Below are 57,671 nucleotides of genomic sequence, written 5' to 3'. Positions count from 1 at the left end.
CTATTGAAATGAATTTTTGGAAACCAATTTTTGAACATAAAGGGATTCCTTTAAAAGAGGAGTTTACAAAACAAGAAGAGTTAATAAATTATATTGAAGAGAAATTAACGATAGAAATTCCAAATTCGTATAATCAATTTAATTTTGAAGAATGTAATAATGAACAAACTTATAGTTTTATTAAATATCTAACAATAAAACTAGGGAGTAATGTTGAACAAATTTATCCGCAAGGCATTGAGAAATGGCATATTGAGAATATACGAAATGTTAGAGAAGATTACGAAGAATTAATTAAGCAAGAATTATGGTATTGGTTAAACGAAAACAAAGAAGAACAAAAACATTTTTTAAGTTTTATTGATAAATTCACATTAGAACCTTTAGAAAATTTTCTTAACAATCAATCTAAATTTTCAATAGTTATAGATTATAAAAAAGTGCTTTCAGACTTTATAAATAAAAAACTTCCAATAACATTTCAAGCAAAAAATAATAAAGAAGTCAATATTGAAAATAAATACAAATCGCTGTTATTAAAATATAATTTTGATGTAAATGATATTAAGAATGATATAAAAAGTTTATTATATTTTGTAGATAATGAGAAAACTATAGAATCATATTTGAAAGATAATACTAATGATAAAGGAACTGAAAGTGAAGAAGAAATTGATGATGATGAAACAACATTGGATTTAATTGATGCTTCGCTAGAAAAAACAGAGAAGCAACCAAAAAAATCAAAGAAGAAAAAAAGAAAGAAAACTCGTAAAACCCATAGTAAGAAAAATGATGATGCTAAGAGTTTAAGCGGAAAATTAGCTGAACAGAAAGTTTTAAAAGCTTTCAAGAAAGAATATGGAAATAAAAATGTAAAATGGGTTTCTGGTTTTTCTGATATTTCAAATCCCAACGATGATTTGCAATATGATATCACATATAAAAACGAAAGCAACATTTGGAAGCATGTAGAAGTTAAAGCATTATCAAAAGATAATTCTTTTATTTTAACTCAACCAGAAAAAGAGCATGGCATTGAAGAAAATGACATTTATGAGTTTGCTCTAGTTAGTAACAAAGGTATTTATAGAGTTTATAGTCCTTTTAATTTTGATACTACTGAAAGTTTTGAATCAAATAATTCATTTACAGCACAACCAAAGGATTATACTTTACATTTTAAAATAAAAGAGAAGTAATATGGCAGAATACATAAACGTCGAAAAACCTTTTTTAGAAAAACTAAAAGACCTCAATTGGCGCATCATAGACCAAGGGAGTTTTGGTATTCCACAAAATCCGGCGAAAAGTTTACGATCTAGTTTTAAAGAGGTAACACTGAAACAAGAGTTTATAAAAGCGGTTAAAAAGATAAATAGTGTTAATGGAGTTGAGTGGTTAACCGAGAAGCAGTTAGACGATTTATATAATGAAACCATTGCAACCGAAAAAGCAAACTTATCGTTATTAGAAGCTAACAAGCAAGTCTTTGAAAAATTAATTGGTGTTACCAAAACCACAGTTGCCAAAAACGAAGTCACAGGAGAAGAAAATCCATTAGTAAAACTAATAGATTTTAAAGATTGGGACAGCAATGAGTTTGTAGCTATTAATCAGTTTAGAATTGTTACTCCTGGTGGACCAAGAGAAGGTATTATTCCAGACATTGTGTTATTTGTAAATGGCTTGCCTTTTTCTGTAGTAGAATGTAAAGATGTAGAGGTTGCAGATCCTATTTCGAGTGCTGTAGATCAAATAATGCGTTATGCCAATACACGTGAGGATGATTTTGGAATTAAAGAAGGTGAAGAACGTTTATTTTATTACAACTTATTTAGTATTGCAACGCATGGCGAAGAAGCTCGTGTAGGTTCTATTTCAGGCGATTTTGAGTATTATTTAAACTGGAAAGATATTTTTCCTGAAGTGTATAAAAATGTAGATGTTTTAAACTATGAAGCAGAAGAAACTGCTAGGTATCAAAATAACGGATTACATAATGACCCAAGAGTACGCCAAGAAGTTTTAATAAAAGGCATTTTAAACAAAGAAATCTTATTAGATATTTTGCAACATTTCACTTTATTTATGGAAATAAAGGAAGGTATTGAAATTAAGGTGGTCTGTCGTTATCAACAATACAGAGCAGTTGGTAAAATATTAGATAGAATGCGTAACGAAACTTCAGGAAAAACACGCTCTGGTGTGGTTTGGCATACACAAGGCTCTGGTAAGTCGCTTACCATGGTGTTCTTTGTTCGTAAGTTACGTTCGCAAGCAGACTTGAAAGATTACAAGGTGATTATGATGGTAGATCGTAAAGATTTAGAAAAACAACTCTCTGCCACAGCGCGTTTAACCAATGAGTTTAAAGAAGCTAATATTGTTGGTTCTCGTAAAGAGTTAGTGCCAAAGTTAAGTGGAAATGCGTCTAACCTTAATATGGTCATGGTGCATAAATTTGTGCAAGAAGAATTAAAACATTCTAAAGCATTAATGAAAGCTTTTGTAGAAGAAGGGAAAGTACCCGAATTTAAGCCTTTTGATGTTGTTAATACATCTGACAGAATAGTCATACTTATTGATGAAGCACATAGAACACAAGGTGGAGATATGGGAGACAATTTATTTACTGCTTTTCCACATGCCACAAGAATAGCCTTTACAGGAACACCTTTGTTAACCGATAGACACAAACAAAAAACACACGAACGTTTTGGAGGAACAGGTGAGTTTATTGATACATATAAAATTAGAGAAGCAGTAGATGATCGTGCTACTTTAGATATTATATATATTGGTAAAACTACAAACGATAATATTAAAGACAAAAAGGCTTTTGATGACGAATTTGAAGATGTCTTTAAAAAACAAAACAAAGAGGAAAAAGAAGAAATTCAGAAACGTTACGGAACCATGCAAGCCTATTTGGAAAACATGGACCGTTTACGAAAAATTGCCAAGAACTTAGTAAACCATTATGTGAATGACATTTTGCCAAATGGTTTTAAAGCGATGGTTGTTGGAAGTTCTATAGTTGCAGCAGCGCGTTATCAATTTTTAATAGCTGAAGCTTTAAAAGAACGAGCAGAAGTAGAAAGGAATAAGCCTAAACCAGATTTAGATTTAATTAAAAAGATAGAATTTTTAAAGATTGGTACAATTGTTACCAAACAAGATAATAACGAACAAGCGTTTATAAGTGCAGCTCGTAAAAATGCTAAAGAAATAAAAGCGGTTGACAACTTTAAAAAAGATTTTGATTATAGTATAGATGAAGAGGGTAATTATTTAAAACCAGAAACTGGTGTGGCATTCCTATGTGTTTGCGATAAGCTATTAACAGGTTTTGATGCATCAATTGCCCAAGTCATGTATTTAGACAAAAGCATTAGAGAACATGATTTATTGCAAGCGATAGCACGTGTAAACCGAACTAAAAAAGATAAAACACATGGTATTTTAGTAGATTACTATGGTGTTTCTAACCATTTAAAAGATGCTTTAGATATTTGGGGAGCAGAAGATGAAGAAGATATTAAAGAATTATTGGAATATTTTAGAGATATTAATAAAGAAATTCCTGTTTTAGAAGCACGTTACAATAGAATGCTTCAGTTGTTTACAGATAAAGGAATAACAGAATTTAAAAAGTTTGCAGAACAACGAATGCCTGACAAGGATGAAGAATTTCAATTGGCAGAAGATTGTATTACGTTAGCAGAATCTATTCCCTTTAGAGCACAATTTGATACGTATATAAAAGCCTTTTTTGATAGTTTAGATTTGTTGTTTAATTCTGAGGCTGCAAGAAAGTATTATATTCCTGCTAAGCGTTTTGGGTATTTATTAGTGCGTATTAAAAACCGTTACAAAGATCCAAGCATGGACTTAAAATGGGCAAAACCTAAAGTGCGCAAAATGATAGATGCACATTTAGAAACTTTAGGTATTGATAGTCGTGTAGCACCTGTTAGTTTATTGTCTAAAGATTTTTCAAAAGAGGTAGGTAAATTGGGTAAAAACTCAAAATCTAAAGCATCGGAAATGGAACATGCCATTAGGCGACATATAAAAGTAAATATCAATAAAGATCCAGCTTTATACAAACGTTTCTTAAAACGCATGGAAGAAATTATAGAACGTTATCAAGGTAATTGGGATGCTATTGTAGAAGAGTTTGAAAAAGTAAGAGAAGATTTAGCAAAAGGCAGACAAGGAGAAAATGAAGAAGAAGGCTTAGACGAACAAGAATTACCATTTTATGATTTTATAATCTTTAGTGCGTTTAAAGATGAAGTAATAACAGAAGCGGAAAAAGTAGCTTTAAAAGAATTAACAAAAGAATTGGTACATCTTTTACAAGACGCTATTAATAAACCTAACTTTTGGGGAGGAAGACCAGCGGAAATTAGAAAATTACAAGGAGAAGTAGAAGATTTAATTTCATTTAACGACGTTGATAAAGTTTCAAAATTACATGCAAAATTATGTGTGGAAATCATGAATTTAGCAAAACGTAGACATCAAGAATTAATCAAGTAAATGATAGTATCAGGATTAGACATAGTTATTCAAAAAAGCGAACGTAAAACAGTAAGTATCTATATAGAACGAGACGGTACTGTATCTGCACGTGTTCCTGAAAAACTAAAAGATGAAGAAATTAGAGATATTCTAAAAGCAAAAGAATATCAAATCTTTAAAAATTTAGCAGAGTGGGAGCAATTGAATGAGAATGCAGTAGAAAGAGAATATGTAAATGGACAATCATTTTTATATCTAGGACGTAATTATCGATTGAAATTGGTAGATGAAAAATTGGAAGGTGTTCAGTTTAAAAAGAATGCATTCTTCTTAAACAAATTGGATAAGCATAAAGCAAAGGAGCTATTTGTTAAGTTTTATAAAGATAAATTGAATAGTAAAATTCATCCAATAATCGAACGCTATAAAAATCAATTAGGCGTAGAACCAAATGAAATAAAAGTCATGGAGTTACAAAATCGTTGGGCATCATGTATGACAAATGGAAACGTAAATTTTCATTGGAAATGCGCCATGGCACCAATTGATGTATTACATTATATTGTAGTCCATGAGTTGGCACATTTAATTTATAATAACCATTCACAAGCTTTTTGGAACGAAGTAGATAAAATATTACCCAATTATGACGAGCAAGTAAATTGGTTAAAGATTAATGGTGTTGGTATGGATTTGTAATTACCAATTCTCCATGGTTCTATAACTCATTTTAGATTCTTTTTCTCCTTTTCTAAGGGTACCATATTTGTTTTTAATGTAGTTTTTATAAAATAATCTAAATTTTTTAAGGTTACCATCCCAGTCGCTGTTTTTTGAAATTTCAAATATATTATCTTTATCTGTTTTATGTTCTGGGTAATGATAATAATTGAAAAAGTCTTCTCTCACTAAAGCTAGAATTTTATCTTCTTTTTTACCTAAAAGTCTATAATTATGCCAATTAATAGCAATTTTATCTAAGTCTCTAAAATTACCATACAAAGGGCTTTCTAGTTTCTTTAGCCAGATTTTAAGGTCTTCAGGGTATTCTTTGTGATTTTTAAAATCCATTTTATCCCAAGATTTTTGGAAATCTTCCCATATAAATATATTAGATTCTTGAAAAGTTGGCATTTTTACTGCAAATTGACAAATTCTATCGAAGAACTTATGTGTTAAAAAGGTTTCATTATCACGTAAAGTAGTAATGTCTTTTGTTGATGTAAATGCAATTCTTATTTCAAATTCCTTTTCTTTAAAACCAAACATTCCCCCTTGCCCTGTAGAAATTCCATTAAATAACAAACCTTGACTTTCTTTATTAAGTTCCTCTATATCTGAAATTACTAATAAACCTTTATTTGCAGTTTTAAATAGTTTAACCCAATCATCTTCATTGTATTTATTAGTGTTAAAAGCAGAAATAAATACTAGTTCATTTAAATTCTTGTCATCTTCTTTATGTAAACTTTGAATTTCTTTTAACCAATGTGCTTTTCCTGTACCTCTAGATCCTAAAATTAAAATTGAAAACCTTCCAGGGTTAGTTAAATAAGAGTTTAATTTAATAATAGCATCTTTTCTTTGTTTGGTTTCGTTTTTTATAATATTTGATATTTTGTTTAACATCGCGTATTTATTTGTTTGTTATTGCGTATATGTTTCAAATATACATGTATTTGATTTCTTTGTAGGAAATAATAATAATAATAATTAAAACCAAAAATTATGAGTAAATCAAAACCAATGACAAGAACGGCAGCTTCAAGAATTCAAAGTAGTACTGCAAAAACATCAAATTCAGGAAATGTAGCAAAAGGAAGTTTTGCTGCAAAAGCACAAAGTGCAGCAGCGAAAAACTTTAAAAAGTAATTATTAATTAAATCTCGCCTTTTAGTTAAAGGCGAGATTATAATTTAAAACTTCATAAGATGAAAAACATCCTGAATTACAAGCTAACTCAACATTTTGAAGAAAGATTAATGCAGAGACAAATAGATCCTTTTTTGGTTTCTATGTGCCTTGTTAAAGGAGCTATGAAACCTGTTGGAAGATCTAAAATTGAGTACACACTTTCTAAAGAAGGTGTTTTGCAAGCTATAGATCAAGGTTATATGTTAGCGAAAGATATTCTTTGGGTAACAAGTTTTACTGTTGTTGCTAAAGGGGATGTATTAATAACTGTTTTTGCAAAATTTGGAGATACAGGAATCACAAATTAGAACAATTGTAAATAAGTAAAATGAACATGACTTATTTCATTTTAAGACAAAAATAACTACAAATAATACTATTTTTCAACTTTTAAAAAGAATACAGAGTAAATGCACATATTAAAAATAATTCATGGCTATCCACCAAATTACAATGCAGGATCAGAAGTCTATAGTCAATCCATATGTAATCAATTATCAAAAGACAACAAAGTTTCCGTTTTTACAAGAGAGCAGAATCCGTATGCTCCAGATTTTGAAATTCGTTACGAACAAGTAAGCTCAAGTTTAAATCTTTATTTTGTTAATAACCCTAACGGTAAAGATGGTTATATACATCAAACTATTGATAACAATTTTAAAATTTTAGTAGAAGAATTAAAGCCAGATATAGCGCATGTTGGACACTTAAATCATTTGTCTACAGGTTTAATAGATGTTTTAAATGCATTAGAAGTCCCTATCGTTTTTACATTACATGATTTTTGGTTAATGTGTCCAAGAGGACAATTTTTAACGAGAAGTATTGGCAAAGAGAATAACACGATGCTTTGTTCTGGTCAAGAGGACAAGAAGTGTGCTACAAGTTGTTACCAAGTCTATTTTAGTGGAAAGAAAGAAGAAGAACAAACAGATATTGATAATTGGAGCAATTGGGTTAACCGACGAATGCAGGAAACCAAAGCGATAATAGATAAAGTAGATTTGTTTATAGCGCCTTCTAAGTATCTTGAAGACCGATTTGTTTCAGATTTTAATATACCAAAAGCCAAAATTACTTATTTAGATTATGGTTTTCCAACGCATTATTTAACACAAACAGAGAAAGCCAATGAAAAAGAACTCTTCACGTTTGGTTACATAGGAACGCATATTCCTGCAAAAGGTATCGATCAATTAATACAGGCTTTTAAACAAGTAAAAACACATGCTGTTTTAAAAATTTATGGTAGAGAAAGTGGGCAAAGTACAGCTGCTTTAAAAGCGTTGGCTTCAACTTCAGAAAATAAAGTGGAGTTTATGGGGGAATATATAAACCATAATTTGGTAAATGATGTTTTTGCGCATGTAGATTGTATTGTGGTACCTTCTATTTGGGGAGAAAATTCACCTTTAGTTATTCATGAAGCACAAGCTTGTAAAATCCCTGTGATTACTGCCGATTTTGGAGGTATGAAAGAATATGTGCAGCACCAAGTAAACGGACTATTATTTAAACATAGAGATGTGGATGCCTTAGCAGAACAACTAAATTTTGCAGTGTCTAATCCAGACAAAATGAAAACGTATGGAAGTAAAGGGTATCTGTTTTCGCAAGATGGAGGGGTGCCCGATATCGTTGAGCATTGTAATGAATTAGTAAATATATATAAGCAGTATACTCATACTAGTAAATTTTGGAGAGTTACAATCGATACAAATCCAGAAGATTGTAATTTGAAATGTATCATGTGCGAAGAGCATAGTCCCTATAGTAACTTTATAGATACGCTTTATAAAGAAACGGGTGTTAAGCGCAGACGTATGGATTTTAAAACCGTGCAACAGATTTTCGAACAAGCATCGGTGTTAGGAGTAAAAGAGATTATACCTTCTACAATGGGAGAACCACTACTGTATAAACAATTCGATAAGATTTTTGACTTAGCGAAACAACATAACATAAAAATTAATTTAACCACTAACGGTACATTTCCTAAAAAGAGTGTTTTGGATTGGGCTAAGTTAATTGTGCCTAACACTACAGATGTTAAAATAAGTTGGAACGGTGCTACGGCAGAAACTTCCATAGAAGTGATGCATGGTTTAGATTTTGAAAAAGCAATTTCGAATGTAGAAGAGTTTGTGGCTTATAGAGATGAGTATTTTAAAACAAATGGTTATTTCTGTCGTGTAACATTACAATTAACATTTATGCAAAATAATATGCATGAATTGGTGGATATTATCAAACTAGCTGCTGAACTAGGCGTAGATAGAGTTAAAGGACATCAGCTTTGGGATCATTTTGATGAAATTAAAGCATTGTCTATGAAAGCAACTCCAGAAAGTGTAAAGCGATGGAATATTTATGTAAAACAAGCTCATGCTGCAGCTGATACTTATAGAAAACCAAATGGAGAAAAAGTGTTATTAGAAAACATTATTCCAATAGAAGATCATGCGACTAAAGAGGTTCGAGAAGATTATGAATGCCCATTTTTAGAGCAAGAATTATGGATATCTGCAACTGGTAAAATATCACCTTGTTGTGCGCCAGATAATTTAAGACAGTCTTTAGGTGACTTTGGGAATATAAATACAGAATCTATTCAGGACGTTTTTAATAGTACTCGTTATAAAGATTTGGTGAGTAACTATAAAACAAAAAATGTTTGTAAAACTTGTGTCATGCGTAAACCTGTAGCTTAATGAAACATATAAATACTATAGAAAAGATAAAGGTTATTTTGCCTAAAATAGAAAATGTAGAGGTTGCACTGCTATATGGTTCTTATGCTAGGAAAGAAGCTTTAGGTAATTCAGATTTAGATATAAAGCTTATTGTTGACGATAGTTTTGACATTCAGAACTTTATAGAGATTATAAAAAATGAATTAGATGAAACAATAAAAAAGGTACACTTCATTAAACTTAGGAATAAAGTTGTTATTTATTTCAAGGAACTCCCGAAGTTAGAATTTGGTTTGTGTTACAGTATAGAAGCTATTAATCGAGATTTTTTAGGGTCAGAAATAATAGATATGAAAGACATCGTTTTGTATGAAAAAGATAAAGTGTGTACCCAAATAGAATCATATTTAAAACAACTTATAGCCTCTAAAAAGGATATTAACACCACAGATATAAATAATTTGATAGATAAGTTTTTATATGAGTTTGAGAGCTGTTCTTCTAAGCATAGTAGGAGTGATGGGTATCAGTTTTATTATTTTTATAATATTGCTTTTCATATTGCAATTCAATTAAACTATTTAGCTAAAGGGAAAACAGCCTATTATTTTCTTCCTAAAAACTTTATGACGAGTGAACTTTCGGCAGAAGCTCAAGCTAGTTTTTCTAAATTAAATGGCGCAACTTTTCTTCCAGAAGGGAATAAAAGAAAAAGAGCCTTATTAGATTTCTTTTACAGCGCAATAGAACAACTAGTTCCAACTAATATATATAATGAGCTAAAAGCGTTTTGCGAATGGGTTTACGAGCGTGACTTCTTTTGGAATTTTAGAGATGCAAATGCTTTCAATACTAAAATGAAAAATCATTTAGTTTATAGAACATCTGCATTAGCTTTGTTTCAAAATACGGAAGAACTCAATGTATTGTTGCGTGACAACAACATAAAGACGATAATTGATTTAAGAGCAGATAGAGAAATTGAAGCCATTTCATATTTAGGTGAAGTCTTAGATAAAGTCAAATATGTTAAAGCGCAATTTGACCCTTGGGATCAACCAGAATGGTTTAAAGAAAAGCATAACGAAGGTTCTAATCATGAGGTTGCATATCGTTTTTTTGCTATGGGTTGTAAAGACTCCATAAAGAAAACATTTGAAACTATTTTGGAAGAAGAAACAGGAGCTATTGCTATTCATTGTCATGCAGGTAAAGATAGAACAGGTATTATTTTTTCTTTATTACATCTTCTCCTAGGTTCACCAATAGATAATTTAAATACAGATTATTTAACAAGTGAAATGGATGTGTCACTAGATAAATTGAAAATAGCACTTGATGTTGTAGAAAATGAAGGTGGTATTATTAAATATTTAATGTCTTGCGGTTTAACAGAGAAGCAAATAGGGGATTTAAAACTAAAGTTGCTAAATGAGTCATAGAGCGTTTTTAAAATCTTTCTTCACAGAACATTGGAAATACATGACAGTAAATGCTGCTTGTAAATTAAATCTGTTCGATGGTTTAGATGAAATAGGTAAAACAAAATACCAGATAGCAAATCTATTATCTGTTCCAGAAAAAAATATAGAATTGTTGCTTAACGGTTTAGTAAGTATCAACTTTTTAGATGAGGTAGAAAGGCATTTTAAATTAAATGAAAGATCTATTCTTTTAACGGAAAAACACCCAGATTCTCTAAAATATGCTTGTTTAAATTGGTCAGGAGATCATTTAGAAGCTTGGAAAAACTTAGACGTTTCCATTAAAACAGGTAAAAGTGCTTTTGAGAATAACTATAGAATGGGGTATTTTGATTATTTAAATCAAGATGAAGAAAAACTAGATCATTATCATAAGGCGATGTTTGCTTACGCTAAAGATGATTATTGTAACATTACTGATGTAATCAATTTTAATATTCACAAAAGTGTAATGGATGTTGGAGGTGGTTATGGGGCTGCAATTTCTAATATAAAAAAGGTTCTACCAGACGTAGAGTGTTTTTTGTTTGATCTAGATGAGGTTATCACTAAATGTCATTTAGACAATAACGTTAAACCTATAAAAGGTGATTTTTTTATAGAAATACCGCAATTAGCAGAGGCTATGATGTTGTCTAGGGTTTTACATGATTGGAATGATGAAAAGGTAAATCAAATTCTAAATAATGCTTACCAAACGCTTCCAGAAAATGGATCTTTATATATTATTGAAAACTGTTCAGATAAGATAGATGTAGATTTATCTCTATTATCCCTAAATATGCTTTGTATGTGTGAGAGCTATGAGCGATCCTCTTATGAGTATATTGCTTTAGCAAATCAATCTAAATTTAGGTTTATAGAAGCTAAAAAACTAAATGAATTACAAACCATATTAATATTCAAGAAATAATGGATTGGAGGGATATAAAAGTTTCAGAAAAGGGTAATTCATTTATTTATAAGGATGAAATACTTTTCAAAAAAGAATATGATGAGGTTTTAAAATTTCATAGTCCAGGAATTGCTCCCGTTAAAGATGAATCAGGCTGGTATCATATTGATGTAAATGGATTGGAGATTTATAAGGAGCGTTTTGCCCGAACTTTTGGTTTTTATTTTAATCGAGCAAGCGTGATTGACGAAATTTTATGGTTTCATGTTAACGAAAAAGGAGCGCGATTGTATAATGAAAACTATGCTTGGACAGGTAATTATCAAGAAAACATATGTTCTGTTAGAGATTTAAACAATCAATATTTTCATATAGATTTGGATGGAAACCCTATTTATAAAGCAAAATATAAATTTGTTGGAGATTTTAAGGATGGTTATGCTTGCGTGAAGCAACTAAATGGGTTTTATAAGCATATTGATAAAAACGGTAATTTTTTAAGTAGTAAAGAGTTTTTGGATTTAGGGGTTTTTCATAAAAGTTATGCCACAGCAAAAGATTCAACTGGTTGGTTTCATATTGATAAAAAAGGTAATGAACTTTATTGCGAGCGCTATAGTATGGTTGAGCCTTTTTATAATGGATTTGCCGTTGTCGATACCTTAATAAATACAAAACAAATTATTAACGAAATGGGTGTGGTTGTTTTAGAAATTTAAACCTGGTCCTACAAATCATAAAAAGAATAAACAACATCACCAGTATCCATATCAAAATAGGGGAGTGCTCCATCAGATCTTCGTGGGATGTTATTAACCAAATGATAGCGCTTAATAATCTTATCAGATAGTTTTTTTAGATCTCCTTTAGTAGCAGGTTTGTTTTCTAGAGGAGTAAGAAGTGATTTTAAACCATCAGCTGCAAGTGAACCAATAGCAGCATTTCCTACTCCAGAGGCACTCATGGTTTCGATTTTTGTTTTAGTAGGTACTTTAATATTTTGTTCAGGGTTGGTAGTAGATGCTATTTTTGTGTTTTTTGTTTGTCTAACGTGATACGCTTTAGATCGGCATGTATCGCTACAATATTTTTGTACACGACGACGTTTTGGCTCAAATTTTTTAAAACAATATTGACAAGTATAAAATTCTCTTTCCATTAATTTAGCGTGAAATAAACGTTTGTTTGATGTATAAATTTATTTTTTTGTTGTAAAATCTGATTTTTGAATACTAATGTGATCATTAATTAACTCAACGTTAAATACAGATTCAAGAAGAAAGGCATCAGCTTCATCATCACGAATTATAACTGTTTTCTTTTTTCTTGGTTTTGAGGTTTTATGCTCAACCTTCCCTTTTATTAAATTTGGGACGGTAATTTTAAAATCTGGAGAGGCAAATTTTTCTTTAAATCGGTTGCTTCTCAATTTAGACTCCACAAAGCCAAACTTTGTAATTATTAAGTCGTGATGTTCTTTAAAAGTATTGGATTGCGTAATAAACATATTTTTAAAGACGTCTGAAACATCTTTAAAAACCTTATTTAGGTTATTAGCCATCCAGTTTGTGATGTAGGTATGAGCATCTAAATGATCCCGATATTTCTTTAATAAGTATCCAAACTGTTCAAGATTCAATTTTGCTTGAGCCTCTAATAATAAGAATATATTTTCTTCTAGGATGTTCCCTTTTGAAATAAGCTGTACTTTATTCACTGAAGTTATTTTAGTGGATATATTTCTATCCGTATCCATAAAAGCAATGGTATTGGTCGCATCAATGGGAATGATATCTTTCAATAGAGAATTTTGTAACTCATGATACAGGCTTTCTGGAACATAGAAGATATATGCCCTTGTTAAATTATCACGTATTATGGTGAAGGTATCGTTCATTAATATTATTTCAATAGGTGTGAGTAATCTTCTGGAATTGCCGCATCTATATCACGTAAATATTTTTCTAAGGCATCCATTGTGGAATGACCTGTAATAATCATTAATTGACTTTTTGCAGCATGTGGTGATGAATCAATAACCAAAGCACGATAAAGCTTTGTTATAAAAGTATGTCTAAAACTATATAGTCCGTAGTTTTTATCTAATTTAAAGTGCTCTTTAACCACCTTTTTATAACGCTTGGAAAAATAATCACGTCGGTTGTTTTCAACAGTATTCCATTCGCCTCCAATCTTATCTGGGGTAAATAAATACAAATCGCCATCCAACTGGCTTAAATCTGGCAATTCTTTCAATAATATATCAGGAATACGTTTTGTTTTTAGTGGACTATTCTTTGCTTTAAATTGAATTAGCTTTTCATTTAGGTTGATGTCCTTTATTTTTAACCTACAAACTTCAATAGGCCTTAATAAATTATAAGATATAAACTGAATGTAAAGCAACAAAATAGGATCTTCCGTTTTTAAATAGTTAAAAATTTCTGTTTGCTTTTCTAAGGAGTACGTTTTATTTCGTTCAGGACTCGTTTTTAGAGCTTTAATTTTCTTTACAGGATTTGTTGATATGATTTCGTTATCCTCCATAGTTTGCATTAAACTACTTAAATCCGTTCGGTAATTATTATAAGTTCTAGAACTTGCGGAGGCTAGTATAGAGTTTAAAAACGTATTAATAACCTTTTTGTTTACTTGATCTATTGTTTTAACCGCTGGTAATTCTACTTCAAGCCATTTAGTTAGCTTATTAGCTTTACCTTCATAATCTTTAAGCGATCTGGCTGCTACAATTTTCGATTTTATTTTTAAACTGAAACTAAAAGAATCTTTAACACTCATTTTATCCGATTCTTTCTCTTCGGTAGGTGTTTTTTCCAAAACAGGTTCTTGAATAATAGGCTTAATTTGTTCTTCAACTTTTAAAACTGGTTTTTTTACTTCACTTTTCTGCGCGCTATTTTGTCTTAAAGTAGATTCATATAATACTGTATTATCCTCGAATGGATTATAACCTTTTTTAAGCAGAATGATAAGTCGTTTTCTGTAGGTCGTTAAAACGGTAAGTCGGTCTTCTTTTGTTTTGTAAATATTGGCTTTTCCATAAATATTTTTCATCCGTTCTAGCTTACCCGTTTTAGGGTTTCTAAAAGAGAAATAAACATACCACCGCTTGGATAAATCGCCTTTAGCGTTATAAATTTTTGGAGTAGAGTATGAGGCTTTTAGGGTCAATTCGTGTTCTAAAATATGTTCGAAAACGTGTTCATTTGTGTTCTCAAAAGTAAGAATATTATTTAATTTAGACATAAAAAAAACGGTTTAGAGTGAACTAAACCGTTTGTTTATGCGCAATTTTGAATTGTAGCGAGAGCGGGGCACGATCCCGCGACCTCCGAGTTATGAATCCGACGCTCTAACCAGCTGAGCTACCTCGCCATAATTTAAGGCTGCAAATATAAAAACAAAATTGTACTACGCAAACAGAACTTGAAGAAATTATTATTAATTTTTCTTGCTTAACTTATCAATTTATGTATATATTGAGCATCAATAATATTAAACATAAATAATGGACGATAAAGTTAAATTTGAAATAGAGTTTCCTATTCAAGCTTCTCCACAATTATTATATCAATATATCTCAACGCCTTCAGGTTTATCCGAGTGGTTTTCAGATAATGTAAACTCTCGTGGTGAATTGTTTACCTTTATTTGGGATGATAGTGAAGAGCAAGCTAAGTTACTAAATAAAAAAAGCGGCGAACGTGTTAAATTCAGATGGATAGAAGATGAAGAAGACGGATCATCTTGCTATTTTGAAATTAGAATTCAAGTTGACGAAATTACTAAAGACGTTTCATTAATGATTACAGATTTTGCCGATGATGATGATGAGGTCGATGAGTCTAAAATGTTATGGACCAATCAGATTTCTAGTTTAAAACAAGTATTAGGTTCTGCTTAATAAATTGATTTTATTTAAAAATAAATAAAAAAACTTCGAAGCCTTTGCTTCGAGGTTTTTTCGTTTTATAAACAAGCTATTGTTCTTTATATATTTTAAGACTTCGTGGGATTGCCCCAAGCTATTTTATTTATATTTGTGGCGCTTTTAAACTAAAGATAGACATAATTTCTTTTTATGATAAATTTTAACGGAACAGTTTCAGAAAACAACAAAATGCTATCAATTCAAAATAGAGGGTATGCTTATGGTGATGCGCTTTTTGAAACCATAAAAGTAGTAAGTGGTAAAATACTATTTTGGGAAGATCATTACTTTAGGTTAATGGCATCTATGCGTATTATGCGTATGGAAATACCTATGAGTTTTACCATGGAATTTTTAGAAGCCGAAATTCTTAAAACCTTAGATTCTAATAATCAATTAAAAGACACTGCGCGTGTAAAACTACAAGTTCACAGAAACGAAGGCGGACTTTATACACCAAGCACCTCAAATATAAGTTTTATAATTTCTGTAAAACCACTTTCAGAAAACTTTTACTTGCTAAACGACGCTTTTTACGAAGTCGATTTGTTTAAAGATTATTACGTGTCACCAAGTTTATTATCTACGCTAAAAACCAATAATAAGGCGCTTAACGTAGTAGGAAGCATTTATGCCCAGGAAAACAATTTAAACAACTGCTTATTAGTTAATACAAACAAACATGTAGTAGAGGCTCTAAATGGCAATGTGTTTTTAGTAAAAGGTAATACCATTAAAACACCACCATTGGCCGATGGCTGTTTAAAAGGCGTTATGCGTACACAACTAATTAATATCATTAAAACATTATCGGATTACCAATTGGAAGAAGATTCTATCTCGCCATTCGAAATTCAAAAAGCAGACGAAATGTTTATTACCAACGTCATTACAGGCATACAACCGGTTAGTAAATACAGGAAAAAAAGTTATGACAACGCGGTAGCTAAGCTGTTACTGCAAAAATTAAATGTAAAGATAAGATTGGGTTAATCCTATTTTAGGTTAAACAATAGTTGACATCTTAATTGTAACTTGGGTTTTCTGGTGCATTGGACCAAATACTATATTCACCACCAAATTCTAACATTTTTTCTTTCCAAAAACTTTCATAGTCTTTTTCTATAATGTTCTTTTCATAGGTGTTTTTGGACACTACCCACGAGTTGGCTTTAAGTTCATTAACTAGCTGGCTAGTTTCCCATCCAGAATACCCCAGAAAAAACTTAATGTCATTTTCTTTTATCGTATCATTCTTAATAAGTTCGGCAACTTTCGTAAAATCTCCACCCCAATAAATACCTAAAGAAATTTCAATACTATTGGGAATTAAATGTGGTATTTTATGTATAAAGTAAAGATTATCTTGTTCAACAGGGCCTCCATTGTATACCTTAAACGTAGCTTCCACTTCAGGTATAAGGTCGTTTATATTATATTCTAAGGGTTTGTTAAGTATAAATCCTATTGAACCTTCATCTGAGTGGTCTGCAAGTAGTACTATGGAACGATTAAATGAAACATCGCCAATTATTGCAGGTTCCGCAATTAATAGATCTCCTTTTTTGGGCTTTGTTGTAACCATATTTTGAGCAATTAATAATTAAATCTAAGATTTATTTATTTAAAATGCAACTCTAAATGGGAATATAAAAAAAAAAGCCTCCAAAAAATGGAAGCTTGTTTTTTTACTAAGAAGTAAATAATTAGTTTACTGCACTAGATAAATCAGATCCAGCTTTAAACTTTACAACGTTTTTAGCTTTTATTTTGATTGTAGCACCAGTTTGAGGATTTCTTCCTTCTCTAGCAGCTCTTTTAGAAACTGACCAAGATCCAAAACCTACTAAAGAAACTCTGTTACCTTTTTGTAAAGCACCTTCTATTTCAATAATTGCACATTCTAAAGCTTTTTTAGCAGCTGCTTTAGTAATTCCAGCGTGTTCTGCCATTGCGTCGATTAAATCTGTTTTGTTCATAATATAAAATTTAATTATTAATAATTCGGTTAAACATTTTTGTTAAATCCTTTACAAATTTATACGGATTCTTTAACCACACAAGTAACAGCAAGGGAAATACGTGGTTTTGTTAATAACTTAGGGCATTTGTTAATAAAGGAAGTGTTATTTGTCGAGTTTTTAGTAAAATGAGTGATAATAAGGCTTTACAGCATTTTAGCATTTTCATTAAAAGTATAACCGTTTAAAAGCGATTTTATATCCATAGCGCGTTTACCCGGAAGTTTAATTTCTTTAATAATTATGTAACCATTTGTTACTGCTACCTTTAGTTCTTTCTTTGTAGAAATAATCTTTCCAATCTCTAAATTATGTAGTTCTTTCTCTTTTTCTACCTTGTATATTTTAATATCTAAAGCATCATCACCATTAATTAAAGTACACCAAGCAGCAGGATAAGGCGATAGGCCTCTAATATGGTTAAAAATAGCATCCATAGGAGCATTCCAATCTATCTTGCAGTTATCCTTATTAAGCTTATAAGCTGTTTTAATATCACTGGTGTCCTTCTGTTTAATTGTTTCTACTTTGCCTTTTTCAATAAAACCAACCGTTTTTAAAACCAACTCGCTTCCAATAACCATTAGCGTATCATGTAAATCGCCAGCATTCTCATCGGGCTTAATAGCAATTTCCTCTTGCAGAATCATATCGCCAGTATCAATTTTCTCATCAATAAAAAAGGTAGAAACACCCGTTTTTGTTTCTCCATTAATAATAGCCCAATTAATAGGAGCGGCACCACGGTAGTTGGGTAATAACGATGCATGTAAGTTAAACGTGCCATATTCAGGCATTTGCCATACTACTTTAGGTAACATTCTAAAAGCTACTACAATTTGAAGATTGGCATTAACCGCCTTTAGTTCTTTAATAAAACTATCGCTTTTTAAGTTTGTAGGTTGTAAAATGTTTAACTCTTGCGATTTTGCATACTGCTTTACAGCACTCTCATTAAGTTTTCTGCCACGTCCAGCAGGTTTGTCTGGTGCTGTAATAACACCAACTATATTATAATTATGTTCTACTAAAGTTTTTAATGTGGCAACGGCAAAATCTGGTGTGCCCATAAAAACAATTCTTAAATCTTTCATTTTTTTTCTTTTATATTTTGGCGTTACCCATAAAGGGTCGGGCTATTCGTTGCAAGTCCTCGCACCTCCAAAGTCGGGCTGTGGGCTATTCACTACTATCCCTAACGCGGGTATGTTTACTAAATGCTGTTTTTTATTTGATTTGGTTTTGAGTTTGGGAAAAGTTCGTTTAATGTTTTACGGATATGAAATCGTTTTAATGTTTTATATCCGACGTTAAACGAAGGTATTAGAAAATTTTTACAAAGTCAAGTAGCACACACCTATAAATGGCTCAATTTATAAGTATTCGTTGGTGTAATCACAATTATTTGGTGCTCTAATAATAATTTTAATACTGGTTTTAAAGTCTCTTGTTCGCATTGTAAGTGGGCTACCATAGCGCGCGATGATTGCTCGCCATTTTCGAGCAATTCAATAATGCGTTTTTTAAGCGTTTTACCATCTGCAGGTTTCTTTTTATCATGCTTGGCTTGTATGCACACCGAGCAAATGCCACAGTTTTCAGCATCGGTTTCTCCAAAATAGGAGAGTAGCTGAATACTTTTACAAACCGATTCGTTTTCAACATAATCTAACATGGCTTTTACCTGCCCTTGTTTTAATTTATTTTGTTGCTCGATTGTTTTAGCTATTCGGTTTATGGTTTTATCATCTTCGCGAGGTTCAATAAAGGTCACCTGCGCATCGGTTTTAGCAAGGTTTAATGTAATAATCTCGTCCTTTTCTAATTCTTTCAATATATGGGTTAATCTACCCTCGGATATGGCTGCTTTTTCACAAATCTTTTTAAGATCTATTTTTGTAACATGATCGAACACACCACCATAAAGGCGTAAAATAGATTTTACTATAATTCCAAAATTTTGGTGCGTCTCCAAATAATTAAACAAGGCTTTGTTAGAAATTACAAATTGTACGGTTACCTTATTTTTAAATTGTTTAGATAATGTTATTATGCTATTTCTGTCTAATATTAACAGCGCATTGTAACATGTTATGGCACTAAATTTATAGGTTTTACAAAAGGTGTTAAAATCGAAATCGAAGGTTAAATATTCCCCTTCGCCATAAGATATTTGAAAATAGTTGCACAGCTTTCTGTACACTTGTTTTACTAAGCTTACCGTAGGTAACACACTTAAAAATTGATTTTTAACCAAGGCTTTATCGCTATCGTTTTTTAAAATTACAGCAAAAGCTTTGTCGCCATTTCGTCCTACACGTCCGGCTTCTTGAAAATAACTCTCAATACTTTCGGGCAGAGTAAGATGAATAACCGTTTTTACATCGGGCTTATCTATACCCATACCAAAGGCATTGGTGGCTACCATAACCTGTTTTTGGTTGTTTAACCAAGCTGCCATGTTTACATCTTTCTCAACATTTGAAAGTCCGCCGTGGTAATGCGTGGCAGTAATTTTTTTAGAACTTAAAAAGGTACTTATATCTAGCGTTTGTTTTCGGTTACGAACATAGATTATTGATGATGCGCTGTACTTTTTTAATATGGTTTCCAGCCTATAATATTTATCGTTTTCATGAAAAACCATATACGCTAAATTTGGCCTGTAAAACGATTGTTTAAATATTTTAGGATCTATAAAATCTAACTCGTTTACAATATCTTGTACCACTTCTGGTTTTGCCGATGCTGTTAAGGCTACCACATTTACACTGGGTTGTAGTTGGCGTAATAACGTAATGTTTTTGTATGCCGGCCTAAAATCGCTTCCCCATTGCGAGATACAATGTGCCTCATCTACAGCTATTAAGTTTACCGGCATTTGTTGTATACGACTTTGTACCAACTCTTGTTGTAAGCGCTCTGGCGATAAATATAAAAACTTGTAGTTACCGTAAATACAATTATCTAAAAGGGTGTCTAAGTCTTTATAACTTATGCCGCTAGTTATTGCCATGGCTTTTATGCCTTTGTTATTTAAGGCTAAAACTTGGTCTTTCATTAATGCTATTAACGGCGATACGACTATGCAAATCCCTTTTTTTGCAAAAGCTGGAATTTGGAAGCACATCGATTTTCCGCCACCTGTTGGGAGTAATACAAAAGTGTCTTCGCCTGCAATAACCGAATTAATTATGGCTTCTTGTTGCGGCCTAAAACTTGTATATTTCCAATAGCGTTCTAATATGTTAATGGGGTGTTCCATATTACATATTGACTGTTTTTAAAATAAAATCTGTTCGTTCTTTAACGGTACCAAAAGGTACATCAATAAGTTTGTAATTAAAGGATTTGTAGGTGTTAACTAGGTGGTCGTGTATTTTTTGTGCTTGATCGAAGGTTTCGTAGCGCTCGTTATCGCTTGTGTAAATAGCTTCCCAGGGTTTTAATATAAAAACCAAATTGTAAGTGGCTTTTTTACAGGTTTGCACAAAGTTGTCGGGGTAAGTGTCGCCAATAAAATCCATGTAGGCAAGCACATCGTGCACACCACGGTCAAAAAAAACGGTTTTATTTTTATAGAGGTCGGCTTCTAAATATTGTTGTTGCCTGCCTTGTAAAAGGAGTTCGCTAAATAATAGGGGATTGGTTAAAAATAGTTGGTCTACACCGTTCTTTTTAGCATCTAAGGTTACTTGACGCGAAATTTCTTCGAGACAGATATGGCCTTGTTGTATTAATGCGTTAACTAAAGTAGATTTTCCTGTTCCTGGACCACCTGTAATTACTATTTTTTTTGTGCTCAATGCTGTTTTATTTGCCGTAAAAATCGGAATTTTAATGTTGAAAAAAAAGTAGATGCCTAACTATTGTAAATGGACTGTGGTTTTTGGTGTTAGATTTTGCTTGCGGATAGTTGCGCTAGGGATTGTAGTGGATAGCCCACAGCCCGACGTAGGAGGTGCGAGGACTTGTAACCTTTCGACTTTGCTCAAGACAGGCTTCAAGCCCGACTTCCCGATTGTTATCGGGATGGTAGCGCCCAAATAATAAAATTTTATGTTTTTAAATGTGGTTTGGTGCCGTATATTTGTAGTTCAATTTTATAGATATGAGCACACCTCCAAATTCTGAAGAGTTTTATAAGAAATTAAAATCGCAATTGCTAGACACATCGCTTTGGCCTAGTGAGTATTTGTATAAATTTATTGTAATTTCTGACAAGGAAAAGATAGAGCAAATAGAAACAATTTTTAATTATTTAGGAGCTGTTATTGAAACTAAAGAGTCTAAAAACGGTAAATATACTAGCGTTTCTATTAATGTTACCATGAAAAATCCTGATGCTGTTATTAATAAATACAAAGAAGTTGCAGAAAAGGTTGAGGGTGTGATTAGTCTTTAGTTTTTTTTCGTATTTTGCGCTTGCATAGAATACTACATGCAAAAATATATAACTCTACACATTTATTTTGATAGATAATTTAGAATACAACACCGAGCGTGAACATTTAATTATTCCTGAGTATGGTCGCCATATGCAAAAAATGATTAATCATGCTAAAACACTTGAAACAAAAGAGGAACGTAATAAGGTAGCTAAGGCTATTATTGCCGTAATGGGTAATATGCAACCGCACTTAAGAGATGTTCCAGATTTTCAGCATAAACTTTGGGATCAGCTTTTTATAATGTCTAATTTTGAATTGGATGTTGATTCGCCTTACGAAATTCCTACCAAGGAAATTTACGAAGAGCGTCCTGACCCGTTAGAATATCCACAAAATTTCCCGAAATATCGTTTTTACGGAAACAATATTAAAACCATGATTGATGTTGCAAATACTTGGGAAGAGGGCGAGCTTAAAGAAGCCTTAACTTATACTATTGCAAACCACATGAAAAAGTGTTTTTTAAATTGGAATAAGGACACTGTTGAGGATGCTGTTATTTTTGATCATTTATACGAGCTTTCTGGAGGTAAATTAAACTTAAAGGATTCTGATGAGGATTTATCGGACTCTACAAGTTTATTGCGTACTAAAGGAAAATACTCTAATAACAACAATAATAAGAAAACGCACCAGAAAAAGAATACTAATAACCGTCAAAGAAAACGCTACTAATCAAAGCATGGGAACATTCAAAATTGAAGGTGGTCACCAACTAAAAGGAAAAATACAACCTCAAGGTGCCAAAAACGAAGCATTACAAATTTTATGTGCTGTTTTACTAACTCCAGAACTTGTAACGATTAACAATATTCCAGATATTGTTGATGTTAATAAACTAATAAGCTTATTAAAAAAGTTAGGTGTAAAGGTTGAAAAACTAGCAAAAGGTTCTTATACGTTTAAGGCAGATAATGTTGATTTAGATTATTTAGAGTCCGATCAATTTAAAATTGATGGTCGTGGTTTACGTGGTTCTATAATGATTGTTGGGCCTTTATTAGCACGATTTGGTAGAGGATATATTCCTAAACCAGGTGGCGATAAAATTGGTAGACGTCGTTTAGATACTCATTTTGAAGGTTTAATAAAACTTGGTGCTAAATTTGGTTATAGCAAAGAGGAGCAGTTTTATGGTGTTGAAGCCAAAAGACTTAAAGGAACTTACATGTTACTTGAAGAGGCCTCTGTAACCGGAACAGCAAATATTTTAATGGCTGCTGTTTTAGCAGAAGGACAAACGACTATATACAACGCAGCTTGCGAACCGTATTTGCAACAACTTTGTAAAATGCTAAATAGAATGGGCGCCAAAATTAGTGGTGTTGGTTCTAATATGTTAATTGTTGATGGTGTTGATAGTTTAGGTGGTACCGAACACAGAATGCTTCCTGATATGATTGAAATAGGAAGTTGGATAGGTCTTGCTGCCATGACAAAAAGTGAGCTTACCATTACCAATGTGTCATGGAATGATTTAGGAGTAATTCCTGCAACTTTTAGAAAATTAGGTATTACGGTTGAAAGACGAGGCGATGATATTCATATTCCTGCGCATACGGATGGTTACGAAATACAAAGCTTTATTGATGGATCTATACTAACTATTTCTGATGCACCATGGCCAGGGTTTACACCCGATTTATTAAGTATTATTTTGGTTGTTGCTACCCAAGCTAGAGGTAGTGTATTAATACATCAAAAAATGTTTGAAAGTCGCTTATTCTTTGTAGATAAATTAATAGACATGGGCGCAAAAATTATTCTTTGCGATCCGCATCGTGCTACCGTAATTGGTCATGATTATAAATCGACTTTAAAGGCTACTACCATGACATCGCCAGATATTCGTGCTGGAGTTTCATTATTAATTGCTGCACTTTCGGCTAAAGGAACTTCTACGATTCAAAATATAGAGCAAATTGATCGTGGTTACGAAAATATTGACGAGAGATTAAGAGCAATTGGAGCCAAAATAGAACGTGTAAGCTAATTAAGACGCTTTAAAGTTAGAATATACTACGGTTAAATTTGGCTGATAGTTGTCATCATTTTCCTTGTCGTCTTTTAATGTTTCAACATAATCTTGTAAAATAGATAACGGTATATTTATACACTGAGCGGTATTAATATGGCGTTTAAATTCTATCTCTAGAGTTTCGTCGTTTTTATTAAAATTGATGTTTTTAATTACTGAGGGCTTTAAGTTTAGGCGTATCATAACTATTTGGTAATTAATGGGTTTGATGTAAATATAGACTTTAAGATGGTCTTGTAAAATACGCATAAGTACGTATTTTATATACAGCGGTATTTAATTCCACAGAGGAAACTTACTAAACATAATGGTTTACAGATGTTTTTATGGGGTATGAGTTTTGTTGGTTTTATGGTAAAAAAGGGGTTTTACCTGAAGTGTTTTGAAATACTTTTTAAAACAACCTGAGCCGCAACATCATTCCCTTTTTTTGAAGGCAGGAAATTATCGTCGCTGTAATAGTCATATTTTTTAGTTTTATCAAAATAGGTTTTCCAAACCAGTCCAACGGGACATAATACATCGTCGTTTGTTTCTGAAACAAGTTGGTAATTTAGTATTTCGGTATCGAATGTAATAAAGTGATCTAACGATGGCCAGCACATAAAAAAGGCCAATATTACACTGTTTTCTTTACAAAGTTTACTATACCTGTTACTGTAATCGACTAAATTATCGTAACTATTAATGCGATTGGTGGGGTTTTGTTGAATAACAACCACGTCATAAACCTTACTGCTTATTAGACTTTGCACACCACTTTTATTCCAATGGTCGGAATAATTGTAGTTTGGATTAGCAATCATTTTAGTTTCTAGGGTATAGCCAGAATACTTTGCTTTTTGTTTTACTGCAGCGGGTAAGTCGTGAGTAGAAATAACATCGTTACCAATAAAAAGAATTTTATGAATTTCTACTTTTTTCTTTAAAGTGTCTAACCCATTAGTTTGACTACTAACATTTAAGATAACACACAAACAACACAGAGCGGTAAAGCAATACTTTAAAAAACGATATGGCATATGTTTTATGAGTACGTTGTTATTTGTTATGTTTGAATTTTTCAAATTCAGAGATGGTTTCTGTTTTAGGGAAACTATTATTTTCTGTGTTTGTATCTGCAAATTCAAAGTTAGGATCCAAAGTTACAGAAATTACTTCTTTTTCTTTGATAAAAGTTTCTTGAATTTCGTATTCGTTTCTGCGCCATAGGTCTGCAGGAAGCCTATCTATTTCTGATGTTCCATCCTTAAACTCCCATTTTATGGTTACCGGCATAACTAAACCTCCAATGTTTGTTATAGTAATTTCGTAAATGTTTTTTCCAGAAACTTGTTTACGTACTTGAGCTTCGTCAATTCTCGAAAGAAACTGGCCATAAGCCTTATCTGGGGTAGTGGTCATGGTAATAACTTCTGGTCCGTTACTAAAATCTTTATTAATGGTTTTGCTGCTATCAGCTTGCGATGCTATTTTAGACTTCGATGTTCCTTTTTTGTCTTCAATATTTAACTCATCTTCATAAACTTTAAACCATTTAACATGGCTTAATTCCATGTCTACATGATCGGTAGTAAAAAACCATCCTCGGTAAAACCAATCTAAATCTGTTGCCGTGGCATCTTCTAAAGTTCTAAACAAATCTGCAGGGTTAGGGTGCTTGTATTTCCATCGGTTTGCATATTCTTTAAAAGCTTCATCAAAAAGTTCTTCTCCAATAATAGAATGTCTTAACATTTGCAATCCAACCGTTGGTTTTCTGTAAAAGTTGGAGCCAAACTGCGTCATAAGCTCATTATCAGAATTGGTCATTATCGGTCTTAATATGTTCTTATCGCCACTCATAAACGGCACAATGGTTTGTGGTGTAACACTTGCAAAACTAGGGTAGCGCTCTTTTAGTGTTCTTTGGTGTAAAAAGGTGTTTAAACCTTCGTCCATCCACATCCATTTTCGTTCGTCTGAACTTACAATCATAGGAAACCAATTGTGTCCTACTTCGTGGATTATGGTACCAATCATAGATTGTTTAGCCTTTTCTGTTATTTCACCATTAATAGGTCTTCCGCCATTAAAACTAATCATAGGGAATTCCATACCAATATTGGATGTGTTTACCGAAATGCAAACAGGATAAGGATAATCAAAAGTAGCCTCAGAGTAAATTTCTAAACCATTTTTAATCGCTTCAGTAGATACCTCTTGCCATACAGGTAAGCCTTCTTTGGGATAAAATGACATCGCCATAACCGTATTAGTTGGTAATTTTACAGCCTGGGCATCCCAGATAAATTTTCTTGAAGAAGCGAAGGCAAAATCCCTAACATTTGTAGCATTAAATTTCCATGTTTTTTGTTTGGTCGATTTTTGCTTTTCGTTCGCTATGGCTTCTTCTTTTGTAATTATCATTACAGGTTTGTCAAAAGATTTTTTAGCTACTTCTAATCTTTTTCTTTGTGTTTTACTTAATACGGCGTCACTATTTTGTAACTCGCCAGTAGATGCAATTATATGATCTTGTGGAACTGTAATTTCAACTTCGTAATCTCCAAATTCCAAAGCGAATTCCCCTAGTTTTTGAAATTGTTGGTTCTGCCAACCTTCTGTATCGCTATACACAGCCATTCTAGGAAACCAATGCGCAATTAAATATACTGTATTGTCGTCTTCAGGGAAATACTCATAACCTTCTCGAGATAGTAAATACATGCTTCTGTCGGTTATTGGATAAGACCAAGAGATTAATATTTTAGTGGATTCGCCCGATTTTAAAATAGTATTTAATTTTACTTTCATCATGGTATTATTAACCATGGTTTTTAGTTTGTTGTTACTACTGTCGGTTACCGATTTAATAGAGTAACCTGCAGGAAAGTCTATGGCTCTAGTTAAAAACTGTAGGTTTCTAGTAGTCATGGAGTCTCTCATACTATTTCTTAAATTGCCAAAGTCTTCATTTTCTTTTTTATTAACGTTTTGTTCTAGCTGAATCCACACATAACTTAAATCATCTGGAGAATTATTAAAATAGGTAATAGTTTCTTCTCCCGTTAAGGTATTATTGCTTTCATCAATAACGGCTTTAATTTTGTAGTTTGCACGTTGCTGCCAATAGGCACTTCCAGGAGCGCCACTTGCGGTTCTATACGTATTAGGTACGGCTATCATATTATCGATAGGTTCAAACTTGCCTTGCCAAGGTTTAGTTTGTGCCTGAACTGTAAACAGGGAAGTAAATACAAAAAATAAGAAAAAACGCATAATTTTTTAGGGTATTGAATTAGTCATGCACAAGATAATAAATTGTTGGATGTAGTTGATAATAAACACTTAATAAGGTTGAATAAAATTTACATTCAATTAAAAAAATACTAATGTCTAGTTTTAAAGTTGCTAAAGGGCAAAGTGTTCTTTACATTTGTGGTCTTAAAAAGTAAATTTATAAGCGATATATAAAGGTTATTAAAAAATAATAATATGAGTGAAAAAAAGAAACAATCAGTAACATTTGATGTGTTAATTGAAATACCTAAAGGAAGTAGAAATAAATACGAATACGATTTTACATTACACAAAATTAGATTTGATCGTATGTTATTTTCTTCAATGATGTACCCTGGTGATTACGGGTTTATTCCTGAAACTTTGGCGTTAGATCAAGATCCATTAGATGTATTGGTTTTAGGGCACCAGCCAACTTACCCAATGGTTGTAATGGAAGTTAGACCTATTGGTGTTTTTTATATGACTGATGAAAAAGGACCAGATGAAAAAGTAATATGTGTACCTGTTTCCGATCCTATTTGGAGTAATAAAATGGATATTGCAGATTTAAATCCACACAGATTAAAAGAAATTGAACACTTCTTTCAAGTATATAAAGATTTGGAGAAGAAAAAAGTTGATACAGGAGGATGGGGTAATGCAGAGGCAGCTCTTAAAATTTATCATGAATGTGTTAAGCGTTATGATGACAGTGAGCACAAGAAAAAACGCACTTTTACGATCTAAATTATTGGATTCTTAAAATAACAGCAAATAAAATGAACCATCTTTAATTTAAGGTGGTTTTTTTTATCACATATATTTTCATATTTTCACCTAGTTAAAAAATTAATTAATTTAAAACCGACTAACTAATATGGAATTAATAGTAAAATTTTTACCTCTTTTTGGTGTTGTAGCTTTAATTTTCGTTTTTCTAAAAAGCGGATGGGTTTCAAAACAAGCCGTTGGAAATGAAAAAATGTCACGTATCGCTAAAAATATAGCCGATGGTGCTATGGCTTTCTTAAAAGCCGAATACAAAGTTTTAGCCATTTTTGTAGCTGCTGTAGCGGTCTTATTGTTCTTTAAAGGAACAAATGAAGTAGGATCTAATGGTATGGTAGCCTTATCATTTATTATTGGAGCCATTTGTTCGGCCTTAGCCGGATTTATTGGTATGAAGGTAGCAACCAAAGCTAATGTGAGAACTACAGAGGCTGCCAGAACATCGCTAGGGCGCGCTCTAGAAGTAGCGTTTGCTGGTGGTGCTGTTATGGGATTAGGTGTTGTAGGTCTTGGAATTTTAGGTTTAAGTGGTTTGTTTATTATATACCAATCCATGTGGCCTGGAGCAGAAAATTTATCAATGGTACTTAATGTACTTTCAGGGTTTTCTTTAGGAGCATCATCTATTGCATTGTTTGCGCGTGTTGGTGGTGGTATTTATACTAAAGCTGCTGATGTTGGAGCAGATTTAGTTGGTAAGGTAGAAGCTGGTATTCCAGAGGATCATCCTTTAAACCCTGCAACTATTGCAGATAACGTTGGTGATAATGTTGGTGATGTTGCTGGTATGGGAGCCGATTTATTTGAATCTTATGTCGGTTCAATTATAGGTACTATGGTATTAGGAGCGTTTATCTTAACACCAAATTTTGATGGTTTAGGAGCTGTTTACTTGCCTTTAGTTCTTGGTGCTGTAGGTATTTTAATGTCCATTTTAGGAACATTCTTTGTAAAAGTAAAAGATGGTGGAAATCCACAAACAGCATTAAATATTGGAGAATTTGGTTCTGCAGGTTTAATGGTTGTAGCGTCTTATTTTATAATTAATTCATTGATCCCTGAGTCTGTTGAAGGTTTACCTTTTGGAGCGATGGGAGTGTTTTGGGCAACAATTGCTGGTTTAGTGGCAGGTTTAGGTGTTGGTAAAATAACAGAATATTTTACGGCTACAGGAAAAAAACCTGTTATGTCTATTGTAGCACAATCTGAAACGGGAGCAGCAACAAATATTATAGCTGGTTTAGGTGTTGGTATGATGTCAACAATGATTCCAATACTTTTAATAGCTGCTGCAATTATGATTTCGCATCATTTTGCTGGGTTATATGGTATTGCTATTGCCGCGGTTGGTATGTTAGCAAATACAGGTATTCAATTAGCTGTTGATGCTTACGGACCAATTTGTGATAATGCCGGTGGTATTGCTGAAATGGCAGAGTTACCAAGTGAAGTTAGAGAACGTACTGATAAATTAGATGCAGTTGGTAATACAACGGCTGCCGTTGGAAAAGGGTTTGCTATTGCATCTGCGGCTTTAACTGCATTAGCATTATTTGCTGCTTTCATGAAAACTGCAGGAGTTGTTGCAATTGATGTGTCTCAGCCAAAAATTATGGCTGGATTATTAGTTGGAGGTATGTTGCCATTTGTATTTTCTGCGTTATCAATGAATGCTGTTGGTCGTGCTGCTATGGCAATGATTGAAGAGGTACGTCGTCAATTTAGAGATATTCCTGAATTAAAGGCAGCTTTGGGTGTTATGAGAAAATATGATTCTGATATGACTAAAGCAACTCCCGCAGATAGAGCGATTTTTGATGCAGCTGATGGTGTTGCGGATTATGGAAAATGTATAGATATCTCAACTAAAGCTTCTATTAAAGAAATGGTATTACCAGGTTTATTGGCTATTGCCGTTCCTGTAGCTGTTGGTTTTTTAGGAGGCGCTGAAATGTTAGGTGGACTTCTTGCCGGTGTTACTACTTGTGGAGTGCTTATGGCCATTTTTCAATCAAATGCTGGTGGTGCTTGGGATAATGCTAAGAAAACTATTGAGGAGCAAGGCAAGAAAGGAACAGATGCTCATAAAGCAGCCGTTGTAGGTGATACTGTAGGTGATCCGTTTAAAGATACTTCTGGTCCATCTTTAAACATCTTATTAAAATTAATGTCGGTAGTTGCGCTTGTAATTGCACCTAGTATTGCAATGAATGCAGATGGAGTAGCGGCTTATGCTAGTAATTTAAATAGTAAAGAACAGGTTGAAGTTTCAAAAGAAGTTAACGTTGAAATGACCAATAATGAAGACGGAACCACCAAAGCAGTTGTTAAAACTGTCACTACCAAAAATGGTGAAGCCTCTACTAGTTATGAGACTTTTGAAGGAACGGAAGCAGAAGTAAGAGCTCAAGTAGAGGCTTTTAATACAGCAGATGGAAACCTTAAAATAGAAACAAAAGCTATAGAAAAAGTTATTGAGAATTAAATATCCTCTCAACTTTTAAAAGTTAAAATGAGTTCTTATAAAAACCACGCCATTCGCGTGGTTTTTTGTATTTTTAAACCCATATGTTTAAGAAAGATCCGCTTCAAATAATAGCATTTCAAACCTACGGTACCTCGAATCATTTGTATTTAAGAGGTCGAGCCATAGAAGATGAAAGTATAAACCTAGAACAACAAGGTGCTTTTAAGCTTCTTTTTAATGCATGGAAGCGTTTTGAAACCGACGAAATAAAAAATACCGAGCTTAGAATTAAAGTTGGAGATGATAAGTTTTATTATACCAAAACAGATAAAAAAGGCTATTTTTTAATAGATGGAATTGTTGAAAATTTAGAGGATTATGCAAATACTGAAGGTTGGGTGCCCTTGGAGATTTCGTATAATACACAGCATTTAAAAAGAACTATTCAAAGCGATAATAGATTTCCAGGAGACATGCTTATTCCTTCAAAAAAGGCATCTTTTGGGGTTATTAGCGATATTGACGATACCATTTTACATACGGGATTAACATCTATTTTAAAATGGCGGGTCTTAATAAATACCTTACTTACATCGGCAGGAAAACGCTTGCCGTTAGAAGGAGCACCAGAATTTTACCATCTTTTACATCGGGGTAAAACAGGGCAGGAGGCTAACCCTATATTTTATGTAAGCCATAGTCCATGGAACTTATATAGGTATTTGGAATTGTTTTTAAATAAAAACAATTTTCCTAAAGGGCCTATAATACTTAGAAGTTTTCCTAGACCGTTTACAAAAAAGAGAAAAGGAGAAAAACCCCAAAAGCACAAAGAGATTGTAAATATTTTAAAAACGTATCCGGATTTAAAGTTTATTCTAATTGGCGATATTGGAGAACATGACCCTTATATCTATAAGGAAGTATCGGAGTCTTTTCCGGGTAGAATTTTGGCTATTTATTTAAGGAGCGTTAATCATAAAAAGAAAATGTTACGTGTAAAGGCTTTGTTTGATGGTTACAAAACTATACCTGTGTTATTGGTAGAGCATGCCAATGCTGTTATAGCACATGCTAGATTACATGGTTTTATAAAATAGCTAAGGCTTTTTTTAGATAGACCGAACTTAATTTTGTGTAATTACTTTAGCGTATAGTTGCGTTAGGGATTGTAGAGGATAGCCCACAGTCCGATGCAGGAGATGCGAGGACTTGTAATGTTTCGAATTTAATCAAGACAGACTTCAAGCGGTCCCGTTCTATTTTGGCTAAAAACGGCAACTTCGCATAATCCGTAATTTTCAGGGGGTATTTCATTAATAGTGTCTGTAATGACACTTAGTTTTATTAAATTTTTATAATATCTGTTAAAAAAGATTAATAGCTAGATGATGAATTCTAAATATCTTATTTTCGATTTCAAATTCACAGAAAATGATGAAAGTCTTTGTTCCTCTATTTTTTTATTTAATATGCATTTTGCATGGGTTTGCCCAAAGTAATTTGGTTGTAGAAAATACTGAGCATTATAAAGTTTATGATTCATTTTTAAGCTATGAAAATAATAATGTTTTTAATGGTTTGGAATATATAGATGATTATAGAAGTTTGGATATTAAAAATCATAAATTTTATGCTTCAAGTGATTTTCTAAGTGGATTTATTGTTTATAATGAACAACCCTATTATAATGCTAAAATGAAGTATGATTTGCTTCATGATTTGGTAATTCTGGAATTTGTAAATAATAAAGTTGCTAATTTGAGTTTAAACTCAAATATGATTAGTCAATTTGTTTTGAATGACGACAAGTTTGTTAGACTCCCTAAAACCACCTCGCTTTTACCTTTTTATGAAAACGGTTTTTTTAAAGAAGCCTATAAAGGGGAAGAATATGAGTTATACGTTAAGTATAAAAAAGAAGGTATACAGAAACTATCAAAAAATAAAGTGTTTTATGTGTTTAAAGACCATGAAATATATGTTTTGTTTTATAAAAACATTTATTTAAAAATTAATTCAAAGAAAGATATTATTGAATTAATACCCGAAAAAAAAGCTGAAATATCTGATTATTTTAATTCTAACAGGCGTTTGTACAAAAAGAATAAGTATCAATTTTTTGTAAAATTATTCACCAACTTAAATTAGATTAAAAATTATACTTTAATATATGAAGAAATTAGTGATTTTGATTTTTATGCTCTTGCTCAGCGCAGTTGGGATGTCTCAAGAGAATAAAAAAGTTTCAATCAGTTTTAACCAAACGAATCGTATTGATGCTTTGATTAAATTGGAGAAATTGGTGGGATATCAATTTTACTTTGAAGCACAGTGGTTTGAGGATGATTTATTATCAAAATCTTACAAGGATGTTAGAATAGAGACTATTATTGAAGACATTTTAGAAGACACATCTATAAATTATTTGATTTTTGACGGTAAAGTTATTTTAACCAAGAATAACGCTATTATGGATAAATTACCTGACTTTTTTTTTAAAAACGGAGATCCTGATCGTACTAAAATAGTTGATACAGAACTAAATAAAAAAACTAAAACCCCAATTCTTCAAAAACAATATATCAGTAACCGAGTAAAAAGTGATGGTAATATTTATGCTATAGGAAAGGAAGACGCCAATTCTACTCAAAGTAAATATAATGTTTCTGGTCGTATTAGGGATTCAAAGACGAATAAGCCTATAGATAATTTAGTAGTATTTATAAAAGACAAAAATGTAAATGCAACTACGGATGGTTCTGGATTTTATGAATTGGAAGTGCCTTCAGGATTTTATGAACTAGTAACATCATCTTTATCATACGGAAAAAGTAAGCGAAAAATAATTGTGTACGGTAATGGAACTTTAAATTTTAGTTTAAATGAGTCTGCCGAATTACTTGATGAAATTGTTATTGAATCGGATAAAGATGATAATATTAAAAAAGCTGAAGTTGGAGTAACTACAATTGATATTAAAGGCCTTAAGAATATACCTTTAGTTTTAGGAGAACGCGATGTTTTAAAAGTGGCAACGACAATGCCTGGTATAAAAACAGCAGGTGAAGGTGCCTTGGGCTATAATGTAAGAGGCGGAAAGGTTGACCAAAACTTAATTCTTTTCGATGATGCGGTTATGTATAACCCGTCTCACTTTTTTGGAGTATTCTCAGCAATAAATCCTTTTGCAACTGGTAGTGTGGATATTTATAAAGGCAGTATTCCTGCTGAGTTCGGCGGTCGTTTATCTTCTGTTATTGATATTTCTACAAAGGAGGCAAATATGGAAAAGTTTTCTGGCGAAGGTAATATTGGCCCAATAACAGGAAACTTAATGATAGAAGCTCCAATTATAAAGGATAAAATGTCAATTTTGGTTGGTGGGAGAGCGACTTATTCGGATTGGGTTCTTAAAGCTGTTTCTGAAGAATCAATAAAAAATAGTAAAGCTTCTTTTTATGATGCACTTGTAAAATTTAATTATAAAATTAATGACAAAAATGATTTACAAGCTACAGCATATCATAGTAATGATGAATTTAGTATTACTTCAGATTCTGTTTATGGCTATAGCAATAGATTGGCTTCTATAAAATGGAATCATAAATTTAATGATAAAAACAGAGCTTCTGTTCAATTAGCTACAAGTGAATATAAATTTAGTATTATTTATGATGGTGTTTTTAACCGAAATTTTGATTTGGGTTACAGTATAAACGAAACACAGTTAAAATTAAATGCTAAATATTTATACAGTAAAAAACATAAATTTAGTTATGGAGTAAGCAGTAAAATATATGGAATAAAACCAGGAAGTATAGTGCCTTTAGGCGATGAGTCTGTTGTTGAACCAAAAAGTGTAGACAATGAAAGGGCTCTAGAATCGGCCTTATTCGTTTCCGATTTAATTGAGGTAAACAAAAAGCTCTTGTTAGATATTGGTGTAAGGTACTCGTTATATGCTTCATTGGGTGCGGGGACTCAAAACGTTTACGACCCATCTCAACCAAAAAGCTCAGAATCTGTTATAGATACTAAGTCTTACAAAAAAAATGAGGTGATTAAAACTTATGGAGGACCAGAATTTCGATTTTCTGGAAGATATTTTTTGTCTCCAAATGTTTCACTAAAAGTTGGATATAATAAAACCATTCAGTACTCTCATTTATTATCGAGTAATACTACAGCATCTCCTGTTGATTCGTGGAAACTATCAGATTTAAATATTGAACCCCAAAGAGCAGAGCAGTTTTCAGCTGGAGTATATAAGAATTTTGATGACGGCGTGCATGAATTAAGTATAGAAGGCTATTACAAAAAAATGAAAAACCTTTTAGATTTTAAAGTTGGTGCAGAGTTACTTTTAAACGAAAATATAGAAACAGAACTTTTACAGGGCGAAGGGAGAGCTTATGGAGCAGAGTTTTTATTAAAAAAGAAAAAAGGAAGACTTAATGGCTGGCTAGGTTATTCTTATTCAAAAACTTTGGTTAAGTTGGATAGTGATTTTTTATCGAATCAAGTAAATAACGGCGAGTATTTCCCAGCAAATCAAGATAGACCACATGATGTTAATGTGGTGTCAAATTATAGACTTACAAAGCGATACAGTGTTTCCATGAATTTTAATTATCAAACAGGAAGACCAGTTACATATCCTGTTGGAAAATATAATTACAATGGACAAGAACAAGTATTATACAGCGATAGAAATAAATTTAGAATACCAGATTACTATCGTTTTGATGTTGGAGTTAATATTGAAGGCAATCATAAAAACGTAAAATTGGCGCATAGTTTTTGGAATATTTCAGTTTATAATGTGTTGGGTAGAAATAATCCTTATTCTGTGTTTTTTGTAAATGATAATGGCGAAATAAAGGGGCTTAAATCTTCTATATTTTCTGTTCCGGTGCCAACAATAACGTATAATTTTATATTTTAATTATGAGATTGAATAAATTATATAGAAGCATATTGTTACTTGTGTTATTAAGTATATCCTTTTGTTGCACAGAGCCATTTCCTTTGGTTACGGAATCATTTGAGGATGTTTTAGTTGTTGAAGCCACCATAACTGATGAGTTTAAAAGACAAGAGATAAAACTTTCAAGAACTTATTTATTAGAAAGTGATACGCCTGTTATTGAAAGTAATGCTAATGTTAGAATTGAGGATAGTAATAATAATATCTATAATTTTAGCGAAACAGGTAATGGTTTGTATTTATCTAACTCGGCATTTCAAGCAGTACCTAATGTTGCCTATAAATTAGTAATTACTACAACTGATGGAAAAGAATACATTTCAAATAGTGAATTTTTACCATCTAAAGCAGAAATGGAAAACCTCTATGCAGAATTGGTTAATTTAAATGGAGAAATAGGGGTTCAAGTATTTGTTGATACCAACGATAATTTAGGGGATGCTAATTTTTTCAGGTATGAATATGAGGAAACTTATAAGATAGTAGCTCCGTATTACAAAAGCCTCGATGCTATAGTTATTGCAGACGAGTTTATTGAATTAGTACCTAGAGATCCGGGTGAAGAGGTTTGCTATTCAAGCAATTCTTCAAGCGAAATCATTTTAACAAGTGTTAGTGGTTTAGCAGAGAATCGTATTGCAAAATTTCCAGTTCGATTTATTTCAATGAATAGTCCAACTCTAAGAGAGAGATATAGTATTTTAGTAAGGCAGTATGTTCAGTCTGCTGATGCCAATACGTTTTATAAAGTTTTAAAAAAGTTAAATTCAGATGGAGAAAGTGCATTTGTAGGTAATCAACCAGGTTTTATACAAGGTAACATCTTTTCTTCACAAAACGTTTCCGATAAAGTTGTTGGGTTTTTTGATTTAAGTTCAGTGTCGTCTAAAAGAATTTATTTCGATTATACGGAGTTTAATTTAGATTTACCACCATATTTTTATGACTGTGATTTAAGACTGTTAGATTATGATAAAGTAGGTAGTGATAACCCACCAGAGCAAAATGAAAGAGCTATACTTTTATATTTGTTAAGCAGGTATAACCCTTATAAATATGTTTCAGGAAGTAGCTCTGTTTACCAATTGGCAAGTCCGGAGTGTGGCGACTGTACAACATTTTCATCAAACTTAAAACCATCATTTTGGGAAGATTAATTAAAAGAATACAATTTGTAGTTGGAGTAGCTTTGTGTTTGTTTTGCTTAGATTCCACATGCCAAATAGATAAGGAGAGTTTTGAAGCTTTCAAAGCTATTATTCCTCAAGAAAATATTGTGCTTCAGGTAAATACCAATACTATATTGGCAGGAGAAACTTTATTCTATAAACTATATTGCGTAAGCAGTACAGGAAAATTAAGTGCGGCTAGTAAAATAGCTTATGTTGAATTAATTGGAGCTAATAAAAAGAACCTGTTTAAACATAAGCTACAACTGAATAAGGGATTAGCTAATGGAGATTTTTTTATACCACCAAATATAGAAACGGGGCATTACAAGCTTATATCTTACACCAAATGGATGAACAATAATAGCGCTAATCCATTTTTTCAATCTGATGTATATATTATCAATCCATTTATACCTAACGATGATTCTTTTGAAAATAAAGAATTATACGCCGATAATCTAAAAGAGATAAAAAAAACGATTCCTACGGTTCTTCAAGAAAATACAGACATTAAACTTGAGACTAATAAAAAGGTTTATAAAGTTAGAGAAAATGTTGAAATTACTATGAGTAGCCTGCTTGGTGAAAGTAATTATGGGAATTATAGTGTGTCGGTTCGTAAGTTGGATTCAATAGGAGTTACAGATCATAACTCTAATAATAAAGTTGATAATTATAACGAAATAAAATATTTACCTGAAATAAGAGGCGAAGTTATTTCGGGTCAAGTGCTATCTAAAAGTAACAATACAATCGTAGCAGATATGATTGTTGCATTGTCAATTCCGGGTAGTCATTACATTTATAAAAATGTAAAAACCGATCAAAGGGGTAAATTTTATTTCAATATCCACGAAAACTATAATGATAGTGAAGTCATTATACAAGTGCTAGATAAAAATAAAGGGGATTATAATATTCTATTGGATGATTCGTCTTTTAAATATGCAGATCAATTAAAGTATGCAAAAATAAAAGTAAATGAAAATACTAAAGACTGGCTTTTAAAGCAAAGCATACATAATCAAATAGAAAGTGCATATCATAATGCAAAGCGAGATAGTATTGTTTTCCGTAGTCCAAATACGATGTTTTATGGTAACCCTACAGTTAAATATTTTTTAGATGATTACACAAGGTTTCCATCGGTTAAAGAGACTTTTGTTGAAATTATAGCTGAAGCTGCTGTAAGAAAGAGCGGAGATAATTTTAGTTTTAAAGTATATAACTACGAAGAACTACGAAATAATGTTTTTAAGGATTATAATCCCTTAGTTTTATTTGATGGTATATTAATTCAAAATAACTTAGATGTTTTGGATTATGATTCTAATAAAATTGAAAGTGTTAGTGTCGTAAGAGGTATATATTTTAATGGTCCTAGTATTTTCAATGGAATAATTGATATTAAAACAAAGAAAAGTGATTTTAAGTTACCAAAGTATAGAGAAGGTTTTGGGTTTTTAAACCTTGATGCTATTAAAGAAAATAAAATATATTATAACCCCATTTATACTTCAGAAGTAAGTAAACTTAAAAGAATTCCCGATTATAGAAGTCAATTATTATGGGAACCTAATTTGTTTTTTAATTCAAGTTCGAGTACAATTAACTTTTACACATCAGATGTAAAAGGGGTATTTGAAATAACTTTAGAAGGGTATTCTAATGCCGGTAAATATATAATATCAAAAATGTATTTTGAGGTAGGAAATTAAAGCTTAAAACAACCCGTTTATCTCAGCATCAATAGTATTTATTACATGCCCTAAATCTTCTTGGTTATCAACAAAATTTAAATTGTCTACATCAATTATAAGTAATTTTCCTTTGTTGTATCCATGAATCCACGCTTCATAACGTTCGTTAAGTCGGCTTAAATAATCGATGCTAATTGTATTTTCGTAGTCGCGTCCGCGTTTATGAATTTGCGATACCAAATTTGGAATAGAACTGCGTAAATATATAAGCACATCTGGCCCCTTTACTAAAGATTCCATAAGTTCGAAAAGTGAGGTGTAGTTTTCGAAATCGCGATTGGTCATTAAACCCATGGCGTGCAAGTTGGGCGCGAATATGTGAGCATCTTCATAAATAGTTCGGTCTTGAATAATGTCTTTTCCGCTTTGACGAATTTGTAAAACTTGACGAAATCTGCTGTTTAAAAAGTATACCTGAAGGTTAAAACTCCAACGTGCCATTTCAGTATAAAAATCATCTAAATATGGGTTGTCCACCACATCTTCCAACTGGGCTTCCCAGTTGTAGTGTTTTGCTAATAATTTGGTGAGTGTTGTTTTTCCTGCGCCAATATTTCCGGCAATAGCAATGTGCATGGTGTTACTGTATTTTAAGTTGAAATTTATTTAGGACATTATTGCCGTAAATATACAAGGTTTCGTTGACTACAAAAAACTGATTTATCAATAAATTTGATGTATCGATTGGTAAGACCTTTTCCTTGTCTTTTGGCATATAAAATAATTGGCTGTCTCTTTTTAATATAATATTTTCATTACTTTCCGCTAGAGCAGTATACCCCGTATTTTTTACTTTTTTTACTAAACTTCCAAAGTAATTATAGGTGTACAAATAGTTTTTAGTTAATAGCCAGCAAAAGTTGTAGTTGCTTTTTATGTCTAGAGCTTCGCTTTGTACAGGAGCCGTTTGTGCTCGATTGGTTTTAGTTTTATAATCAAACAATTCTAGTTTTTGTAAATCTTGATTAAAAATCCAAAAGGTATTATCGTAACCAGTAGCAATATGCGACACGTTTTTGTAGGGTGATAATGCGTTAAAATCTATTTTAAACACTTCTGCTAAGCGATTATCAAGTATAACTACCGTATTAAAATCTTTATAGAATAGATTAATTTTTAAAGGGTTAAATGTATTAACATCGCTTAGGTCTCCTAGTTGTAAGTTGTTGTATGTTATGGTTTTAGTGTTTGTTTTTTTATGTAAAATATTGTTGTTAACATAAAACACAGTATTAAAATTATCCACGGCAATTAGAGAATCACTTTTTAAGTTTACAGAATCGATAAACTTTATAGCTACAGATTCTTGTGCACTAATGGAAACGAAGAAAAATATAAAAATATAGTAAGTGTATTTCATTGCAGCTTGAAAAATACAAAAATCAATCCAGTAATAGGCTAGTTGTTAATAAAACGCTACTTAGATTATTTATTGTTTTATTTTAACTAAATATTAACTTTTTTGGATTAAACTGTCGAGTATTTGTTAGGTCTAAACCGTAGTTTAATAACTACTTTTGGTTTAAAGTATAATCTTATTATAATTTGATAATGAAAAATAACAACACTACAATTTTTACGCTAGTCCTACTTTTACTGGTTAGTGTAGCACTGCATGCACAACAAGATTTTCAAGGTAAAGCTTACTATTTTTCTAAAACAACCATGGATTTGAGTCGTTTTAATAGGGGGGGAGAGCAAATGACCGAACAGCGTAAAAAAGAGTTGGAAACGCGTTTTAAGTCCATGTTAGAAAAAACTTATGTTTTAACTTTTAACAAGGAAGAATCCATTTTTGTTGAAGATGAAAAATTATTGTCTCCAGTAAATTCGGGAAGAGGCTTTGGAGGGTTTGCAAGCAGTTTTGCTCCAGGACCACAATACAAAAACGTTAAGGAAAAATTGTATTTGCAAGACCAGGAGTTTTTTGGAAAGCAATTTTTAATTAAAGAAGACATGGAGCCTTTAGAGTGGGTTATGGGTAAAGAAACCAAGCAAATAGGTCAATATTTATGCTTTAAAGCGACTGCTAAAAAAGTATCTAATGAAGTTGGGTTTGGGCCACCAAGACGAGGTAATGATGATGACAAGGAAGAGGATGCAGCTAAAAAAGACGAACCAAAAATAGTTGAAGTTACAGCGTGGTATACGCCACAAATACCAGTTAGCCAAGGACCAGCAGATTATTGGGGATTACCAGGTTTAATTTTAGAAGTAACAGCTGGCGATACGGTTATGCTTTGCTCTAAAATTGTTATTAATCCAGAAGAAAAAACTGAAATTAAAGCACCTAGAAAGGGATCGGTTGTTACACAAGCCGAATATAAAGAGATTGTTACTAAAAAAATGGAAGAATTTAGAGCCAATCGTGGTAGAGGAAACGGAAGACCAGGCGGCGGAAGAGGGCGTTAATTTTTAGATACCAATCAATAATGATAAAGAAACTCATATTAATAGTTTTAATTGGCTTTGCTAATAACGCAATAGGTCAAATTAAATTAGAGGGTGTTGTAAAAGATAGCATAGGCGCGCCATTAGAATTGGCAAACGTAATAGCTATTAATCAAGAAACAAAAACCTTGCAGTCCTACGGAATTACAGATCAGGCTGGGTTTTATAGAATAAGTTTAGCTAAAAATGGTACCTACAGTATACAGGTAAGTTATATAGGTATGAAAACCTATACTGAAACCATTACAACTGTAAATGATGATGTAGTTAAGGATATTGTTTTAGAAGCCGATAACGCCTTAGATGCTATCGAGTTAACCTACGAAATGCCTGTTACCGTAAAGGGAGATACCTTAATTTATAATGCCGATTCTTTTAAAAACGGAACAGAACGCAAACTAGAAGATGTATTAGAAAAGCTTCCAGGTGTCGAAATAAATGATGACGGCCAGGTAGAAGTGGAAGGGAATGTAGTAAGCAAGTTAATGGTTAATGGAAAAGATTTTTTTGATGGCGATACCAAATTAGGTATTAAAAACATTCCTTCGAATGCTGTCGATAAAATACAGGTACTCCGTAATTTTTCTGAGGTTGGTCAATTAAGTGGTGTTACTAATAATCAAGATAATGTTGCTATTAATATAAAACTTAAAGAAGGAAAGGAGAATTTTTGGTTTGGTAATATTACCGCAGGAGTTGGAGCCTCTCCCGATGATGAACTCTACATCTTGCAACCAAAATTGTTTTATTATAGCCCTAAGTTTAGCTTAAATTTTATTGGAGATTTAAATAATACAGGCGATTTGGCTTTAACGCGAGAAGATCTTCGTGGTTTTGGTGGTGGTTTTAGAGCACCAAGTAGAAGCAGCGGAACAAGTATTAGTTTAGGAAATAACAGTCTTAATTTTTTAACGTCGCAAAACAATGCTCTAGAAATTAAAAACAAATTAGCGGCAACAAATTTTAGTTATTCGCCTAACAAAAATTTAGATTTAAGTGGATTTGCTATTTTTAATAGCAGCAATATTTTATCAAAGGAAAAAAGTTTGGTGCAGTATACAGATTCCGATTTAGGGATTCCAGACGAAGCTACCGAGCAAAATAGCGAGGAGCGGTCTAATCAAGGTTTACTAAAACTTAGTGCAGCCTATAAGCCTAATATTAATAATCAATTAGATTATGATATTTTAGGTCGATTCTCTAAAGACACTCAAAATCAAAACTTGTTTTCTAGTGTTCTAGGGAACACCACACAGTTAGATGAAGCTACGCCTTTTAGTATTAGTCAAAGTTTAAATTATTATTACACATTAAATGAAACTAATATTTTTGCTTTTGAAGGCCAACATTTAATTAAAAATGAAGATCCGTTTTACAATGCACTATTGTTAAATAATCCTGATAATAATGAAGATGAAGACAATGATGCTTTTGATACAACTGCAGATGCCATAGGGTTTTTAACAAATTTAGATTATTACGATATTGGGCAAAACAAACGTATTAAATCGAACCAAGTTGATGCTAAAATTGATTATTACAATATTCTTAATGGTAAGAGTAATATCAATTTTACTTTAGGAACTATTTATAGTAGACAAGAGTTTAACTCGAATATTTTTCAGTTTTTAGAAGATGGTTCAGAGTTTGAACCAACCCCAAGTTTTAACGATGGTTTAGCAAAAAATGACACCGAGTATAATTTTACCGATGTTTATTTAGGAGCACACTATACTTTAAAAACGGGTAAGTTTACCATAACACCAGGGTTTTCTGTGCATGCCTACGGAAATAAAAACACCCAGTTTGGTGAAACATTCGAAGATAGTTTCTTTAAGCTGTTACCAGATTTCGAGACTCGAATTCAGCTTAAAAAAAGCGAGAGTTTAACACTGCGTTATCAAATGCAAAATCAGTTTACCGATGTTACAAATTTAGCACAGGGCTTAGTATTTAATAGTTTTAGTAGTATTCAATACGGAGAGCCAGAACTACAAAATGCCTTATCGCATAATTTAAGTTTGTTTTACAGAAGTTTTAATCTTTTTAATTACACTAATGTATATGCAAGACTTGCTTACAATAAGAATATCGATCAAATACGAAGTCTTACCGATTTTGATAATGTAATAAGAACAAGTACATTTTTCAATTCTAATTTTGCCGATGAAAGTGTTTCGGCTAGTGGCCGTGTTCAACGTACTTTTGGGAAATTACAAGCAGGAATTTCAACGAGTTTAAACTATAGTAAAATTAATCAGTTTATTCAAGGGCAGCAGTCTTTAAACGAACAGTTTACACAAAGTTACACACCAGAATTAAGAACTAATTTTAGAGAGGCACCAAACGTTAGGTTAAGATACCGCTATAGTGTTTCAAATAACGATCAGGGTTCAAGTTCTACAAAGTTTGTTACTAAGGCGCCTTCTATTAATTTTGATGCTTACATATGGAAGTCGGTAACTTTCGAAACCGATTTTACATATAGCAATCAGGACGATGGTGTAAATCCATCACAATCCTTTAAAACTTGGGATGCCTCTTTAGCATACAGAAAAAATGAAGACTCCAAATGGGAATATGTTTTAAAAGCTACTAATTTATTAGATATAGATTCTAGAGTACGCAATAGTGCAACAAACTTGTCTGTTTTTAGTTCAGAAACTTTTATTCAGCCTCGATTTGTAACCTTAAGAATACGTTACGAGTTGTAATTTAATGGGTTAGACATCCCGAATTAATACTCGGGATGTCTTTTTAAATCCGAAAGGTTTTCTATTCTTTTAATGCTGAAATATGCGCAGCAAGAAAAAAATAAAAAAAAATATTAAATTCTTCATTTTATCTTTGCAGAATTAAGAAACAATAATATATTTGCGGTCAGTTTTGGGGAGATACTCAAGCGGCCAACGAGGGCAGACTGTAAATCTGCTGACTACGTCTTCGCAGGTTCGAATCCTGCTCTCCCCACTTAACTCGAAAAGTCTGCCTTGGCAGACTTTTTTTGTTTCTAGAAAAATCCAAAACCTGTTTTAGGATTTTTCTAGAAACGAAAAAAGTAGGCTGTATTAACAGCGTTCCTTTTCATTTTTCAGGAGTGGGGAACAAGGATACGTAATCCTGTGCTTTACTTATTTCAACTTGTAAATTCTAATGCATTATAGTTAGATTTGCACGCAGAAAATATATTCATGACACATACTTTAGAAGCATTGCAATCTGGACAGCTAATTGGCCTTAAAAGACTAAAATTAGCCTGTGGGTTAAAAACATTTCCAGAGGACATTTTAAAACTAGCCGATACCTTAGAAATTCTAGATTTATCCGGTAACGATCTTTCTATATTGCCAGATAGTTTTGCCCAACTAAAGAAATTAAGAATTTTATTTTTTGCAAATAATAAGTTTACAGTATTTCCTTCGGTTTTAGCTCGGTGTCCTGAATTGAGTATGATTGGTTTTAAATTCAATCAAATCACAACAGTTCCTGAAGATGCATTTCCACCCAAACTAAACTGGCTTATTCTAACTGATAATAAAATTAAGGCATTACCCAAAAGTATAGGAAAAGCAAATAGACTCCGTAAATGTGCCTTATCAGGAAATAAAATTGAAGCATTACCCGACGAAATGGCAAACTGTGTAAACTTGGAGCTTTTACGTATTTCGGCAAACCATTTAAAAGTGATTCCTAATTGGTTATTTAAGTTGCCTAAATTAACATGGATAGCTTTTGGAGGAAACCCTGTAGCGCAAAGCATGCCATGTAATAACAATCTAGAATCGTATAATTGGGACCATTTCAGTATTAAAACATTAATTGGCGAGGGTGCTTCTGGATTTATTTCTCGTGCTCGTTGGGAACAAAAGCAAGAAGATGTTGCTATAAAAGTGTTTAAAGGCGCTGTAACTAGCGATGGTTTACCCGAAGATGAAATGGATGCTTCCATAGCGGCCGGAAACCATAAGAATTTAATACCTATTTTGGGTAAAATAAAAAATCATCCGGATGGTAAAAGTGCTTTAATAATGGAACTTATAGCTTCCAATTATAGTAATCTAGGAAATCCTCCAAGTTTAGAAACATGTACAAGAGATGTATTTGATGAAACCACTGGTTTTACAGCTAACCAATTATTAAAAATAGCAAAAGGTATGGCCTCGGTATGTGGGCAATTACATGAGAAGGGTATTAATCATGGCGATTTTTATGCCCATAATATCTTGGTAAATAAAACAGCAGATTGTTATTTAGGCGATTTTGGAGCAGCTAGTTTTTATAATGTAAATGGGGAAATTGCACCAAATATACAACGCATAGAAGTAAGAGCTTATGGGTGTCTGTTAGAAGATGTTTTAAATGTAGTTAGCCAAGATTCTTTTAACGAAGGCCAACTAAATAATTGGCTAAAACTAATTAATGATTGTACTAAACCAGATGTTATAGCTCGACCTAGTTTTTCAGAAATTACGGAGGTTTTAAATACCTTTTAAATAAAAAAAATCTGTAATTAAAAATTACAGATTTTTGTATAAGTTGAAGAAATAAGAATTTATTTTCCTTTTTTCTGTTTATTAATTTCGTCTTGCAATTGGCGTCTCACTTTTTGTTCGCGCTCTAATGCTGTTCTGCGGTGCTCATCGAATTCTTCTTCAATTTCAGCTAAATTATGATTCGCTTTTCTAGTAATAGCATTACTGTTTTTAAATTTATAAATAAACAAAATTAGTAAAGCTAATAAAGCACCTATAATAGACCACATAAGCACATTGTAGTTTATTTTACTCATTTGCATTCCAAAGAGTGCCATATTGTTTTTTTCAGAATTAGTGGTTTCTAAATCTGATTGCGTATTTGAAAGATTCGCTTTTAAAGCTAAAATTTCTTTAGCTTGAGACGACACTACAGCCTTTGTTTCTGCTAAATTTTTATGTACTGTTTTTAAAGAGTCTAAAGTATGAGCACGAAGTGCTAATAACATACTTAATTTTACAGCTTCGTAAGGTTGACCGTTGGTTCCTTTAAAATTCCCAGACTTTTTAAGGATATATTCAAATTGATTATCAATAGTTCCTTTGTATAAGGATAATTGGTCGTCGTCTTCAGTAGTGGTTTGAGAAAATGAATTAAAGCTTATTAAACAGCTAAATATAAGTAAACATAGAGATTTGATAGGATTCATTTTAAATGCTTTTTGGTTGTATTTGGTTTGCGAATTTATAAAATATAGTTTATTAAACGATTAAAAATCAATAAAAAGCCTCATAAAAATGAGGCTATTTTATATACGATTCAAATCCTATATTAGATTATTAAAAATGTGTTTAAATTTATGGCGTATTAATAATGCGTATAACGTCTAACCTTTGCAATATATTTTGCTAAGCGTATAACTTGATGGCTGTATCCATATTCGTTATCATACCAAATGTATAAAATGATGTTTTTTCCATCTTTTCTAACAATGGTAGCCTTACTATCATAAATGGATGGGGCAGAACAGCCAACAATATCGCTAGATACCAGTTCGTCGCTCAATTCAAATTTAATTTGTTCTACCAAATCGCCTTCTAAGGCATATTTTTTTAAAACTGAATTCACACCACTAAGCGATGTTTTATTCTCTATTTCTAAATTTAAAATGGCTAACGATCCATTGGGTACAGGTACACGAATAGCGTTGGAAGTAAGTTTACCTTCTAAACTTGGCAACGCTTTAGCAACGGCAGTTCCAGCTCCAGTTTCTGTAATAACCATATTAAGGGCCGCAGCTCTTCCGCGGCGGTATTTACCATGAAAGTTATCCACTAAGTTTTGGTCGTTTGTATAAGCATGTATAGTTTCTAAATGGCCGCTTTTTACTCCAAAACTTTCTTCAATAACCTTTAAAATTGGGGTTATGGCATTTGTAGTACATGAGGCTGCCGAAAATATATCGATTTTATCAGGGTTATTTTCCTGTTGGTTTACACCATGAACAATATTAGGAATACCTTTTCCAGGGGCGGTTAATAAAACCTTTTTAACGCCTTTCGATTCTAAATGCTTACTCAAGGCTTCTTTATCTCTAAAGGCGCCAGTATTATCAATAACTAAAGCGTTATTAATATTATAGGTAGTGTAATCGATCTCTTCTGGCGTATTTGCCGAAATTATATGTACTGTAGTTCCATTAATTATCAAAGCATTCTGCTTAGCATCAATAGTAACGGTACCCGAAAAATCGCCATGTACCGAATCGTTTCGTAAAAGCGAAGCTCTTTTTTCTAGTATTTGAGCATTTATAGCCCCACGGGTAACAATGGCTCTTAGGCGTAATTGACTTCCTTTTCCGGTACGCGTCATAAGTTCTCTGGCTACCAATCTACCAATTCTACCAAAACCATAAAGTATAACGTCTTTTGGTTCAAAACTTCCATTTTTACTTGCGTCTTTTAGTTTGTGAGACACAAAGGCCTTGGCGTTATTATGTTTATTGTCGTCTAAATGGTACTCGTAAGTTAGCTTTCCAATATCTAATTTGGCAGGAGGGACGTTAAGGGCTTTTATGGCCTGAGCAATTTCAACCGAATCAAAAATAGAAATGGGCTTTTGCACAAATTTACCCGCGTATTCGTGCAGGTTTAAAATCTGACTCACATTTCTATCTATTAGTTGGTTTCTAAAAAGTACCAATTCAATCGATTTGTCATACCATAGATCGCTTACGGCTTTTATAAATTCTACAGTTGCTTTTCTTCGATCAGCCTGAAATGCTAATTCTTTTTCATAAGTTTTATTAGAACCCATAATGTATAAAGTTTAGTTTGTGGTGTTTTAGCTAAATTACCATATTTCAAACGTTTTCGTAAAGCACTTTAACGAATAAAATAACCCTTCAAATAATAAGTATATTTAAAGGGTTATTAAAATTAATTGGAACTTGATTTCGGTAATTAAAACTTATTATTCGTCTTAATTAGTATATAATCTATCTAAAATTATAGCGTTCTAAATCGCCATTCGTATTTATAACTTCTAGTCTTAAAGCTTCGTATCTAGATTTATTTCTTAAAGCACGTTGCACATCTTCTACATTTTTCACTTTAATATCGTTAATTGCTGTAATAATACAGCCTTCTTCAATACCATTCTTTTTCCAATATTCAGCATATTGCTCATCTAGTTCAGCAATTTTAACACCGTAAGTCACCTTAAATTTCTTTAGGTCTTTGGCCTTAGCATCTTTAATTCGTCCTACAAGCGGCATAGTAAAGGTGTCATTTTTTGCTAGGGTTACAGGTATAGTTTTTAAATCGCCATCTCTAGATACTATTAAGTTTACCACATCGTTAGGGCGTTTAGCGCTTAAATGTCCGGTTAAATCAGAGAATTTAGATACTTTAATATTATCAATTTCTTTAATTATATCACCTTTTTTAATACCTGCTTTTTCAGCTCCAGAATCTGCAACCACATCATCAATATAAACACCTTCCGTATCAGGAACTCCAATTTTTTCAGCATTCATACTATTTAAAGCACCACCTTGTATACCTAAAATACCATTTTGTACGTTTCCAAACTCCATAATATCTTCAATCACCTTTCTAGCAATATTACTAGGTACAGCAAAAGAATACCCTACATAAGAGCCCGTTTGCGATGTTATAGCGGTATTAATTCCCACCAATTCACCATTAGTGTTTACCAAAGCACCACCAGAATTCCCTGGGTTTACTGCCGCATCTGTTTGAATAAACGATTGTCTGCTTGTACCCGATAAATCTCTAGATTTTGCACTAATAATACCCGCCGTAACAGTCGATGTTAAATTAAAAGGGTTACCAACAGCCAAAACCCACTCGCCAATTTTAGCGTTGTCAGAATCCGCAAAAGTTACAAATGGTAATTCCTCGTCGGCATCGATTTTTAAAAGCGCGATATCCGTTTTTTCGTCTGCACCAACCAATTCCGCTGTATACGTTTTATTATTGTTTAAGGTAACCGATAATTCGTGGGCATTTTTAATAACATGGTTATTGGTAATTATATAGCCATCGGCGTTAATAATAACACCAGATCCTGTTCCTGTTTGGGCACGTTCAGACGATCGTCCCGAAAACAAATCTTGCATGGTGTATGTCCCTTTACTAAGCGTAACATTTTTAACGTGTACCACCGCGTTTACAGTATTTTCGGCAGCTACGGTAAAATCTATTTTATCCTCGGCACTAAATAAAGGCCGTGTGTTGGTTGTTGGTAAAAATGTAGGGTTTTCGGCAGCTGCAGCAATAACAACAGGTTGCTTTTCTTCTAAAAAAAGCTTGTAGGTTCCTAAAGTGAAAATGCCACCCAAAGCCGATACGAATACTAATGTTAAAATCTTTTTCATATGCGTTAATCTTGTATGTTTTAAAATTATTTCAATCTATTTAACGATTAAAATTAATTATTTATTGAATACATAAATTCATTTTAACTTTTTTTAACGCCAACTTTAACGCTCATTTAACACTCAAAAAAAAATAATAATTTGGGCGCTACCACAAGGGTCGGGCTATTCATTTCAAGTCCTCGGTCGTTCCTCCCTGTGGGCTTTCCATTGCTATCCCTAGCGCACTTAACATTAAAGTGTAGTAATTAATAACTAGCTTTAATATTACCCTAAAAAATTTAAATCACTTCTTTATCTTTGTGGTTCATTATGCAGCAAACTTTTTATAAATACCAAGGAACAGGGAATGATTTTGTGATGATTGATAATCGTCAGCAAACATTCGATAAAAACGATACCAAACGCGTTGCCTTTTTATGCGACCGCCGATTTGGAGTAGGAGCAGACGGATTAATTTTACTAGAAAACCATCCAGAACACGATTTTAAAATGGTGTATTACAATGCCGATGGTAATGAAAGTACCATGTGTGGTAATGGTGGGCGATGTTTAGTCGCTTTTGCTAAGCAATTGGGCGTTATTAAAGATAGAGCCGTTTTCGAGGCTATCGATGGTTTACATCACGCCACTGTAGAAGGCGATATTGTTAATTTACAAATGCTAGATGTGTCTAAAATCGAAACCCATAAAAACCATGTGTTTTTAAATACAGGGTCTCCGCATCATGTACAATTTGAACCTAATATTGAAGATTTTAGTATTAAAACCAAAGGCGCAAATATTCGCTATGGCGCACTTTATAATGAGGCCGGTACCAATGTTAATTTTGTAAAAAAGCAATCGGATACAGAGTTTAGAGTGCGAACTTACGAGCGCGGTGTCGAAGACGAAACGTTATCTTGCGGAACAGGTGTAACAGCCGTAGCTATTGCTATGCATTATATTGGTGAAACCGAAAAAAACTTAGTTAATTTAAATGTCCAAGGCGGAAAACTAAAAGTAAGTTTTAATGTTGAAGACGGCATTTATAAAAATGTATGGCTAAGTGGTCCTGCAAAATTGGTTTTTAAAGGTAGTATATGATTACTCTAAAAGGCGAAAACATATATTTACGTGCTTTAGAGCCCGAAGATTTGGACTTTATCCATACCATCGAAAACGATGAGTCTATTTGGGAAATTAGTAATACCCAAACCCCATATTCTCGGTTTTTAATTAAACAGTATTTAGAGCATGCGCACAAAGATATTTTTGAAGTAAAACAATTAAGATTGGTTATTTCAAGTTATAACGATGTGGCATTGGGAATGATTGATTTATTCGATTTCGATTTTAAAAACAGAAGAGCAGGCGTGGGGATTTTGGTTAAAGAACCTAACAATAGATTAAAAGGCTATGGTAGCGAAGCTCTAAAACTATTAATCAACTATAGTTTTAAGCATCTCGATTTACATCAGTTATACTGTAATATTTCAGAAGAAAATGATGCCAGTATCAAACTGTTTTCAAATCAAGGTTTTAAAGAAATAGGACTAAAAAAAGACTGGAACTATGTAAATGGTTCTTATAAAAACGAATACTTATACCAGCTTATTAATAAATAGATGTACATAAAAAAAATACTCTTAGCAATTTTAGTTATTGGCCTTATTGTGGCTGCTTTTTTCGCCAATTTTGTTTACAAAGCCATGTTAAAACCAAACACAGCTTTTAATAACGAAAGCGCCTATATTTATGTCCCAACGGGAGCAAACTATCAAGATGTTCGTACTCAGTTGGAACCTTTATTGGAGGATATAGAGTCGTTCGATGATTTAGCCGAACGTAAAGAGTATAATAAATACGTTAAGGCAGGTCGTTTCCAAATAAATAAAGGGATGACTAATAACGATATTATAAACTCTATTAGAAGCAAAAATTTGCCAATAAAAGTATCTTTTAATAATCAAAGTACACTCGAAAAATTAGCAGATCGTGTTTCAAAAGAAATTGAAGCAGATAGCATTTCCCTTTTAAATGCCATGAAGGATAGCGCTTTTTTAAGCGAAAACGGTTTTAAAGAGCCTACAGCTTTAGGTATGTATTTACCAAATAGTTATGAGTTTTTCTGGAACACATCTGCCGAAGATTTTAGAGCACGTATGTTAAAAGAATACAAACGATTCTGGACCGATGCTAAAATTAAAAAGGCAAATGCCATTGGTTTATCGCAAGATCAAGTTATCGCATTGGCGTCTATAGTGTACGAAGAGTCTAAACAAGCATCGGAGCAGCCAAGAATTGCTGGTGTTTATATGAATAGGATACGTATAGGTATGCCACTTCAAGCAGACCCTACTTTAAAATTTGCGGCTTACCAACTTCCTAAATACAAAAACACGGTTATAAAACGCGTGCTTAATGTTCATAAAGACATTAATTCGCCTTATAATACGTACAAGAATAGAGGCTTGCCTCCAGGACTTATCGCCATGCCAGATATATCGGCCATAAATGCGGTATTAAACTATGAAAAGCATAGTTATTTATATTTTGCTGCCGATGCTAAACGTTATGGCTTCCATAAGTTTGCTAAAACCTTAGCGCAACATAATGTAAATGCTAGAGAGTATCAGCGTTATTTATCATCTCAAGGTATAAATAAATAGTGCGTTTTTGGGCTTTAAAACATATTATGCTTTTTGGTTTGATGCCGTTGGCTTCTTTTTCGCAATCTAAACTAAATGCCTTTTTAACCCCAAGCGACACGCTTAATAAACCACGCCGAAATACTGTGGTTATTACCGAAGCTGCTATAGGTGGCTTAACTTTGGTTGGACTAAATCAACTGTGGTATGCCGATTTCGAACAATCCAAGTTTCATACCACAAACGATAATAATCAGTGGTTACAAATGGATAAATTAGGACATGCGTTTACGTCTTATCAACTAGGAAAGCATGGAACTCAATTATTACATTGGAGCGGTGTTAACAAAAAGCATCAATTAATTTACGGAGCTACTTTAGGTTTTTCATTTTTATCGGCTGTTGAAGTGTTAGATGGATTTTCATCCGAATGGGGATTTTCATGGGGCGATATTATGGCCAACGGAGCAGGAACAGGACTCTATATTGGGCAAGAATTACTATGGAAAGAGCAACGAATTGCCTTAAAATACAGTTTTCATCAAACTAAGTTCGCCAAGCAACGTCCAGATAAACTCGGTGAAACCTTCCTAGAGCAAACCTTAAAAGATTACAACGGACAAACCTATTGGCTTAGCGCAAACATTCATTCTTTTTTTAAAAAAAGTAGTGTTCCTAAATGGCTAAATGTAGCGGTTGGCTATGGTGCCTATGGAATGCTAACAGGGGTGGAAGTTGTTGATAGTCAATTAATAAAAACCAATGGGGGCTATAGACAATACTATTTAAGTTTGGATGTAAATTTAAAAGAAATTAAAACAAACTCTAAGCTTTTAAGGTCTGTTTTCGATGTTCTTAACATGATAAAAATCCCTTTTCCAACCTTAGAATTCAATAAAAATAAGGCTGTATTTCATCTATTCTACATATAGAAAGTGTACTTAATCGATTAATTTTGAAGTTATTGAAAAAAGGTGTACTTTTGCACGCTCAAATTTCACGGTGTATATAATTTGTATATATATCGAAAAAATTTAAAATTATGATAAGGAATATTGGAAGATTCGTAACTATTACGCTTACAATATTAACACTATTGTATGTGTCGTTTCAATCAAATGAAACAATCGATTTAAGCAAGTACTCAACTGAAGGTTTAGACTTAAATTACACAGTTAGTAATATTGCTGCTGTGAACGAAAATGAATCGGAGTTATCGGATTCTGATTTTGAATTCTCACCTTACTTAGGAAAATCTTTTGTTGGTTTTAAAGAGGCCTTGGCTTTTAAAGAGTCTGGAGGCGATTATTCTAGTGTAAATACTTACGGGTATTTAGGTAAATATCAATTTGGCTCTGAAACATTAAAGCTTATTGGTATACATAACCCTGAAAAGTTTCTAAAAAGCCCAAAGCTACAAGAAAAAGCATTTATTGCTAATTCTGCACGAAACAAATGGATTTTAAGAAGAGATATTAAAAACTTTGTTGGTAAACGCATTAACGGTATTATTATAACAGAATCGGGTATGTTGGCTGCAGCGCATCTTGCCGGCCCAGGAAGTGTTAAAAAGTACTTAAGGAGCTACGGTTTGGATAATTTTGCAGATGGCTATGGAACTACCGTACACTATTACATGAAACGTTTTTCTGGTTATGATACCTCTTTTGTTAAAGCAAATAGAAAAGCTAAAGCTATATAATAGGTTTTAACTTTTATGAATTATAAATATGGTAGGTCTTTTATGAAGGTCTACCTTATTTTTTTTCCATTGGTTTGCGGTTTGGGTTTTTATAAACTCGGTGCTTAAAGTGATATCGCAGGCTACACAAATATCGGTGTTGTTCTCCAAAACAGCCGAAAGGTCTTCAAGCATTTTGTTATTCCTATATGGTGTTTCAATAAAAATTTGCGATTGGTTTTGCTCGAACGATAAACGCTCTAAACGTTTAATTTCTGCTTTTCGTTCAGCTTTATCTATAGGCAAATATCCATTAAAAGTAAAACTTTGTCCGTTCATTCCAGAACTCATAATAGCCATTAAAATAGAAGATGGTCCTACTAGTGGAACTACTTTTATGTTTTTTTGATGGGCAATTTTTACAACATCGGCTCCAGGATCTGCTACTCCCGGACAACCTGCTTCAGAAAGTAAACCAACATCTACGCCATTTAAACACGGATGTAAAAATGTAGGTAAATCTGCTTCATCTGTAAATTTATTTAAATGAAACATGTTTAATGATGGCTGCGATTTTTCCGGACTTATGCGTTTTATAAAGCGTCTTGCAGTTTTGTCGTTTTCAACAATAAAAGTGTCTATTTTATCTATGGCTTGTTTTACGCTAATAGGTAAAACTTCTAATGGTTCGTTGTCGCCTAAGGTTGTTGGTATAAGGTATAATTTACCGATTTTGTTAGTCATTTAATTTATCATAAGTTTTTTAATGGCTTTTGAATGGTCTTTCGTTGTAATTTCAATGAAATATAATCCTTGTGCGTAATTTTTTGTGGAATGGGTTATTGTTTTCTGATTTGGTTTGGTAATAGTTTTAATGTTTTGTCCGTTAATATTTAAAATAGTAATTGTGTTAACTTGGTTGTAGTTTTTAGTCAAATCTATTTTAATATAGTCTTCAGATGGATTAGGAAACATTTTAAAATGGTCTGTAGTTTTTACATTTGTGGTACTTAAGGAAGGATCCTGAATTTTATAAACCGTGGAGCCACCTGCAATATACAATTCACCATTAATATCTTCTCCAAATGTAGTCCAATTGTGTTTGTTTGTAGGTGTTTGTAGGCTCATGGACCAATTTCCTTCTGTATTGGTTAATAGTCCTATTTCTCCACTACAATAATCGGCAAAAAAATATTTTCCTGTAAAGCTTGAAAACGTAGAGCCTCTGTAAATGTAACCTCCGGTAATAGAGCATTTTCCACCTGAATGATTATATTCTGCAATCGGTTTTATAGTGCTGTTAATACCTCCAGTAGGGCAATTGCCTTGGTCGTTAAAAGGATTGCTGCCTTCAAAACATCGCCAACCATAATTGTCTCCCGGAGTTCCGGAGCCGTTAACTCTATTAATTTCCTCAATTAAATATTGTCCAACATCTGCAATCCATAGGTCGCCATTGTTTTTATCAAAAGAAAACTTCCAAGGATTTCGTAAACCAATAGCGTAAATCTCAGGTCTAGGGTCTGTTGGTTCATTGGCCGATGCTGCATACGGATTGGTACTAGGTATAGAGTAAAGGTTGCCACTTACATCAATTCTTAGTAATTTTCCAAAAAGACTAGAGGTGCTTTGTGCTCTATCTGAGGGATCACCACTGCTACCACCATCGCCAACAGCAATATATAAAAAGCCATCTGGTCCAAAAGCTATTTTTCCTCCGTTATGATTCCCAAAGGGTTGCTGGTACGATAATAAGGTAGTGCCATTGGTGTTGGCTATATCTGGATTACTACTTACTGTATATCGTGCAATTATTGTGTTTGGTTTTCCTGTGCTGGTATTGTCTGTGTAGTTTACATAAAATCTTCCTGTAGAAGCATAGTCTGGAGCAAAAGCTAGTCCTAATAATCCGCGTTCTCTACCAGCGCCAACACGACTTGAAATATCCAAAAACGGTGTAGTATTAACGCTGCCATTTTCGTTTAAAATTTTTATTACTCCAGATTTTTCAATAATAAACAGACGGGAGTCATCAACAGTATTGGTAATAGAAATTTCGACAGGCTGCGAAAATCCTGAAGCAAAACTAACGAGATTAACAGATTGCGATAACAATATAGTGCTGTAAAAACAACATGTAATTAGAAAAGTTAGTGATTTCATGGTGTCTCTTTTCACGTAAAGTTAATAAATAAGACCCTAATTAATTGAGAAAGATAAAATTAGATAAGATGGCTTGCAATAACATCGCAGGCTTCATCTAACATTTGGTATACATTTTCAAAACCATGATCACCGCCGTAATATGGATCTGGAACTTCGTAATTTTTACCTTCGTGTACTTCGTTTAAAATAAGTTTTACTTTTGCAATGTCTTCATTGTGTCTAGCCAACTTAATAACGTTGTTGTAATTAGATTGATCCATAACATAAATCAAATCAAATGTATCAAAATCGGTAACATTGAATTGTCTGCCTTTTAAACTAGAAATATCTAAACCATATTTCCTTGCAACGGCTATAGAGCGGGTATCTGGAGCAGCACCACTATGGTAGTTGGCAGTTCCGGCAGAATCCACTATAAAATCTTTTGAAAGTTTTGACTTTAAAATACCTTCAGCTAGAGGAGAACGACAAATGTTTCCTAAGCAAACCATTAAAATTTTAGTCATGATAATTGTATTATCTTAAACAGAAAGTTTTTTACCAATATCCTCAACATATTTTCTAAATTGTTTATCTGTTGAAGATAGGTTGTCAACGGTTTTACAAGCATGTAAAACGGTTGCGTGATCACGCTTTCCTATTTGAGAACCAATACTTGCCAATGATGCCTTAGTGAATTTTTTAGCAAAAAACATGGCTAATTGACGTGCTTGAACAATGTGGCGTTTTCTGGTTTTAGACTGCAGTGTATCAATATCCATTTGGAAATAATCTGATACCACTTTTTGAATGTAGTCTATTGAAACTTCACGTTTTGTGTTTTTTACAAATTTTTCGACAATAACGCGAGCCAAATCAATTGTAATTTCTTTTTTGTTGAAAGATGATTGCGCAATTAAAGAAATAATAGCGCCTTCAAGCTCTCTAACATTAGATTTAATGTTTTTGGCAACGTAATCTATAATATCGTCTGGCATTTCAACACCATCGCGATATAGTTTGTTTTTTAATATGGATACGCGAGTTTCAAAATCAGGATTTTGTAATTCTGCTGAAAGTCCCCATTTAAAACGCGATAATAAACGTTGTTCTATATCTTGCATATCAACCGGAGCTTTATCACTTGTTAAAATAACTTGCTTTCCGTTTTGATGTAAATGGTTAAATATATGGAAGAATACATCTTGTGTACCTGTTTTACCAGATAGGAATTGTACATCATCAATGATTAGAACATCAATAATTTGATAAAAATGAATAAAATCATTTCTATTATTCTTCTTAACGGCATCAATATACTGTTGTGTAAATTTTTCAGCCGAAATATATAAAACTGTTTTTTCTGGATATTTATCTTTAATATCTACACCTATAGCGTGCGCTAAATGTGTTTTTCCTAAACCTACACCACCAAAAATTAATAATGGATTGAATGATGTACCACCAGGTTTATTGGCAACCGCTAATCCTGCGCTTCTTGCTAATCTGTTAGAATCGCCTTCTAAGAAATTTTCAAAACTATAGTTTGGATTAAGCTGAGATTCTATTTTTACATTTCTAATTCCAGGAATAACAAAAGGATTGCGTAACTCTGGACTTTTATTGTTTAAAGGAACATCAACATCTTGAGATTTTAAAGCACCTCTATTAGCACTAGGAATTTTTTCAGTAAACGGTTGTTTGTTACCATATGTGTTTTCCATTTTAATAATGTAAACCAATTTGGCAGTTTCCCCTAACTCCTTAGTAAGTGATACTTTTAAGATTTTAACATAATGTTCTTCTAACCATTCGTAAAAGAATTTACTAGGCACTTGAATACTTAATGACGTGTCAGTAAGTTTAACTGCTTTGATTGGTTCAAACCAAGTTTTGTATGCTTGCGGTTGGATATTATCCTTTATAAATTCGAGACAGTTATTCCAAACCGATTGCGCAGTTACACTCAT

General features: G+C 32.6%; 50 protein-coding genes and 2 tRNA genes (1 of these 52 running past the window's edge). 30 read left to right on the top strand and 22 right to left on the bottom strand.

Going from position 1 to position 57,671, the window contains the following annotated elements; translation table 11 throughout:
- The 3 genes in view from AAFN75_RS00260 to AAFN75_RS00250 are tightly spaced (at most 1 nt apart) and all read left to right on the top strand, a layout consistent with a single transcriptional unit that may run on beyond the window.
- On the top strand, positions 1-1,202 hold the 3' portion of the coding sequence (locus AAFN75_RS00260; RefSeq protein ID WP_411807715.1) for a sacsin N-terminal ATP-binding-like domain-containing protein. The gene continues 3,358 nt to the left of window position 1, outside the view; 1,202 of the gene's 4,560 nt are visible here — the last part of the coding sequence; the start codon falls outside the window, past its left edge; it ends in the stop codon at positions 1,200-1,202.
- A gap of 1 nt (position 1,203) precedes the next feature.
- Positions 1,204-4,548, top strand: a complete 3,345-nt coding sequence (locus tag AAFN75_RS00255; protein ID WP_411807714.1) for a type I restriction endonuclease subunit R — start codon at positions 1,204-1,206, stop codon at positions 4,546-4,548.
- Entirely contained in the window at positions 4,549-5,229 is a 681-nt protein-coding gene (locus AAFN75_RS00250) for a M48 family metallopeptidase (RefSeq protein ID WP_411807713.1), read from the top strand.
- Here AAFN75_RS00250 and AAFN75_RS00245 read toward each other — a convergent pair whose 3' ends face one another.
- On the bottom strand, positions 5,230-6,159 hold the full coding sequence (locus tag AAFN75_RS00245; protein WP_411807712.1) for a sigma 54-interacting transcriptional regulator: 930 nt from the start codon (positions 6,157-6,159) through the stop codon (positions 5,230-5,232).
- A 99-nt stretch (positions 6,160-6,258) separates the two neighbouring features.
- On the opposite strand from AAFN75_RS00245, the gene AAFN75_RS00240 reads away from it, so the two are divergent.
- The 6 genes from AAFN75_RS00240 (at position 6,259) to AAFN75_RS00215 (ending at position 12,235) form a co-directional block, all read left to right on the top strand.
- Entirely contained in the window at positions 6,259-6,402 is a 144-nt protein-coding gene (locus AAFN75_RS00240; RefSeq protein WP_411807711.1) for a hypothetical protein, read from the top strand.
- A 59-nt stretch (positions 6,403-6,461) separates the two neighbouring features.
- The gene (locus AAFN75_RS00235; protein WP_411807710.1) at positions 6,462-6,752 is read left to right on the top strand and encodes a hypothetical protein; all 291 of its coding nucleotides are present in this window, start codon (positions 6,462-6,464) and stop codon (positions 6,750-6,752) included.
- Between the two features lie 102 nt (positions 6,753-6,854).
- Positions 6,855-9,155 (top strand): glycosyltransferase, encoded by a 2,301-nt coding sequence (locus tag AAFN75_RS00230; RefSeq protein ID WP_411807709.1) that lies wholly within the window; start codon positions 6,855-6,857, stop codon positions 9,153-9,155.
- Complete coding sequence (locus AAFN75_RS00225; RefSeq protein ID WP_411807708.1) at positions 9,155-10,579, top strand: tyrosine-protein phosphatase; 1,425 nt, start codon at positions 9,155-9,157, stop codon at positions 10,577-10,579. Before AAFN75_RS00230 ends, AAFN75_RS00225 begins: the two co-directional genes overlap by 1 nt.
- Positions 10,569-11,534 (top strand): methyltransferase, encoded by a 966-nt coding sequence (locus AAFN75_RS00220; protein ID WP_411807707.1) that lies wholly within the window; start codon positions 10,569-10,571, stop codon positions 11,532-11,534. The genes AAFN75_RS00225 and AAFN75_RS00220 overlap by 11 nt, the downstream gene beginning before the upstream one ends.
- On the top strand, positions 11,534-12,235 hold the full coding sequence (locus tag AAFN75_RS00215; protein ID WP_411807706.1) for a WG repeat-containing protein: 702 nt from the start codon (positions 11,534-11,536) through the stop codon (positions 12,233-12,235). Before AAFN75_RS00220 ends, AAFN75_RS00215 begins: the two co-directional genes overlap by 1 nt.
- Positions 12,236-12,243: 8 nt before the next feature.
- On the opposite strand, the gene AAFN75_RS00210 is transcribed toward AAFN75_RS00215, so the two are convergent.
- From AAFN75_RS00210 to AAFN75_RS00195, 4 genes are all read right to left on the bottom strand, one after another.
- Positions 12,244-12,675, bottom strand: a complete 432-nt coding sequence (locus tag AAFN75_RS00210; protein WP_411807705.1) for a hypothetical protein — start codon at positions 12,673-12,675, stop codon at positions 12,244-12,246.
- 39 nt (positions 12,676-12,714) lie between these two features.
- Entirely contained in the window at positions 12,715-13,413 is a 699-nt protein-coding gene (locus tag AAFN75_RS00205) for a hypothetical protein (protein WP_411807704.1), read from the bottom strand.
- A gap of 5 nt (positions 13,414-13,418) precedes the next feature.
- A complete protein-coding gene (locus tag AAFN75_RS00200; RefSeq protein WP_411807703.1) occupies positions 13,419-14,783 on the bottom strand; it encodes a tyrosine-type recombinase/integrase in 1,365 nt (454 codons plus the stop codon).
- A gap of 55 nt (positions 14,784-14,838) precedes the next feature.
- Positions 14,839-14,912: transfer RNA gene (locus AAFN75_RS00195), tRNA-Met, on the bottom strand.
- A 133-nt stretch (positions 14,913-15,045) separates the two neighbouring features.
- On the opposite strand from AAFN75_RS00195, the gene AAFN75_RS00190 reads away from it, so the two are divergent.
- Complete coding sequence (locus tag AAFN75_RS00190) at positions 15,046-15,441, top strand: START-like domain-containing protein (RefSeq protein ID WP_144116329.1); 396 nt, start codon at positions 15,046-15,048, stop codon at positions 15,439-15,441.
- A 177-nt stretch (positions 15,442-15,618) separates the two neighbouring features.
- Positions 15,619-16,461, top strand: coding sequence for an aminotransferase class IV (locus AAFN75_RS00185; protein ID WP_411807702.1), 843 nt, complete (start codon positions 15,619-15,621; stop codon positions 16,459-16,461).
- A gap of 31 nt (positions 16,462-16,492) precedes the next feature.
- Here AAFN75_RS00185 and AAFN75_RS00180 read toward each other — a convergent pair whose 3' ends face one another.
- From AAFN75_RS00180 to AAFN75_RS00160, 5 genes are all read right to left on the bottom strand, one after another.
- Positions 16,493-17,053: a YqgE/AlgH family protein gene (locus AAFN75_RS00180; protein WP_144116327.1), complete on the bottom strand. Its 561-nt coding sequence runs from the start codon at positions 17,051-17,053 to the stop codon at positions 16,493-16,495.
- A gap of 121 nt (positions 17,054-17,174) precedes the next feature.
- On the bottom strand, positions 17,175-17,447 hold the full coding sequence (locus AAFN75_RS00175; RefSeq protein WP_034040429.1) for an HU family DNA-binding protein: 273 nt from the start codon (positions 17,445-17,447) through the stop codon (positions 17,175-17,177).
- Between the two features lie 188 nt (positions 17,448-17,635).
- Positions 17,636-18,583 (bottom strand): methionyl-tRNA formyltransferase, encoded by a 948-nt coding sequence (fmt, locus tag AAFN75_RS00170; RefSeq protein ID WP_411807701.1) that lies wholly within the window; start codon positions 18,581-18,583, stop codon positions 17,636-17,638.
- Between the two features lie 263 nt (positions 18,584-18,846).
- Positions 18,847-20,754, bottom strand: a complete 1,908-nt coding sequence (locus AAFN75_RS00165; RefSeq protein ID WP_411807700.1) for an ATP-dependent DNA helicase RecQ — start codon at positions 20,752-20,754, stop codon at positions 18,847-18,849.
- A 1-nt stretch (position 20,755) separates the two neighbouring features.
- The gene (locus tag AAFN75_RS00160; protein WP_411807699.1) at positions 20,756-21,295 is read right to left on the bottom strand and encodes an AAA family ATPase; all 540 of its coding nucleotides are present in this window, start codon (positions 21,293-21,295) and stop codon (positions 20,756-20,758) included.
- A gap of 305 nt (positions 21,296-21,600) precedes the next feature.
- Between AAFN75_RS00160 and AAFN75_RS00155 the strand changes: the two genes are divergently transcribed.
- The 3 genes from AAFN75_RS00155 (at position 21,601) to murA (ending at position 23,933) form a co-directional block, all read left to right on the top strand.
- Positions 21,601-21,894 carry a DUF493 family protein gene (locus AAFN75_RS00155; RefSeq protein WP_144116323.1) on the top strand — a complete coding sequence of 98 codons (294 nt, stop codon included), beginning with the start codon at positions 21,601-21,603 and terminating at the stop codon, positions 21,892-21,894.
- 67 nt (positions 21,895-21,961) lie between these two features.
- The gene (locus tag AAFN75_RS00150; protein WP_144116322.1) at positions 21,962-22,615 is read left to right on the top strand and encodes a DUF4290 domain-containing protein; all 654 of its coding nucleotides are present in this window, start codon (positions 21,962-21,964) and stop codon (positions 22,613-22,615) included.
- A gap of 7 nt (positions 22,616-22,622) precedes the next feature.
- The gene (gene murA / locus AAFN75_RS00145; RefSeq protein WP_411807698.1) at positions 22,623-23,933 is read left to right on the top strand and encodes a UDP-N-acetylglucosamine 1-carboxyvinyltransferase; all 1,311 of its coding nucleotides are present in this window, start codon (positions 22,623-22,625) and stop codon (positions 23,931-23,933) included.
- On the opposite strand, the gene AAFN75_RS00140 is transcribed toward murA, so the two are convergent.
- The 3 genes from AAFN75_RS00140 to AAFN75_RS00130 form a co-directional block, all read right to left on the bottom strand.
- Complete coding sequence (locus AAFN75_RS00140) at positions 23,934-24,227, bottom strand: hypothetical protein (RefSeq protein ID WP_411807697.1); 294 nt, start codon at positions 24,225-24,227, stop codon at positions 23,934-23,936.
- Positions 24,228-24,346: 119 nt separating this feature from the next.
- Positions 24,347-24,955: an SGNH/GDSL hydrolase family protein gene (locus AAFN75_RS00135; RefSeq protein ID WP_411807696.1), complete on the bottom strand. Its 609-nt coding sequence runs from the start codon at positions 24,953-24,955 to the stop codon at positions 24,347-24,349.
- 64 nt (positions 24,956-25,019) lie between these two features.
- The gene (locus tag AAFN75_RS00130; protein WP_411807695.1) at positions 25,020-27,239 is read right to left on the bottom strand and encodes a M1 family metallopeptidase; all 2,220 of its coding nucleotides are present in this window, start codon (positions 27,237-27,239) and stop codon (positions 25,020-25,022) included.
- Positions 27,240-27,455: 216 nt separating this feature from the next.
- Between AAFN75_RS00130 and AAFN75_RS00125 the strand changes: the two genes are divergently transcribed.
- The 7 genes from AAFN75_RS00125 to AAFN75_RS00095 all read left to right on the top strand — a co-directional run bounded on the left by AAFN75_RS00125 (position 27,456) and on the right by AAFN75_RS00095 (position 38,378).
- Entirely contained in the window at positions 27,456-27,989 is a 534-nt protein-coding gene (locus AAFN75_RS00125) for an inorganic diphosphatase (protein ID WP_144116317.1), read from the top strand.
- Between the two features lie 130 nt (positions 27,990-28,119).
- Positions 28,120-30,516: a sodium-translocating pyrophosphatase gene (locus AAFN75_RS00120; RefSeq protein ID WP_411807694.1), complete on the top strand. Its 2,397-nt coding sequence runs from the start codon at positions 28,120-28,122 to the stop codon at positions 30,514-30,516.
- A gap of 83 nt (positions 30,517-30,599) precedes the next feature.
- Positions 30,600-31,598: an App1 family protein gene (locus AAFN75_RS00115; RefSeq protein ID WP_411807693.1), complete on the top strand. Its 999-nt coding sequence runs from the start codon at positions 30,600-30,602 to the stop codon at positions 31,596-31,598.
- Positions 31,599-31,932: 334 nt separating this feature from the next.
- On the top strand, positions 31,933-32,649 hold the full coding sequence (locus AAFN75_RS00110; protein ID WP_411807692.1) for a hypothetical protein: 717 nt from the start codon (positions 31,933-31,935) through the stop codon (positions 32,647-32,649).
- A gap of 22 nt (positions 32,650-32,671) precedes the next feature.
- Positions 32,672-35,446 carry a TonB-dependent receptor gene (locus AAFN75_RS00105; RefSeq protein WP_411807691.1) on the top strand — a complete coding sequence of 925 codons (2,775 nt, stop codon included), beginning with the start codon at positions 32,672-32,674 and terminating at the stop codon, positions 35,444-35,446.
- Between the two features lie 2 nt (positions 35,447-35,448).
- Entirely contained in the window at positions 35,449-36,645 is a 1,197-nt protein-coding gene (locus tag AAFN75_RS00100) for a DUF4249 domain-containing protein (protein WP_411807690.1), read from the top strand.
- A complete protein-coding gene (locus tag AAFN75_RS00095) occupies positions 36,633-38,378 on the top strand; it encodes a hypothetical protein (RefSeq protein ID WP_411807689.1) in 1,746 nt (581 codons plus the stop codon). The genes AAFN75_RS00100 and AAFN75_RS00095 overlap by 13 nt, the downstream gene beginning before the upstream one ends.
- A gap of 3 nt (positions 38,379-38,381) precedes the next feature.
- Here the strand turns inward: AAFN75_RS00095 and AAFN75_RS00090 are convergent, their stop codons facing one another.
- Together AAFN75_RS00090 and AAFN75_RS00085 are read right to left on the bottom strand one after the other, a co-directional pair.
- Positions 38,382-38,996 (bottom strand): deoxynucleoside kinase, encoded by a 615-nt coding sequence (locus tag AAFN75_RS00090; RefSeq protein ID WP_348449261.1) that lies wholly within the window; start codon positions 38,994-38,996, stop codon positions 38,382-38,384.
- Positions 38,997-39,000: 4 nt separating this feature from the next.
- Positions 39,001-39,780, bottom strand: a complete 780-nt coding sequence (locus AAFN75_RS00085) for a hypothetical protein (protein WP_411807688.1) — start codon at positions 39,778-39,780, stop codon at positions 39,001-39,003.
- A gap of 191 nt (positions 39,781-39,971) precedes the next feature.
- Here AAFN75_RS00085 and AAFN75_RS00080 point away from each other — a divergent pair, with 191 nt between their 5' ends.
- From AAFN75_RS00080 to AAFN75_RS00065, 4 genes are all read left to right on the top strand, one after another.
- On the top strand, positions 39,972-40,832 hold the full coding sequence (locus AAFN75_RS00080; protein WP_411807687.1) for a GLPGLI family protein: 861 nt from the start codon (positions 39,972-39,974) through the stop codon (positions 40,830-40,832).
- Between the two features lie 20 nt (positions 40,833-40,852).
- Entirely contained in the window at positions 40,853-43,585 is a 2,733-nt protein-coding gene (locus AAFN75_RS00075) for a carboxypeptidase regulatory-like domain-containing protein (protein ID WP_411807686.1), read from the top strand.
- Between the two features lie 174 nt (positions 43,586-43,759).
- Positions 43,760-43,841 (top strand) — tRNA-Tyr (locus tag AAFN75_RS00070).
- A 221-nt stretch (positions 43,842-44,062) separates the two neighbouring features.
- Positions 44,063-45,364 carry a leucine-rich repeat-containing protein kinase family protein gene (locus tag AAFN75_RS00065; protein ID WP_411807685.1) on the top strand — a complete coding sequence of 434 codons (1,302 nt, stop codon included), beginning with the start codon at positions 44,063-44,065 and terminating at the stop codon, positions 45,362-45,364.
- 59 nt (positions 45,365-45,423) lie between these two features.
- Here AAFN75_RS00065 and AAFN75_RS00060 read toward each other — a convergent pair whose 3' ends face one another.
- From AAFN75_RS00060 to AAFN75_RS00050, 3 genes are all read right to left on the bottom strand, one after another.
- Entirely contained in the window at positions 45,424-46,053 is a 630-nt protein-coding gene (locus AAFN75_RS00060; protein ID WP_411807684.1) for a tRNA (guanine-N1)-methyltransferase, read from the bottom strand.
- A gap of 158 nt (positions 46,054-46,211) precedes the next feature.
- Positions 46,212-47,660 carry a glyceraldehyde-3-phosphate dehydrogenase gene (locus AAFN75_RS00055; RefSeq protein WP_411807683.1) on the bottom strand — a complete coding sequence of 483 codons (1,449 nt, stop codon included), beginning with the start codon at positions 47,658-47,660 and terminating at the stop codon, positions 46,212-46,214.
- A gap of 181 nt (positions 47,661-47,841) precedes the next feature.
- Positions 47,842-49,245, bottom strand: a complete 1,404-nt coding sequence (locus tag AAFN75_RS00050) for a trypsin-like peptidase domain-containing protein (protein ID WP_411807682.1) — start codon at positions 49,243-49,245, stop codon at positions 47,842-47,844.
- Positions 49,246-49,557: 312 nt separating this feature from the next.
- On the opposite strand from AAFN75_RS00050, the gene dapF reads away from it, so the two are divergent.
- The 5 genes from dapF to AAFN75_RS00025 all read left to right on the top strand — a co-directional run bounded on the left by dapF (position 49,558) and on the right by AAFN75_RS00025 (position 53,577).
- Entirely contained in the window at positions 49,558-50,331 is a 774-nt protein-coding gene (dapF, locus tag AAFN75_RS00045; RefSeq protein ID WP_411807681.1) for a diaminopimelate epimerase, read from the top strand.
- A complete protein-coding gene (locus AAFN75_RS00040; RefSeq protein WP_411807680.1) occupies positions 50,328-50,852 on the top strand; it encodes a GNAT family N-acetyltransferase in 525 nt (174 codons plus the stop codon). The genes dapF and AAFN75_RS00040 overlap by 4 nt, the downstream gene beginning before the upstream one ends.
- Complete coding sequence (gene mltG / locus AAFN75_RS00035; RefSeq protein ID WP_411807679.1) at positions 50,853-51,896, top strand: endolytic transglycosylase MltG; 1,044 nt, start codon at positions 50,853-50,855, stop codon at positions 51,894-51,896.
- Positions 51,897-51,922: 26 nt separating this feature from the next.
- Positions 51,923-52,807, top strand: a complete 885-nt coding sequence (locus tag AAFN75_RS00030; RefSeq protein ID WP_411807678.1) for a DUF2279 domain-containing protein — start codon at positions 51,923-51,925, stop codon at positions 52,805-52,807.
- 110 nt (positions 52,808-52,917) lie between these two features.
- Positions 52,918-53,577, top strand: a complete 660-nt coding sequence (locus tag AAFN75_RS00025) for a peptidoglycan-binding protein LysM (protein ID WP_144116300.1) — start codon at positions 52,918-52,920, stop codon at positions 53,575-53,577.
- A 6-nt stretch (positions 53,578-53,583) separates the two neighbouring features.
- On the opposite strand, the gene AAFN75_RS00020 is transcribed toward AAFN75_RS00025, so the two are convergent.
- The 4 genes from AAFN75_RS00020 to dnaA are packed head-to-tail and all read right to left on the bottom strand — an operon-like array spanning position 53,584 to position 57,671.
- Complete coding sequence (locus tag AAFN75_RS00020; protein ID WP_411807677.1) at positions 53,584-54,300, bottom strand: SAM-dependent methyltransferase; 717 nt, start codon at positions 54,298-54,300, stop codon at positions 53,584-53,586.
- On the bottom strand, positions 54,301-55,719 hold the full coding sequence (locus AAFN75_RS00015) for a PQQ-dependent sugar dehydrogenase (RefSeq protein ID WP_411807676.1): 1,419 nt from the start codon (positions 55,717-55,719) through the stop codon (positions 54,301-54,303).
- 59 nt (positions 55,720-55,778) lie between these two features.
- The gene (locus AAFN75_RS00010; RefSeq protein WP_411807675.1) at positions 55,779-56,228 is read right to left on the bottom strand and encodes a low molecular weight protein-tyrosine-phosphatase; all 450 of its coding nucleotides are present in this window, start codon (positions 56,226-56,228) and stop codon (positions 55,779-55,781) included.
- A 15-nt stretch (positions 56,229-56,243) separates the two neighbouring features.
- Positions 56,244-57,671, bottom strand: a complete 1,428-nt coding sequence (gene dnaA / locus AAFN75_RS00005) for a chromosomal replication initiator protein DnaA (protein WP_144116296.1) — start codon at positions 57,669-57,671, stop codon at positions 56,244-56,246.

The sequence above is a fragment of the Algibacter sp. AS12 genome (assembly GCF_046736315.1).
Taxonomy (GTDB): Bacteria; Bacteroidota; Bacteroidia; order Flavobacteriales; family Flavobacteriaceae; genus Algibacter_B; species Algibacter_B amylolyticus.
Note: the sequence above shows the minus strand (reverse complement) of the source record. Positions and strands in the feature narration are given on the sequence as shown.

Bases quoted from the DNA above. Each gene is read 5' to 3' on its own strand.
- AAFN75_RS00210 (WP_411807705.1), bottom strand. From the start codon at position 12,675: ATGGAAAGAGAATTTTATACTTGTCAATATTGTTTTAAAAAATTTGAG.
- AAFN75_RS00025 (WP_144116300.1), top strand. From the start codon at position 52,918: ATGATAAGGAATATTGGAAGATTCGTAACTATTACGCTTACAATATTA.
- AAFN75_RS00230 (WP_411807709.1), top strand. From the start codon at position 6,855: ATGCACATATTAAAAATAATTCATGGCTATCCACCAAATTACAATGCA.
- AAFN75_RS00125 (WP_144116317.1), top strand. From the start codon at position 27,456: ATGAGTGAAAAAAAGAAACAATCAGTAACATTTGATGTGTTAATTGAA.
- AAFN75_RS00235 (WP_411807710.1), top strand. From the start codon at position 6,462: ATGAAAAACATCCTGAATTACAAGCTAACTCAACATTTTGAAGAAAGA.
- dnaA (WP_144116296.1), bottom strand. From the start codon at position 57,671: ATGAGTGTAACTGCGCAATCGGTTTGGAATAACTGTCTCGAATTTATA.
- AAFN75_RS00065 (WP_411807685.1), top strand. From the start codon at position 44,063: ATGACACATACTTTAGAAGCATTGCAATCTGGACAGCTAATTGGCCTT.
- AAFN75_RS00245 (WP_411807712.1), bottom strand. From the start codon at position 6,159: ATGTTAAACAAAATATCAAATATTATAAAAAACGAAACCAAACAAAGA.
- AAFN75_RS00015 (WP_411807676.1), bottom strand. From the start codon at position 55,719: ATGAAATCACTAACTTTTCTAATTACATGTTGTTTTTACAGCACTATA.
- AAFN75_RS00140 (WP_411807697.1), bottom strand. From the start codon at position 24,227: ATGCGTATTTTACAAGACCATCTTAAAGTCTATATTTACATCAAACCC.
- AAFN75_RS00255 (WP_411807714.1), top strand. From the start codon at position 1,204: ATGGCAGAATACATAAACGTCGAAAAACCTTTTTTAGAAAAACTAAAA.
- AAFN75_RS00130 (WP_411807695.1), bottom strand. From the start codon at position 27,239: ATGCGTTTTTTCTTATTTTTTGTATTTACTTCCCTGTTTACAGTTCAG.
- AAFN75_RS00180 (WP_144116327.1), bottom strand. From the start codon at position 17,053: ATGGTTACAACAAAGCCCAAAAAAGGAGATCTATTAATTGCGGAACCT.
- AAFN75_RS00155 (WP_144116323.1), top strand. From the start codon at position 21,601: ATGAGCACACCTCCAAATTCTGAAGAGTTTTATAAGAAATTAAAATCG.
- AAFN75_RS00090 (WP_348449261.1), bottom strand. From the start codon at position 38,996: ATGCACATTGCTATTGCCGGAAATATTGGCGCAGGAAAAACAACACTC.
- AAFN75_RS00185 (WP_411807702.1), top strand. From the start codon at position 15,619: ATGATAAATTTTAACGGAACAGTTTCAGAAAACAACAAAATGCTATCA.
- fmt (WP_411807701.1), bottom strand. From the start codon at position 18,583: ATGAAAGATTTAAGAATTGTTTTTATGGGCACACCAGATTTTGCCGTT.
- AAFN75_RS00020 (WP_411807677.1), bottom strand. From the start codon at position 54,300: ATGACTAACAAAATCGGTAAATTATACCTTATACCAACAACCTTAGGC.
- AAFN75_RS00040 (WP_411807680.1), top strand. From the start codon at position 50,328: ATGATTACTCTAAAAGGCGAAAACATATATTTACGTGCTTTAGAGCCC.
- AAFN75_RS00120 (WP_411807694.1), top strand. From the start codon at position 28,120: ATGGAATTAATAGTAAAATTTTTACCTCTTTTTGGTGTTGTAGCTTTA.
- AAFN75_RS00110 (WP_411807692.1), top strand. From the start codon at position 31,933: ATGATGAAAGTCTTTGTTCCTCTATTTTTTTATTTAATATGCATTTTG.
- AAFN75_RS00250 (WP_411807713.1), top strand. From the start codon at position 4,549: ATGATAGTATCAGGATTAGACATAGTTATTCAAAAAAGCGAACGTAAA.
- AAFN75_RS00050 (WP_411807682.1), bottom strand. From the start codon at position 49,245: ATGAAAAAGATTTTAACATTAGTATTCGTATCGGCTTTGGGTGGCATT.
- AAFN75_RS00055 (WP_411807683.1), bottom strand. From the start codon at position 47,660: ATGGGTTCTAATAAAACTTATGAAAAAGAATTAGCATTTCAGGCTGAT.
- AAFN75_RS00075 (WP_411807686.1), top strand. From the start codon at position 40,853: ATGATAAAGAAACTCATATTAATAGTTTTAATTGGCTTTGCTAATAAC.
- AAFN75_RS00215 (WP_411807706.1), top strand. From the start codon at position 11,534: ATGGATTGGAGGGATATAAAAGTTTCAGAAAAGGGTAATTCATTTATT.
- AAFN75_RS00115 (WP_411807693.1), top strand. From the start codon at position 30,600: ATGTTTAAGAAAGATCCGCTTCAAATAATAGCATTTCAAACCTACGGT.
- AAFN75_RS00220 (WP_411807707.1), top strand. From the start codon at position 10,569: ATGAGTCATAGAGCGTTTTTAAAATCTTTCTTCACAGAACATTGGAAA.
- AAFN75_RS00060 (WP_411807684.1), bottom strand. From the start codon at position 46,053: ATGAATCCTATCAAATCTCTATGTTTACTTATATTTAGCTGTTTAATA.
- AAFN75_RS00190 (WP_144116329.1), top strand. From the start codon at position 15,046: ATGGACGATAAAGTTAAATTTGAAATAGAGTTTCCTATTCAAGCTTCT.
- AAFN75_RS00085 (WP_411807688.1), bottom strand. From the start codon at position 39,780: ATGAAATACACTTACTATATTTTTATATTTTTCTTCGTTTCCATTAGT.
- AAFN75_RS00165 (WP_411807700.1), bottom strand. From the start codon at position 20,754: ATGGAACACCCCATTAACATATTAGAACGCTATTGGAAATATACAAGT.
- mltG (WP_411807679.1), top strand. From the start codon at position 50,853: ATGTACATAAAAAAAATACTCTTAGCAATTTTAGTTATTGGCCTTATT.
- AAFN75_RS00200 (WP_411807703.1), bottom strand. From the start codon at position 14,783: ATGTCTAAATTAAATAATATTCTTACTTTTGAGAACACAAATGAACAC.
- AAFN75_RS00010 (WP_411807675.1), bottom strand. From the start codon at position 56,228: ATGACTAAAATTTTAATGGTTTGCTTAGGAAACATTTGTCGTTCTCCT.
- AAFN75_RS00105 (WP_411807691.1), top strand. From the start codon at position 32,672: ATGAAGAAATTAGTGATTTTGATTTTTATGCTCTTGCTCAGCGCAGTT.
- dapF (WP_411807681.1), top strand. From the start codon at position 49,558: ATGCAGCAAACTTTTTATAAATACCAAGGAACAGGGAATGATTTTGTG.
- AAFN75_RS00030 (WP_411807678.1), top strand. From the start codon at position 51,923: ATGCTTTTTGGTTTGATGCCGTTGGCTTCTTTTTCGCAATCTAAACTA.
- murA (WP_411807698.1), top strand. From the start codon at position 22,623: ATGGGAACATTCAAAATTGAAGGTGGTCACCAACTAAAAGGAAAAATA.
- AAFN75_RS00205 (WP_411807704.1), bottom strand. From the start codon at position 13,413: ATGAACGATACCTTCACCATAATACGTGATAATTTAACAAGGGCATAT.
- AAFN75_RS00080 (WP_411807687.1), top strand. From the start codon at position 39,972: ATGAAAAATAACAACACTACAATTTTTACGCTAGTCCTACTTTTACTG.
- AAFN75_RS00100 (WP_411807690.1), top strand. From the start codon at position 35,449: ATGAGATTGAATAAATTATATAGAAGCATATTGTTACTTGTGTTATTA.
- AAFN75_RS00175 (WP_034040429.1), bottom strand. From the start codon at position 17,447: ATGAACAAAACAGATTTAATCGACGCAATGGCAGAACACGCTGGAATT.
- AAFN75_RS00240 (WP_411807711.1), top strand. From the start codon at position 6,259: ATGAGTAAATCAAAACCAATGACAAGAACGGCAGCTTCAAGAATTCAA.
- AAFN75_RS00225 (WP_411807708.1), top strand. From the start codon at position 9,155: ATGAAACATATAAATACTATAGAAAAGATAAAGGTTATTTTGCCTAAA.